38 protein-coding genes and 1 pseudogene are annotated in these 43,887 nt (G+C 73.4%); 15 read left to right on the top strand and 24 right to left on the bottom strand.

Annotation, left to right across the window (positions count from 1 at the left end; translation table 11 throughout):
• The coding region (locus UW392_RS54330; protein ID WP_320782880.1) for a sensor histidine kinase at nt 1–1,173 on the bottom strand (1,173 nt) is incomplete at its 3' end.
• 62 nt (nt 1,174–1,235) lie between these two features.
• Nucleotides 1,236–2,018 (bottom strand): IclR family transcriptional regulator, encoded by a 783-nt coding sequence (locus tag UW392_RS54325; protein ID WP_320782879.1) that lies wholly within the window; start codon nt 2,016–2,018, stop codon nt 1,236–1,238.
• A gap of 326 nt (nt 2,019–2,344) precedes the next feature.
• On the opposite strand from UW392_RS54325, the gene UW392_RS54320 reads away from it, so the two are divergent.
• Both UW392_RS54320 and UW392_RS54315 read left to right on the top strand, forming a co-directional pair.
• Nucleotides 2,345–3,682, top strand: a complete 1,338-nt coding sequence (locus tag UW392_RS54320; RefSeq protein ID WP_320782878.1) for a 6-phospho-beta-glucosidase — start codon at nt 2,345–2,347, stop codon at nt 3,680–3,682.
• A 218-nt stretch (nt 3,683–3,900) separates the two neighbouring features.
• Nucleotides 3,901–4,713, top strand: coding sequence for a sulfotransferase (locus UW392_RS54315; RefSeq protein WP_320782877.1), 813 nt, complete (start codon nt 3,901–3,903; stop codon nt 4,711–4,713).
• Nucleotides 4,714–4,750: 37 nt separating this feature from the next.
• On the opposite strand, the gene UW392_RS54310 is transcribed toward UW392_RS54315, so the two are convergent.
• Nucleotides 4,751–5,959 (bottom strand): ATP-grasp domain-containing protein, encoded by a 1,209-nt coding sequence (locus UW392_RS54310; protein WP_320782876.1) that lies wholly within the window; start codon nt 5,957–5,959, stop codon nt 4,751–4,753.
• Between the two features lie 298 nt (nt 5,960–6,257).
• Between UW392_RS54310 and UW392_RS54305 the strand changes: the two genes are divergently transcribed.
• Entirely contained in the window at nt 6,258–7,148 is an 891-nt protein-coding gene (locus tag UW392_RS54305; protein WP_320782875.1) for a metallophosphoesterase, read from the top strand.
• Nucleotides 7,149–7,176: 28 nt separating this feature from the next.
• Nucleotides 7,177–7,866 carry a 4'-phosphopantetheinyl transferase family protein gene (locus UW392_RS54300; RefSeq protein WP_320782874.1) on the top strand — a complete coding sequence of 230 codons (690 nt, stop codon included), beginning with the start codon at nt 7,177–7,179 and terminating at the stop codon, nt 7,864–7,866.
• 19 nt (nt 7,867–7,885) lie between these two features.
• Here the strand turns inward: UW392_RS54300 and UW392_RS54295 are convergent, their stop codons facing one another.
• From UW392_RS54295 to UW392_RS54285, 3 genes are all read right to left on the bottom strand, one after another.
• On the bottom strand, nt 7,886–8,113 hold the full coding sequence (locus tag UW392_RS54295) for a hypothetical protein (protein WP_320782873.1): 228 nt from the start codon (nt 8,111–8,113) through the stop codon (nt 7,886–7,888).
• A 226-nt stretch (nt 8,114–8,339) separates the two neighbouring features.
• Nucleotides 8,340–8,906, bottom strand: a complete 567-nt coding sequence (locus UW392_RS54290; RefSeq protein WP_320782883.1) for a toxin-antitoxin system, toxin component — start codon at nt 8,904–8,906, stop codon at nt 8,340–8,342.
• Between the two features lie 33 nt (nt 8,907–8,939).
• Nucleotides 8,940–9,596 (bottom strand): helix-turn-helix transcriptional regulator, encoded by a 657-nt coding sequence (locus UW392_RS54285; protein ID WP_320782882.1) that lies wholly within the window; start codon nt 9,594–9,596, stop codon nt 8,940–8,942.
• 230 nt (nt 9,597–9,826) lie between these two features.
• Between UW392_RS54285 and UW392_RS54280 the strand changes: the two genes are divergently transcribed.
• The 7 genes from UW392_RS54280 (at nt 9,827) to UW392_RS54250 (ending at nt 18,734) form a co-directional block, all read left to right on the top strand.
• On the top strand, nt 9,827–10,486 hold the full coding sequence (locus UW392_RS54280; protein WP_320782872.1) for a hypothetical protein: 660 nt from the start codon (nt 9,827–9,829) through the stop codon (nt 10,484–10,486).
• 70 nt (nt 10,487–10,556) lie between these two features.
• The gene (locus UW392_RS54275) at nt 10,557–11,552 is read left to right on the top strand and encodes a LacI family DNA-binding transcriptional regulator (RefSeq protein ID WP_320782871.1); all 996 of its coding nucleotides are present in this window, start codon (nt 10,557–10,559) and stop codon (nt 11,550–11,552) included.
• A 121-nt stretch (nt 11,553–11,673) separates the two neighbouring features.
• The gene (locus tag UW392_RS54270) at nt 11,674–13,041 is read left to right on the top strand and encodes a sugar ABC transporter substrate-binding protein (RefSeq protein WP_320782870.1); all 1,368 of its coding nucleotides are present in this window, start codon (nt 11,674–11,676) and stop codon (nt 13,039–13,041) included.
• 6 nt (nt 13,042–13,047) lie between these two features.
• Nucleotides 13,048–13,998: a sugar ABC transporter permease gene (locus tag UW392_RS54265; RefSeq protein ID WP_320782869.1), complete on the top strand. Its 951-nt coding sequence runs from the start codon at nt 13,048–13,050 to the stop codon at nt 13,996–13,998.
• Complete coding sequence (locus UW392_RS54260) at nt 13,995–14,858, top strand: carbohydrate ABC transporter permease (RefSeq protein ID WP_320782868.1); 864 nt, start codon at nt 13,995–13,997, stop codon at nt 14,856–14,858. Before UW392_RS54265 ends, UW392_RS54260 begins: the two co-directional genes overlap by 4 nt.
• Nucleotides 14,859–14,891: 33 nt before the next feature.
• A complete protein-coding gene (locus UW392_RS54255) occupies nt 14,892–16,478 on the top strand; it encodes an alpha-amylase family glycosyl hydrolase (RefSeq protein WP_320782867.1) in 1,587 nt (528 codons plus the stop codon).
• 96 nt (nt 16,479–16,574) lie between these two features.
• Nucleotides 16,575–18,734 (top strand): discoidin domain-containing protein, encoded by a 2,160-nt coding sequence (locus UW392_RS54250; protein ID WP_320782866.1) that lies wholly within the window; start codon nt 16,575–16,577, stop codon nt 18,732–18,734.
• Here UW392_RS54250 and UW392_RS54245 read toward each other — a convergent pair.
• The 7 genes and pseudogenes from UW392_RS54245 to UW392_RS54215 form a co-directional block, all read right to left on the bottom strand.
• A complete protein-coding gene (locus UW392_RS54245; RefSeq protein WP_320782865.1) occupies nt 18,706–19,515 on the bottom strand; it encodes an ABC transporter ATP-binding protein in 810 nt (269 codons plus the stop codon). The genes UW392_RS54250 and UW392_RS54245 overlap by 29 nt on opposite strands.
• A gap of 37 nt (nt 19,516–19,552) precedes the next feature.
• On the bottom strand, nt 19,553–20,329 hold the full coding sequence (locus tag UW392_RS54240; protein WP_320782864.1) for an ABC transporter permease: 777 nt from the start codon (nt 20,327–20,329) through the stop codon (nt 19,553–19,555).
• Nucleotides 20,326–21,099, bottom strand: a complete 774-nt coding sequence (locus tag UW392_RS54235; RefSeq protein WP_320782863.1) for an ABC transporter permease — start codon at nt 21,097–21,099, stop codon at nt 20,326–20,328. Before UW392_RS54235 ends, UW392_RS54240 begins: the two co-directional genes overlap by 4 nt.
• Nucleotides 21,096–22,064, bottom strand: a complete 969-nt coding sequence (locus UW392_RS54230) for an ABC transporter substrate-binding protein (RefSeq protein ID WP_320782862.1) — start codon at nt 22,062–22,064, stop codon at nt 21,096–21,098. The genes UW392_RS54235 and UW392_RS54230 overlap by 4 nt, the downstream gene beginning before the upstream one ends.
• Before the next feature lie 127 nt (nt 22,065–22,191).
• Nucleotides 22,192–22,458: pseudogene (locus tag UW392_RS54225) on the bottom strand (2Fe-2S iron-sulfur cluster-binding protein); the annotation flags it as partial.
• Nucleotides 22,458–23,528 carry an aromatic ring-hydroxylating dioxygenase subunit alpha gene (locus tag UW392_RS54220; RefSeq protein ID WP_320782861.1) on the bottom strand — a complete coding sequence of 357 codons (1,071 nt, stop codon included), beginning with the start codon at nt 23,526–23,528 and terminating at the stop codon, nt 22,458–22,460. The gene UW392_RS54220 and the pseudogene UW392_RS54225, both read right to left, overlap by 1 nt.
• Nucleotides 23,529–23,666: 138 nt before the next feature.
• Nucleotides 23,667–25,247, bottom strand: a complete 1,581-nt coding sequence (locus tag UW392_RS54215) for a SpoIIE family protein phosphatase (protein ID WP_320782860.1) — start codon at nt 25,245–25,247, stop codon at nt 23,667–23,669.
• A gap of 411 nt (nt 25,248–25,658) precedes the next feature.
• On the opposite strand from UW392_RS54215, the gene UW392_RS54210 reads away from it, so the two are divergent.
• Entirely contained in the window at nt 25,659–27,713 is a 2,055-nt protein-coding gene (locus UW392_RS54210; protein ID WP_320782859.1) for a phosphocholine-specific phospholipase C, read from the top strand.
• A gap of 354 nt (nt 27,714–28,067) precedes the next feature.
• Here the strand turns inward: UW392_RS54210 and UW392_RS54205 are convergent, their stop codons facing one another.
• Complete coding sequence (locus tag UW392_RS54205) at nt 28,068–29,186, bottom strand: hypothetical protein (protein WP_320782858.1); 1,119 nt, start codon at nt 29,184–29,186, stop codon at nt 28,068–28,070.
• Complete coding sequence (locus tag UW392_RS54200; protein WP_320782857.1) at nt 29,183–29,983, bottom strand: phosphatase PAP2 family protein; 801 nt, start codon at nt 29,981–29,983, stop codon at nt 29,183–29,185. The genes UW392_RS54205 and UW392_RS54200 overlap by 4 nt, the downstream gene beginning before the upstream one ends.
• Before the next feature lie 278 nt (nt 29,984–30,261).
• On the opposite strand from UW392_RS54200, the gene UW392_RS54195 reads away from it, so the two are divergent.
• Entirely contained in the window at nt 30,262–30,876 is a 615-nt protein-coding gene (locus UW392_RS54195) for a TetR/AcrR family transcriptional regulator (RefSeq protein ID WP_320782856.1), read from the top strand.
• Nucleotides 30,877–31,054: 178 nt separating this feature from the next.
• Here UW392_RS54195 and UW392_RS67190 read toward each other — a convergent pair whose 3' ends face one another.
• Nucleotides 31,055–32,713, bottom strand: a complete 1,659-nt coding sequence (locus UW392_RS67190) for a DUF2510 domain-containing protein (protein WP_414497568.1) — start codon at nt 32,711–32,713, stop codon at nt 31,055–31,057.
• A 282-nt stretch (nt 32,714–32,995) separates the two neighbouring features.
• On the opposite strand from UW392_RS67190, the gene UW392_RS54180 reads away from it, so the two are divergent.
• Nucleotides 32,996–35,695, top strand: a complete 2,700-nt coding sequence (locus UW392_RS54180) for an ATP-binding protein (protein WP_320782855.1) — start codon at nt 32,996–32,998, stop codon at nt 35,693–35,695.
• Nucleotides 35,696–35,782: 87 nt separating this feature from the next.
• Here the strand turns inward: UW392_RS54180 and pcaD are convergent, their stop codons facing one another.
• From pcaD to UW392_RS54145, 7 genes are read right to left on the bottom strand one after another with little or no spacing between them, the layout of a single operon-like run.
• Entirely contained in the window at nt 35,783–36,898 is a 1,116-nt protein-coding gene (gene pcaD / locus UW392_RS54175) for a 3-oxoadipate enol-lactonase (protein WP_320782854.1), read from the bottom strand.
• Nucleotides 36,895–38,214, bottom strand: a complete 1,320-nt coding sequence (gene pcaB, locus UW392_RS54170) for a 3-carboxy-cis,cis-muconate cycloisomerase (protein WP_414497569.1) — start codon at nt 38,212–38,214, stop codon at nt 36,895–36,897. Before pcaB ends, pcaD begins: the two co-directional genes overlap by 4 nt.
• A 5-nt stretch (nt 38,215–38,219) precedes the next feature.
• Nucleotides 38,220–38,825, bottom strand: coding sequence for a protocatechuate 3,4-dioxygenase subunit alpha (gene pcaG / locus UW392_RS54165; protein ID WP_320782852.1), 606 nt, complete (start codon nt 38,823–38,825; stop codon nt 38,220–38,222).
• A gap of 6 nt (nt 38,826–38,831) precedes the next feature.
• On the bottom strand, nt 38,832–39,605 hold the full coding sequence (gene pcaH / locus UW392_RS54160; RefSeq protein ID WP_320782851.1) for a protocatechuate 3,4-dioxygenase subunit beta: 774 nt from the start codon (nt 39,603–39,605) through the stop codon (nt 38,832–38,834).
• A 15-nt stretch (nt 39,606–39,620) separates the two neighbouring features.
• Nucleotides 39,621–40,838: a thiolase family protein gene (locus UW392_RS54155; RefSeq protein ID WP_320782850.1), complete on the bottom strand. Its 1,218-nt coding sequence runs from the start codon at nt 40,836–40,838 to the stop codon at nt 39,621–39,623.
• The gene (locus tag UW392_RS54150) at nt 40,835–41,497 is read right to left on the bottom strand and encodes a CoA transferase subunit B (protein WP_320782849.1); all 663 of its coding nucleotides are present in this window, start codon (nt 41,495–41,497) and stop codon (nt 40,835–40,837) included. Before UW392_RS54150 ends, UW392_RS54155 begins: the two co-directional genes overlap by 4 nt.
• A complete protein-coding gene (locus tag UW392_RS54145; RefSeq protein WP_320782848.1) occupies nt 41,497–42,279 on the bottom strand; it encodes a CoA transferase subunit A in 783 nt (260 codons plus the stop codon). Before UW392_RS54145 ends, UW392_RS54150 begins: the two co-directional genes overlap by 1 nt.
• Before the next feature lie 209 nt (nt 42,280–42,488).
• Here UW392_RS54145 and UW392_RS54140 point away from each other — a divergent pair, with 209 nt between their 5' ends.
• A complete protein-coding gene (locus UW392_RS54140) occupies nt 42,489–42,953 on the top strand; it encodes a MarR family winged helix-turn-helix transcriptional regulator (RefSeq protein WP_320782847.1) in 465 nt (154 codons plus the stop codon).
• Between the two features lie 60 nt (nt 42,954–43,013).
• Here UW392_RS54140 and UW392_RS54135 read toward each other — a convergent pair.
• Nucleotides 43,014–43,887 (bottom strand): DUF3048 domain-containing protein (locus UW392_RS54135; RefSeq protein ID WP_414497567.1); only part of this gene is annotated, 874 nt, incomplete at its 5' end.

Genomic DNA, 43,887 nt, shown 5'->3' with positions numbered 1-43,887 from the left:
GCCGCCGTCCGGGCCGCGGCCCGCGGTGGCGCCGCCGCCGCAGGCCGCGGCCCGCTCCCGGACACCGATCAGCCCGTGCCCGCCGTTCCCGGCCGCCGGGCCCCGTCCGTCGTCCGTCACCGTCACCGTCACCGTGTCCTCCCCCCACTCCAGCGCGACCGTCGCGCGGGCAGCGTACGCGTGCTTGACGGTGTTGGTGAGGGCCTCCTGGACGATCCTGTACACGGCGACGCCGGTGTCAGGGGCGAGCGCGCGCTCCGCGCCCGTCGTACGCAGCCCGACCCGGAGCCCCGTCGACTCGCCGACCCGCCGGACCAGTTCGGGCAGCGCGCCGACGTCCGGCTGCGGCACCCGGTGCGCCGACTCGTCGGGACGCTCGGCCCGCAGCACCCCGAGGATGCGTCTGAGCTGTCCCATCGCGTCCCGGCCGGTCCCCGCGATCGCGTCGAACGCGGCCTCCGCGCGCGCCGGATCACTGCGCACCACCACCGGCCCGGCCTCCGCCTGCACCACCATCAGACTGACCGCGTGGGCGACGACGTCGTGCATGTCGCGGGCGATCCGGGCGCGTTCCTGCGCCGCGGCCCGCGCGGTGTCGGCGGCCCGCTCGCGCTCCAGCCGCCGGGCACGGTCCTCCAGCGCGGCGGTGTACGCGCGCTGGGTGCGGGCGAGCATCCCCAGTGCGTAGGCGCACACCAGGCTCAGCAACTGGAAGGCGTACTCGAAGGGCTGCGCGTCCTCCTTGTGCTGCATGGTGAGGGCGCCCCCCGCCAGCCAGCCGTACAGGATCAGCCGCCGCTGCCAGGGCTGGCCGAGGGCGGCGATCGTGTAGAGGGCGACGAAACCGGCGTACATCAGGTCCGGCGGGGGAGCGTGGTACACGGCCTGCGAGGGGGTGGCCGCCGACACGGCGAGGGCCGTGCCGAACGGTGCCCGCCGCCGCCACACCAGCGGCACCGCCGTCGCCGCGCCGAGCAGCCAGCCCTGCCGGGTCAGCGGGTCGTCACCCTCGTCCGGGAAGATCCACTGCAACGACACCGCGAACAGCACGGCGGCGGCGAGCGCGGCGTCGACGACGTACGGGTTGGCGGCCCGCAGCCGCCCGACGAGCACGGCGAACGGGGCGGCCGGGGCGGCCGGTACAGGCGTGCTGTGCGGGGAGCGTGGGGACACGGCGGCTCCTCGGGTCGGGCCGGGAGGCCGTCCCAGTATCGCGGGGGAGGGGCGCGCGGTCCTCACCGGTGAGAGGGAGTTCCGGCCCCGTTCCCCCGCGGCCGCCAGCCCAGCGCCCGGGAGATCCCGCGCCCCGCGAGCCGGACCGCCGGGACGAGGGCCGGGACCCGGCCGTCGGCGTGCGGGACGACCACCGACACCGCCGCCGTCACCGTCCCGTCCGGTCCGCGCACCGGCGCGGCCACCGACACGGCGTCGTCGGTGACCTGCCGGTCGCTCACCGCGGTCCCCGTGCGCCGCACGTCGGCCAGTACCCGGCGCAGCAGTGCCGGGTCGGTGACCGTGTACGGGGTGAAGGCGGCCAACGGCCCCGCGCAGTACGCCTCCTGCGACCCGGCCGAGGAGTGCGCGAGCAGGACGAGTCCGACCCCGGTGGCGTGCAGCGGCCAGCGCCCGCCGACCCGGATGCGCACGCCGACCGCCGAACGCCCCGACAGCCACTCGACGTAGACGACCTCGCCGCCGTCCTCCACCGCGAGCTGCACGTTCTCGTGCGTCGCCTCGTACAGGTCCTCCAGGTACGGCAGCGCCACCTGCCGCAGGGCCAGGGCGCGCGGGGCGAGCGCCGCGACCTCCCAGAGCCGCAGCCCGATGTGGTACAGCCCGGACGCGTCGCGCTCCAGCGCGCCCCACGCCGTGAGCGCGCCGACCAGCCGGTGCGCGGTGGTCAGGGTGAGCCCCGCGCGGCGGCTGATGTCCGTGAGGCACAGCGCGGAGTGCTGGTGGTCGAAGGCACCGAGCACCGCCAGCAGCCGACCGGCGGAGGTACGGGCCAGGGCGACCATGCCGAGTAACCCTCCACGAACAGTCGAATACCAACCCACCCGAACCTAAACAACACGCCCAACCCCGGTCAACGAACGGAACATCATCCCCGCCCCTGAAAGGGGCGCGGGGAACGGCGCGACCAGCCCCCACGCACCCGCACGGCACATCGTGCCCTCGCAAGGGGCGCGGGGAACTGCGCGACCAGCCCCCACGCACCCGAGCGTGATCCCCTGCCGCGCCCCGGCATCACAGCACACCCCGCCCCGGGGCACCCCCGCATGCCATGATCGGCGACAGCAACCCACCCGGCCCCGAGCCGGCCCCGCACGAAAGGACCGCAGGCGTGAGGCTGACAATCCTGGGCGGCGGCGGCTTCCGCGTACCGCTCGTCCACGGCGCCCTGCTCGGCGACCGGGACGAACACCGCGTCACCGAGGTCGTCCTGCACGACCTGGACGCGGACCGGCTCACCGCGGTCACCCGGGTCCTGGCCGACCAGGCCGCCACCGTGCCCGACGCACCCCGGGTGACCGCCACCACCGACCTCGACGAGGCCCTCACCGGCGCCGCCTTCGTCTTCTCCGCGATCCGCGTCGGCGGCCTGGAGGGCCGCGCCGAGGACGAACGCGTCGCGCTCGCCGAGGGCGTCCTCGGCCAGGAGACCGTCGGCGCGGGCGGCATCGCCTACGGCCTGCGCACCGTACCCGTGGCCGTGGACATCGCGCGCCGCGTGGCCCGCCTCGCCCCCGACGCCTGGGTCATCAACTTCACCAACCCCGCCGGGCTCGTCACCGAGGCGATGTCCCGCCACCTCGGCGACCGCGTCATCGGCATCTGCGACTCGCCGGTCGGCCTCGGCCGCCGTATCGCGCGGGTGCTCGGCGCGGACCCGCGTGACGCGTTCGTCGACTACGTCGGGCTCAACCACCTCGGCTGGGTGCGCGGCCTGCGCGTCGCCGGCCGCGATCAGCTCCCTCGGCTGCTCGCCGACGACGCCCTGCTCGGCTCCTTCGAGGAGGGCCGCCTCTTCGGCACCGACTGGCTCCGCTCGCTCGGCGCGATCCCCAACGAGTACCTGCACTACTACTACTTCAACCGCGAGGCCGTGCACGCCTACCGGCACGCGGACCGGACCCGCGGCGCGTTCCTCCGCGACCAGCAGGCCGGTTTCTACGCCGAGGCACGGAACCCGGACGTCTCCGCGCTCGCCCTGTGGGACCGCACCCGCGCCGAGCGCGAGGCCACCTACATGTCCGAGAACCGCGAGGCGGCGGGCGCCGGCGAACGCGAGGCCGACGACCTCTCCGGCGGCTACGAGAAGGTCGCCCTCGCCCTGATGCGGGCCCTCGCCCGGGGCGAGCGCACCACCTTGATCCTCAACGTCCGCAACGGTCCGACGCTCGCCGCCCTCGACGCCGACGCCGTCATCGAGGTGCCCTGCCTGGTCGACGCGAGCGGAGCCCGCCCGGTCGCGGTGGACCCGCTGCCGGACCACGCCACGGGCCTGGTCTGCGCCGTGAAGGCCGTCGAACGCGAGGTCCTCGCCGCGGCCGAGTCGGGCTCCCGCGCCCGCGCGGTGGCCGCGTTCGCGCTGCACCCGCTCGTCGACTCGGTGAACGTCGCCCGCCGCCTGCTCGACGGCTACACCGCGGTCCACCCGGGCCTGGCCTACCTCAGGTAGCCCGTACGGGGCCCTTCCCATGAAGAATTAAGGAAGCGGCGAAGCCCCAGGTCACGCACACCGGCCGGGGAACGGTGCCCCCGGCCCGCCGCCCGCCGTACACCTCCCGTTCGCCGGCCGCCTCTGGGATGCGGCCAGCACGACGAGAAAGAGGTGGCACGGTGCGAGACCCGCGACTGTCCGCGATCGGCAAGGGACTGAGGCGCCGGGGGAGGCTGATGGCACAGGCCGTCAGCCCGCCGCGCCGGACCCCCGACACCGTCCCGGCGCCCCGCCCGCCGGTGGACTCCTACACCGCCCCGCCCGTGCCTCGCCTGGTCGAGTCCCCGGTCTTCGTCCTGTCCTCGGTGCGCTCCGGATCGACGCTGCTGCGGGTCCTGCTCAACAGCCACAGCCGTATCCGCGCCCCGCACGAGATGCATCTGCGTACCCTGCGGGTCCACCTCTCCCGGCCCTTCACCAGCAAGGCCATGCGTGCCCTGGAACTGGACCGGGAGGAACTCGAACACGTCCTGTGGGACCGGGTGCTCCACCTGGAACTGGTCCGCAGCGGCAAGGACCTCATCGTGGACAAGACCCCGGCCAACGCCCTGGTCTGGCCCCGGCTGAACCGCTGCTGGCCCGAGGCCCGCCGCATCGTCCTGCTGCGCCACCCCGGCGCGGTCGTCGCCTCCCTCACCGCCCGCCGCACCGCCCCGGACCCGGCCGCCGTCCGCGCCGAGGTCCTCGACTACGCCGAGCGGCTCGAGGAGGTACGGCGCGACCCGGCGGCGCTGGTGGTCAGGTACGAGGACCTCACCGCCGACCCGGAGCGGAGCACCCGCCGCGTGTGCGACTACCTGGGCGTGCCCTGGGAGTCCGGCATGCTCGACTACGGCAGCAAGGACCACGGCGCCTTCCGCCCCCAGCTCGGAGACTGGTCGGAGACCCTGAAGTCCGGCCGGGTCCGCCCGGCCCGCCCGCCCCGCCCGGACACCGACATCCCGCCCCGGCTGCGGGAACTCGCGCGGGCCTGGGGGTACGCCGAGTAGCCGGGTCGGGGGCCGGTGCCGCCGCGAGGGCGGTGGGTCACGTGTGCTGACCGGAGAACTTGGGGACGTGGCCCGCCGGGGCGGTGAGCGTCTCCGCCGGGTGCGGCGGAGCGGGGGCCGGGACGGCTGCCGTGGACGCCGGGGCAGGGACGGACGGCGCGGACGCCGAGGACGGCGCGGGCGGCGCGGGCGGTGCCGGTTCCGTGCGCTGGTGCGGCACGGTCAGCGGGCGGAGCGGGCGCGGCCCGGACACCACCGCGTAGTCCTGCCCGAGGAACGGCGGCACCAGCTCGCCCGGGTCGTCACCGAGTGCCAGCCGCACCGCCGCCCAGGGGGCGTTGATCCCGCACAGCGCGAGCTGGTGCAGCCCGCCCGCCGGACGGGTGTTGACGTCCATCAGCACGGGACGCTCGCCGAACATCCGGAACTGGATGTTGGAGAGGTGGTGCAGCCCGAAGCCCTCAGCGAGGCACCGTGCGGGCTCCAGCCACCGGTCGTCCAGGGTGAAGCCGCGACGGCGGCCGTTCTTGGTGCGGCCCACGGCCATCCGCACCCGGTTGTCGGTGCCGGTGAGGCAGTCCACCGACACCTCCGGCTCCTCCAGGCGCGGCATCACCAGCCAGTCGACCGGTTCGTCCGCCGCCCGGACCGCCGCGACGGCCAGGTCGAGCGGGACGTACGGGCTCGGGAAACCGGTCAGGTGGGTGAGGGAGAACGGCTTCCGGGTGATCACTCGGAAGCCGACCCCGCCCGCGCCAGAGGCAGGCTTGAAGCACGCCCGGTGCCCCGCCTCCTCCAACTCCTCGACGGCGGCCAGCAGTTCGTCGGCCGTCCGGACCCGCCACCACGGCGGTACGGGCACGCCGACCGCCTGCGCCGCCTCGTAGCCGATCACCTTGTCGGCGAAGACGGCCACCGCCTCGGGCGGCGGGGCGAGCAGCGCCGTACCGGCCGCCTCGAACTCCGCGCGGTGCGCGACGACCGCCGTCTGGTGCAGCCGGGGCACGAACACGTCGATGCCGCGCCGCCGGCACTGGTCGAGCGCGAACTCGACGTACGCCGCCGGGGACAGGGCCTCCGGCTCCAGCTCGGCGGTGTCGGCGGCGGCCAGGACGGGGGAGTCCGGGTCGCCGTGCGTGGCATGGATCTCGACGGCCCGGTCGGCGGGATTTCTCCGCAGCTGATCCATGAAGAACACGTTCTCCGCGTACGTGCGGTTGAGCCAGACGCGTACGCGAGAGACCATGCAGGCCGCCTTTCACGGTAGGCGGGCAGGGCACAGCCGGCCGTGCCCGGCCAGGGAGAAGAAGGGACACCGGACCGCTCCGCGCGGGGGGAGAGCCGTGGGCGGTCGTGTTGGGGCGATCATAGGGGGTGGCGGGCGGCCCCGTGCAACGCGCGTGTTAAGCCTTGCCGACGGCCGGCGGCCCGGCGGCCGCGTCCCCGCCGGGGCGGGTCTTGTCGCCCCGGTCCACCGTGTGATCTCTTGGGGACGGGCGCGCCCGCGGGCGGGACGCCGGAGCGTGCGGAGGGGGAGGCGAGCGGTGACGTCGACGACCGGTGGCGCCGGACGGCTGTGGGCCGTCAGCGACCTGCACATCGGCTACCGGGAGAACCGGGCCCTGGTCGAGGCCATGCGCCCCGTCTCCGACGAGGACTGGCTGTTGGTCGCCGGGGACGTCGCGGAGACCGTCGCCGACATCCGCTGGGCGCTCGGCACCCTCGCCGGCCGCTTCCGCCGCGTCGTCTGGGCCCCCGGCAACCACGAGCTGTGGACCCATCCGAAGGACCCCGTCACCCTGCGCGGCACCGAGCGCTACGACCACCTCGTCGCCGTCTGCCGCGAACTGGGCGTGACGACACCCGAGGACCCCTACCCGGTCTGGGACGGCCCCGGCGGCCCGGCGGCCGTCGCCCCGCTCTTCCTGCTCTACGACTACTCGTTCCTCCCCGACGGCTGCGCGACCAAGGACGAGGGACTGCGGTACGCGCACGGCACCGGCATCGTCTGCAACGACGAGTACCTGCTGCACCCCGACCCCTATCCCAGCCGCGAGGCGTGGTGCCGGGCCCGGGTCGCCGCGACCGAGGCACGGCTCGCGGCGCTGCCGGAGGACCTGCCGACCGTCCTCGTCAACCACTATCCGCTGGACCGCCACCCCACCGAGGTCCTGTGGTACCCGGAGTTCGCCATGTGGTGCGGCACCGCGCTGACCGCCGACTGGCACCGCAGGTTCCGCGTCGACACCATGGTCTACGGCCATCTGCACATTCCCCGGACCACCCGGCACGAGGGCGTCCGCTTCGAGGAGGTGTCCCTGGGCTACCCCCGGGAATGGCGCAAGCGGTCGGCGCGGCCGGGGCAGTTGCGGCTCATCCGCGGAGACGCGCTCCCGGGCACGGGCGACCAGACCAGGGAGGGCGGGTTCCGGTGATCGACGGGACGAGGGAGGGCCGGTTCCGGTGATCGAGGACGTACTGCCGGGGTCCGTGGCCGCCGAGGAGGCGTACGGTCACGGCACCGCCGGGCACACGCCGCTCCACCCCGAGGAGGAGCCGCTGGTGGCCCGCGCGGTGCCCAAGCGGCGCCGCGAGTTCACCGTCGTACGCTCCTGCGCCCGGCGGGCCATGGAACGCCTCGGGGTGCCCGCGCAGCCCGTCCTCAACGGCGAGCGGGGCGCGCCGCGCTGGCCCGACGGACTGGTCGGCAGCATGACCCACTGCGACGGCTACTGCGCCGCCGCGCTGGTCCGCGCCACCGACCTGGCGTCCCTCGGCATCGACGCCGAGCCGGACGCGCCGCTGCCCGAGGGGGTGCTGTCCGTCGTGGCACTGCCCTCGGAGACCGACCGGCTCCGGCGCCTCGCCGCGGAGCGGCCCCACGTGCACTGGGAACGGCTGCTGTTCAGCGCCAAGGAGTCCGTCTACAAGGCGTGGTTCCCCCTCACCGGGCAGTGGCTCGACTTCTCCGAGGCGGACATCGAGATCACCGAGGACCCCGACGCGAAGGGCCGCGGCGCCTTCCGCGCGGAACTCCTCGTCCCCGGGCCCACGGTGGGGGGCCGCCGGCTGACCGGCTTCGACGGCCGCTGGGCGGCTCGCGACGGCCTCCTCGTCACCGCGGTCGCGGTCCCGCCGCCGGCCCGCCCCTGAGCCGTCCCGGCGCACCGGGTCAGGGCTCCGGACACCAACTGGCCAGCAGCCGGAACAGCGCCTCCTCGTTGCCGGTCAGGCCCGCCTCCCGCAGGGCCCGTTCGGCCTCGGCGAGGACGGACGGGGGGACGACCGGGGCCGCCGGGCCCGCGGCCGTGTCGAAGGCCGCCCGCACCGTGTGCAGCAGGCGGAGATAGGCCTGGACGGCGGCGCGTTCCCGGTCGGTCAGCACGGCGGTGGTGGTCATCGGTCGGCTCTCCCCACGTCGGTGTCGGAACGCCGCCCGTGCGACGCCCACCGCACCAGCTTGCCGCCACCCACTGACAATCCGGCCGAACCACCCGCCCGTGGCGGACGAAAGAGGAGAACCCGCCCGGCCCGGACACCCCGGCCCGGACACCCCGGGACGGCCCTTGAATCGGCGCGGACAGCCCCTGGACGGTCCCGGACCCGGCTCGCACAGCCCCCCGCGTTCAGCCCGGATACCCCAGCGACGCCTCGATCCGCCCGGCCAGGTGGTCGCGTTGGACCGGCCCCCGCAGGGACGCCCCCGCCAGCCGGGTCCGGCACTTGCTGGCGAGGAGCAGGCCGAAGCTCTCCGCCTCCCGTTCGTCGGCCAGGTCGAAGCGGGACCGGGCGGCCACCGCGCGGACCGTGGCCCGCAGCGCGTCCTCGTCGACGTACCAGGCGTCCCCGGGCGTCCGGAGATCCTCGCCGCCTCCGCCCAGCAGCCGGGCCGCCGCCGTCACGCCCTCCGTGACGTGCCCCCGGTGCCCGGCCTTCATGTGCCACAGCTCGTGCCCGAGGATCACCAACTGGTGCTCGGGCGCCGTGCGCTCCTCGACCACCACGAGGTCCCGGTCGGCCATGTCGAGCCACAGCCCGCTGGCCGTCCCCGGCGGGAACGCCGCCGTGCGGAACAGCACCGGCCGCCCCCGGCGCCGGCTCATCGCCTCGCACAGCGCGGCGTACAGGTCGGCGGGCGGCGCCGGGACCTCCAGCGCCAGCTCCGCGACCAGCCTGCCGCACAGCCTGCGCATCTCCCTACCGATGCCCACCGATTCCCCCCAGGCTCACGACTCGGGCCGCTTCACGCTCTCCAGGAGCATGTCCAGCCACTCGGCGACCTTGTCCCGGTGCTGGTCGGTGGGCAACTGTGCGGCCCGCCAGGCGATCCCGCGGACGCCGTGGTCCTGGAGCAGCCGCTCCAGGGGGTCGGCGGCCGCCTCGGCCGCCTGCCGCTCACGGTCGGCGAGCTGTTGCAGCAGCTCCTGCTCGGTGTGTTGCAGGGCGTCGGCGAGCGCCTCGGAGTCCTCCGCGGTGAAGAACCCTGCGTGCACCCGGAAGAAGCGCTGGAGGGCGTCGCAGTGCTCCATGGTGGGCCGCCGGTCGCCGTTGATGAGGGCGCCCGCCTGCTGCCGCGACATCCCGGCGCCGTCGGCGATCTCCTGCTGGGTGTAGCGCCGCCCGTTGGGCTTGAGGCGGGTACGGCGCAGCAGGTCGAGGCGCTGCACGAACCGCGCCTGCACATCGGGTTCCCCCGCCGGACGGCCGCCGAGCAGCGCCTTGACCACGGACTCGGGGACCCCGGAGGCGGCGGAGAGCCGGCCGGTGTCGAAGACCTCGGCGTGCGCGACGCCGAGCCGGTCGGCGAGCGCGGTGACACGGGGGAGCACGGACGGCAGTGCCGCGGTCCGCGTGGTGCCCGCACCCTCGAAGCCACCCGTCACCGACAGCTCTCCTACATCTCTCACCGGACCCACAGGCTTCTCACAAGCGGTTGCCGTGAACTTCCCGGAGAGTAGCCCCCGTTCGAACTCACATCCAGGCGTCGCCACAACTGTGGCCAATTTCAGCCGTCAACCGTCATGAAATGCCACGATAGTTGACATGCCTCGCGCCGGACAGCAGGATCGGTGCGCCGCGTGAAGGCCGCATAGGCAAGAGGGGTGACCTCCCGATGGCATTTCAGGCAGGCGGGCAGCGGTCGGCACCGCGGCCCGCCCCCGCGACTCCCGAGGCCCAGGCGTACCTGGAGGACTACGCCGCGCTCCTGGACGCCGTCCCCCATCCCTCGTTCGTCGTCGACCACCGCTGGGACGTCGTGCTGGCCAACGGCGCGTTCCGGTCACTTTTCCGCGAGACAGGCCCCCACCCCACCGCCATGCCCGGGGACAACTTCCTGCGCTACGTGCTCTTCCACCCGGACGCCGCCGAGGTCCTCGGCGAGCACGAGTCGCTCTGGTGCCTGCCGATGCTGGCCCACTTCGCCTCCGTGGTGGAGCGCCACGGTCACGACCACGGCGTCCAGGCGATCCGGCGCGACATCGCCCAGGACCCGATCATGGACGCCGCCTACCGGCAGGGGCTGCCGCACTGGATCCGCGCGGTCGGCGAGGGCGCCGTGGAGCACGACGGCGCCGTACGGCCGCTGCGCCACCCCGACGCGGTACGGGGCGCCCTCGACTGCCGCGTGGTGGTCGAGACCTCCCGGCACCTGGAGGAGCTGGGGTACCGGCGGCTGACGCTGGTGCTGCGCGAACGCCGGCGCCCCGCGTCCCGGCCGCGCCGCACCCGTACCGGCGCCACCCACCTGCGCGTGGTCCCAGCGGCCGACTGACGCGCCTCTACGCCGTCACGCACACCGCGTTACGCAAACTGCTTTCATTTCTTGCGCTATTCTTGCGGCCATGACGCGACGACTTGCTGAGGTGGCGAAGAAGGTCGGGGTCAGCGAGGCCACGGTCAGCCGGGTGCTCAACGGCAAGCCCGGGGTCTCCCAGGCCACCCGGCAGGCGGTCCTCTCCGCCCTGGACGTGCTCGGCTACGAACGGCCCACCCAGCTGCGCGGCGAACGCGCCCGGCTCGTCGGCCTGGTCCTGCCCGAGCTGCAGAACCCGATCTTCCCGGCCTTCGCCGAGGTCATCGGCGGCGCGCTGGCCCAGCTCGGCCTCACCCCGGTGCTCTGCACCCAGACCAAGGGCGGCGTCTCCGAGGCCGACTACGTCGATCTGCTGCTCCAGCAGCAGGTCTCCGGCGTCGTCTTCGCCGGCGGACTGTACGCCCAGGCCGACGCCCCGCACGAGCACTACGAGCGGCTCGCCGACCGCAAGATCCCGGTGGTGCTGGTCAACGCGGCCATCCCGCACCTCGGTTTCCCCGGCGTCTCCTGCGACGACGCGGTGGCCCTCGAACACGCCTGGCGGCACCTCTCCTCCCTCGGCCACGAGCGGATCGGCCTGGTGCTCGGCCCCGCCGACCACATGCCCTCGGGCCGCAAGCTGGCCGCCGCGCGGGCCGTCGGCGAGATCCCCGACGAGTACGTGGGCCGGGCCATGTTCTCCATCGAGGGCGGCCACGCCGCCGCCTCCCGGCTCATCGACCGCGGCGTCACCGGCTTCATCTGCGCCAGCGACATCCTCGCCCTCGGCGTCGTACGGGCCGCGCGGCGCAAGGAGCTGAACGTCCCCGGACGCGTCTCGGTGGTCGGCTACGACGACTCCGCGCTGATGAACTGCACCGAACCCCCGCTGACCACCGTCCGGCAGCCCATCGAGGCCATGGGCCGGGCGGTCGTGGAACTGCTGAACGCGCAGATCAACGGCCAGGCGGTGGCCGCCGAGGAACTGCTCTTCGAGCCCGAGCTGGTGGTCCGCGGCTCCACGGCGCAAGCACCGCGGAGCTGATCGCCGCAGAGATCCACACTGCTGTCAAATAATTACAGAGTCTGCGTGACATCTTGCGCCCTGCTGTTGCCGGTGCTTGAGTGTGCGGCGCCCACCGCTCCTGTCCTGAGGGGTTACTCCGATGTCACGCACGGGATTTCGCCGTACTCGCCGTACTCGCCGTACCTTCGCCGCGTTGAGCGTCTGTTCGCTCGCCCTCGCCGTCTCCGCCTGCGGCGGGTCGGACGACGACTCAGCCAGCGGCAAGACCCGCATCACGGTCAACTGCATGCCGCCCAAGAGCGCCAAGGTCGACCGCGGCTTCTTCGAGGAGGACGTCGCCGCCTTCGAGAAGGCCAACCCGGACATCGACGTCGTCCCGCACGACGCGTTCCCCTGCCAGGACCCCAAGACCTTCGACGCCAAGCTCGCCGGCGGGCAGATGGAGGACGTCTTCTACACGTACTTCACCGACGCGGCGCACGTCGTCGACATCGACCAGGCCGCGGACCTCACCCCGTACCTGAAGGAACTCAAGAGCTACGACACCCTCCAGCAGCAGCTGCGGGACATCTACACCGTTGACGGCAAGGTCTACGGCATCCCCCGCACCGGCTACTCGATGGGCCTCATCTACAACAAGGCGCTCTTCGAGAAGGCCGGCCTCGATCCCGACAAGCCCCCGGCCACCTGGGACGAGGTCCGCACCGCCGCCAAGAAGATCGCCGGACTCGGCGGCGGCACCGTCGGGTACGCCGACTACAGCGCCCAGAACCAGGGCGGCTGGCACTTCACCGCCGAGCTGTACTCCCAGGGCGGCGACGTCGTCAGCGCCGACGGCGAGAAGGCCACCGTGAACACCCCGCAGGGCAGGGCCGTCCTCCAGTCCCTGCACGACATGCGCTGGACCGACAGGTCCATGGGCAGCAAGCAGCTCCTCGTCATCAACGACGTCCAGCAGATGATGGGCACCGGCAAGCTCGGCATGTACCTCGCCGCCCCCGACAACATCCCGATCCTGGTCAAGGAGAAGGGCGGGAACTACCAGGACCTCGCCCTCGCCCCCATGCCCGGCGGCCAGGCAACCCTCATCGGCGGCGACGGCTACATGTTCAACAAGAAGGCCGGCCCCGAGCAGATCCGGGCCGGCCTGAAGTGGCTCGACCACATGTTCCTCACCCCCGGAAAGGGCTTCCTCGGCGACTACGCCCGCGCCAAGAGCACCGACAGCCCCGTCGGCCTGCCCGAGCCGCGGCTCTTCACCGGCGCCGCCGACGCCGAGGACCAGAAGGTCAAGAAGGCCAACGCCAACGTCCCGGTGGAGAACTACCAGCCCTTCCTCGACGGCAACCAGCGGCTGGAGTTGAAGATCGAGCCGCCGAACGCCCAGCAGATCTACTCCGTCCTCGACGGGGTCGTCTCCGCCGTCCTCACCAAGGAGGACGCCGACATCGACCAGCTCCTGAAGGACGCCTCCGGCAAGATCGACAGCATTCTGGCCCGGGGCTGACCGGCGATGAAGACGGCTGAACGCCCGGCCGAGGCCGTGCGCGTCCGTCCGGTGCAGGCGCCGCCCCGCCGGAAGATCCCCGGGCGGCGCCGCCTCGCCGAACAGGGCCGCGCCTACACCTTCCTCCTCGGCGGACTGATCTGCTTCGCCCTGTTCTCCTGGTACCCGGCGCTCCGCGCGATCGTCATCGCCTTCCAGAAGTACACCCCCGGCACCGACCCGGAGTGGGTCGGCACCGACAACTTCACCCGGGTCTTGAAGGACCCCGAGTTCGCCGACGCCTGGCGCAACACCCTCACCTTCACGGTGCTCGCCCTGCTCATCGGCTTCGCCGTCCCCTTCGTCCTCGCCCTCGTCCTCAACGAACTCCGCCACGCCAAGGCGTTCTTCCGGGTGGTCGTCTACCTGCCGGTGATGATCCCGCCGGTGGTCAGCGCCCTGCTGTGGAAGTGGTTCTACGACCCGGGCGCCGGCCTCGCCAACGAGGCGCTGCGCTTCCTCCACCTGCCGACCTCGAACTGGTCCAACGGCGCCGACACCGCCCTGGTCTCCCTCGTCCTTGTCGCCACCTGGGCCAACCTCGGCGGCACCGTCCTGATCTACCTCGCCGCCCTCCAGTCCATCCCCGGCGAGCTGTACGAGGCGGCCGAACTGGACGGCGCGAACCTCCTGCAACGCGTCCGGCACGTCACGGTCCCGCAGACCCGGTTCGTGATCCTGATGCTGATGCTCCTCCAGATCATCGCCACCATGCAGGTCTTCACCGAACCGTTCGTGATCACCGGCGGCGGCCCGGAGAACGCCACGGTCACCGTCCTCTACCTCATCTACAAGTACGCCTTCCTCTACAACGACTTCGGCGGCGCCTGTGCGCTGAGCGTCATGCTCCTGCTGCTGCTCGGCCTGTTCTCCGCTCTCTACCTCCGGCTCACCCGCTCCGACGGGGAGGACGCATGAGCTCCACCCGCACCCTCGTCTCCCCGGCCGTCCTGGCCCGCCCGCGCGGCAGGGCCGCCTACTGGGCCGTGTTCACCGGGGTCGTCCTGCTCTTCGCGCTCGCCTTCCTCTTCCCCGTCTACTGGATGGTCACGGGCGCCATGAAGTCCCCGGACGAGGTGGCCCGCACCCCGCCCACCCTGGTCCCCGAGGAGTGGCACGTCTCCACCTTCTCGGAGACCTGGGAGCTGATGCGGCTCCCCACCCACCTGTGGAACACGGTGGTGCAGGCGGCCGGCGCCTGGATCTTCCAGATCGTGCTCTGCACGGCCGCCGCGTACGCCCTGTCCAAGCTGAGGCCCGCCTTCGGCAACGTGGTCCTCGCCGGCATCCTCGCCACCCTGATGGTCCCCGCCCAGGCCCTCGTCGTCCCCAAGTACCTCACCGTCGCCGACCTCGGCCTGCTCAACGACCCCCTCGCCATCTGGCTCCCGGCCGTCGCCAACGCCTTCAACCTCTACCTGCTCAAGCGGTTCTTCGACCAGATACCCAGGGACGTGCTGGAGGCCGCCGAGATCGACGGCGCCGGGAAGCTGCGCGTCCTCGTCTCCATCGTGCTGCCCATGTCCCGGCCGGTCCTCGGCGTCGTCTCCATCTTCGCGCTGGTCGCCGTCTGGCAGGACTTCCTCTGGCCGCTGATGGTCTTCTCCGACACCGACAAGCAGCCGATCAGCGTCGCGCTCGTGCAGCTCGCCCAGAACATCCCGCTGACCGTGCTGATCGCCGCCATGGTGATCGCCAGCATTCCGATGGTCGCGCTGTTCCTCGTCTTCCAGCGGCACATCATCGCCGGGATCAGCGCGGGCAGCACCAAGGGCTGACGCCCTCCCCCCCCTCGTAGAAAGGCACGCACCGTGGGACAGCCCACCCCTGCCCGAAACACCTCCGACTGGTGGCGCTCGGGCGTCATCTACCAGGTGTACGTCCGCAGCTTCGCCGACGGCGACGGCGACGGCACCGGTGACCTCGCGGGTGTCCGGGCACGACTGCCCTACCTTGCCGACCTCGGCGTGGACGCGCTGTGGTTCACCCCCTGGTACCTGTCCCCGATGAAGGACGGCGGCTACGACGTCGCCGACTACCGCGCGATCGACCCGTCCTTCGGCACCCTCGCCGAGGCCGAGAAACTGATCGCCGAGGCCCGTGAGCTGGGCATCCGCACCATCGTCGACGTCGTACCCAACCACGTCTCCGACCAGCACCCGTGGTTCCGCGCGGCGCTCGCGGGCGGCCCCGAACGGGACCTGTTCCACTTCCGCCCGGGGCGCGGCGAGCACGGCGAACTGCCGCCGAACGACTGGACCTCCGAGTTCGGCGGCACCGCCTGGACCCGGCTCCCCGACGGCGACTGGTACCTCCACCTCTTCGCCCCCGAACAGCCCGACCTCAACTGGGCCCACCCGGCCGTCCGCCAGGAGCACGAGGACATCCTGCGGTTCTGGTTCGAACGCGGTGTCGCCGGCGTCCGGATCGACTCCGCCGCGCTGCTCTGCAAGGACCCCGCGCTGCCGGACTTCACCGAGGGCCGCGACCCGCACCCGTACGTCGACCGCGACGAACTCCACGACGTCTACCGCTCCTGGCGCGCGATCGCCGACGAGTACGGCGGTGTCTTCGTCGGCGAGGTGTGGCTCCCCGACACCGAGCGCTTCGCCCGCTATCTGCGCCCCGACGAACTGCACACCGCGTTCAACTTCTCCTATCTGACCTGCCCCTGGGACGCGGCCCGACTGCGCGCCTCCATCGACGACACGCTCGCCGAGCACGCGCCCGTCGGGGCGCCCGCCACGTGGGTGCTGTGCAACCACGACGTCACCCGTACGGTCACGCGGTACGGGCGCGCCGGTGACACCGGGTTCGACTTCGCCAGCAAGGTGTTCGGCACCCCCACCGATCTCGCGCTCGGGACCCGGCGGGCCCGCGCGGCGGCACTGCTCTCCCTGGCGCTGCCGGGCGCCGTCTACATGTACCAGGGCGAGGAACTGGGGCTGCCGGAGGCCGAGATCCCGCTCGACCGGATCGAGGACCCCATGCACGCGCGGTCGGGCGGCGTCGACCCCGGCCGGGACGGCTGCCGGGTGCCGCTGCCGTGGGCGGCGGGGGAACCGTACGCCGGGTTCGGGTCCCGGCAGGAGCCGTGGCTGCCCCAGCCGGCGGGATGGGACGCGTACGCGGCGGACGCGCAGGCCGGCGACCCGGCCTCGATGCTGGCGCTGTACCGCGAGGCGATCCGGCTGCGTCCCGTGTTCGGGGACGGGCCGCTGCGGTGGCTGCCCGCGCCCGAGGGCGTGCTGGCCTTCGGCCGGGGCGACGCCGTCGTGGTGGTGAACCTCTCCGACGCGGCCGTCGGGCTCCCTCCGCACGAGCGGGTGCTGCTCGGCAGCGGTGCGCTCGATCCCGACGGTCGGCTGCCGACGGACACGGCGGTGTGGCTGGCGTAGTCCGTTCGTCCGTCCGTTCGTCGCGGCTTGTCGCGCAGTTCCCCGCGCCCCTTTCGGGCGCGCTTCCCCTGACCCCCATTCGAAAGGGAACCGCACATGTATCTGCTCAGATCCCGGCTGTCGGCCGGTGCCGTGGCCGTCGCCCTCGGTGCCGGCACCCTCGTCGCCCTCTCCACCGGCACCGCGCGGGCCGCCGCCGGCGCCACCCTGCCTTTCACCTCCGTCGAGGCCGAGGCGTCGGCCACCGGCGGCACGAAGATCGGACCCGACTACACCCAGGGCACCCTCGCCTCAGAGGCATCCGGACGGCAGGCCGTGCGGCTGAACGCCGGGCAGCGGGTCGAGTTCACCGTGGAGCGCGCCGCCAACGCCCTGAACGTCGCCTACAGCGTCCCCGACGGACAGTCCGGGTCGCTCAACGTCTACGTCAACGGTCAGAAGCTCGCGAAGACCATCCCCGTCACCTCCAAGTACTCCTACGTCGACACGCCCTGGATCGCCGGCGCCAAGACCCACCACCTGTACTCCAACGCCCGTCTGCTGCTCGGGCAGAACGTCCAGGCCGGGGACAAGGTCGCCGTCGAGGCGGCGGACGTGCAGGTCACCGTGGACGTCGCCGACTTCGAGCAGGTCGCCGCGGCCGCCACGAAGCCCTCCGGGGCCGTCTCCGTCACCGACAAGGGGGCCGACCCCAGCGGCCAGGGCGACTCCACCCAGGCGTTCCGCGACGCCATCTCCGCCGCGCGGGGCGGCACGGTGTGGATACCGCCGGGGGAGTACCGGATCACCTCCTCCCTGAACGGAGTGCAGGACGTCACCGTGCAGGGGGCCGGGCACTGGCACTCGGTCGTGCGCGGGTCCCGCTTCATCGACCAGCAGTCTTCCTCGGGAGGCGTCCACCTCAAGGACTTCGCGGTCATCGGTGAGGTCATCGAGCGGGACGACTCCAGTCCCGACAACTTCGTCAACGGCTCGCTCGGGCCGGACAGTTCCGTGTCGGGGATGTGGCTCCAGCACCTCAAGGTGGGGCTCTGGCTCACCGGGAACAACGACAACCTCGTCGTCGAGAACAACCGGATCATCGACACCACCGCCGACGGCCTCAACCTCAACGGCGGCGCGAGGAACGTCACCGTGCGCAACAACTTCCTGCGCAACCAGGGCGACGACTCCCTCGCCATGTGGTCGCTGAACTCCCCCGACGTGGGCAGCACCTTCGAGAACAACACCATCAGCCAGCCCAACCTCGCCAACGGCATAGCCGTCTACGGCGGCACCGACATCACGGTGCGCGACAACCTGATCTCCGACACCAACGCCCTCGGCAGCGGCATAGCCATCTCCAACCAGAAGTTCCTCGACCCCTTCCACCCCCTCGCCGGCACCATCACGGTCGACGGCAACACCCTGGTCCGCACGGGCGCCATGAACCCCAACTGGGGCCACCCCATGGGGGCGCTGCGCGTCGACTCCTACGACAGCGCCGTCGAGGCCCAGGTGAGGATCACGGACACGACGGTGACCGACAGTCCGTACAGCGCCTTCGAGTTCGTCTCCGGCAGCGGGCGCGGGTTCGCGGCGAGGAACGTCACCGTCGACGGCGCCACCGTCAGCAAGGTCGGCACGGTCGTCGTCCAGGCCGAGACCCAGGGCGCCGTCACCTTCAAGAACGTCAAGGCCACCGGGGTCGGCTCCGCGGGTGTCTACAACTGCCCCTACCCGACCGGCTCCGGGACCTTCGCCCTCACCGACGGCGGCGGCAACTCAGGGTGGGCGAGCATGTGGGAGGACTGCTCCACCTGGCCGCAGCCCGGCCAGGGCAACCCCGACCCCGACCCCGGCCGCAACCTCGCCGCGGGCCGTTCCGTCACCGCCACCGGTTCCCAGGACGTCTACACCCCCGGCAAGGCGGTCGACGGCGACGCCAACAGCTACTGGGAGTCGGCGAACAACGCCTTCCCGCAGTCCCTCACCGTCGACCTGGGATCGGCGCAGGCCGTGCGCCGCGTGGTGCTGAAGCTGCCGCCGTCCGCCGCGTGGGGCGCCCGCACCCAGACCCTCACCGTGCAGGGCAGCACCGACGGGTCGAGTTACACCACCCTCGCCGCGTCGCAGGGGTACCGGTTCGACCCGGCCACCGGGAACACGGTGACCGTCCCCGTCAGCGGCACCACCCGCTACCTGCGGCTGCACGTCACCGGCAACACCGGCTGGCCGGCGGCCCAGTTCAGTGAGGTGGAGGCGTATCTTTCGTGAGTTCCGGGTGAGACGCCCCGCGCTTCGCCGCCTGGATCTGCTCGTACACATGGGTCCGCAGCTCGGTGAAGCGCGGGGCGGCGCGGGTGTGCACCTGGTCGCGTTCGGCCGGCAGGTCGACCTTCAGCTGCTCGCGCACCACCGTCGGGGAGGCGGACAGCACGACGACCCGTTCGCCCAGGTAGACCGCCTCGTCGATGTCGTGGGTGACGAAGAGGACCGTGATGCCGCGCTCCCGCCACAGACGCCGGACCAGGTCCTCCAGGTCGGCGCGGGTCTGCGCGTCCACCGCCGCGAACGGCTCGTCCATCAGCAGCACCTCCGGCTCGTAGGCGAGAGCCCGCGCGATGGCCACCCGCTGCTGCATCCCGCCGGAGAGCTGCCAGGGATAGGCGCCCGCCGCGTCCGCGAGACCCACCGAGTCCAGGGCGTCCGCGACCAGCTCGCGGCGCCGGGAACGGCTCATGTCCTTCTGCTTCAGCGGCAGTTCGACGTTGTCACCGACCCGCATCCACGGGAAGAGACTGCGGCCGTACTCCTGGAAGACGAACGCCATCCCGGGCGGCGGCCCGTGCACCGCGCGGCCGTTCAGCGCCACCTCGCCGCCCGTCGGGGCGAGCAGCCCGCCCACACACTTCAGCAGCGTCGTCTTGCCGCACCCCGAGGGCCCCACCAGACAGACCAGTTCACCGGCCTCGACGGTGAACGTCAGATCGCGCACCGCCTCGATCCGGCGCCCGGATCCCTCGTACACCTTCCGCAGGCCGCGTACGTCGAGCATGGAACGCCCTTTCCGGAGCTTGGCTCCGCAACGTGGCTCAGGACCGCCGGGAGGCGGCGCGCGAACCGTGGTACCAGCCGAGCACCCGCCGCTCGACCAGCCGGAAGAGGACCGACAGCACGAACCCCAGCAGACCGAGCAGCAGGATGCCGGTCCACATGTCGGGGATCGCGAACGAGCGCTGGAACTGCACGACGGTGAACCCGAGACCGTTGCTCGCGGCGAACATCTCGCTGATCACCATCAGGATGATGCCGATGGACAGGGCCTGGCGCAGCCCCGCGAAGATCTGCGGGCTCGCCGAGGGCAGGACCAGGGCACGCAGCCGCGCCGGGCCCGCGATCCCGTACGAGCGGGCCGTCTCCGTCATCACCTGGTCGACGGCGCGGACCCCCTCGACGGTGTTGAGCAGCACCGGCCAGACACAGCCCGCCGCGATCACCACGATCTTCATCGTGTCGCCGATCCCCGCGAACAGCATGATCACCGGCACCAGTACGGGCGGCGGCACCGCCCGCAGGAACTCCAGGACCGGTTCGCACACCGCCCGCACCCGCCGGTAGGAGCCGATCACCGTGCCGAGCGCGACGCCCACGACGGCCGCCAGGGCGTACCCCGACGCCAGCCGCCACAGGCTCGGCCAGACGTCGCCGCGCAGCCGGTCCGCCGTCCACACGTCCGGGAACGCCGACAGGATGGTCCGCAGCGGCGGCCAGTACACATCGGTGCTGTCGTCCGACGCCACCCACCACAGAGCCACCAGCAGCGCGGGCAGCGCCACCACGAACACCAGCCGCAGCAGGACGTTCCTCACACCGCCACCTCCCCGCGCACCGACTGGTGCCAGGCCAGCGCCCGCCGCTCCACCGTCCGGGCCCCGACGTTGATCAGCAGCCCGAGCAGACCGGCCACCACGACCAGCGCGTACATCTCCGGCACCGCCTGCGAGCTCTGCGCGACCGCGATCCGGGCACCGAGCCCCGGCGCGCCGATGACGAGTTCGGCGGTGATCGCGAGGATCAGCGCGACGGCCGCGGCGAGCCGCACCCCGGTCATCACGTACGGCAGCGCGGTCGGCCACAGCACGTGCCGGACCCGCGCCCACGCCCCCAGACCGTACGACCGCGCCGTCTCCTCCGCCACCGGGTCGACGTCCTGGACGCCGTACAGGGTCTGGATCAGCACCTGCCAGAAGGAGGCGTAGACGACGAGGAGCAGCACCGAGCGGAGTCCGGTGCCGTAGAGGAGGACGGCCAGGGGGATCAGCGCCACCGACGGGATCGGGCGGAGGAACTCGACGGTGGAGGAGGTCGCCTCGCGCAGGTACGGCACCACCGACAGGACGACTCCGGCGACGATCCCGGCGGCGACGGCGATCGCCAGACCGAGCGCCCAGCCGGTGAGGGTGTCACCGAGGGCGGTCCAGAAGGCGGTGTCCCCGGCCTCGGTGACCAGGGCGTCGGCGACGCTGCTGGTCGGCGGGAAGTAGTCCCGTTCGACCAGGCCGAGCCGCGGCACCGCCTCGCCGAGGACGAGGAAGGCCGCGAGTCCGGCCGCGCCCAGCGCGGCGTTGGCTCCTCTCACGGCAGCAGCGCGTCCAGGTCGGGCTCCTGCTTGAACAGGCCGCCCTCCTGGCCCTGCCGGGCCAGTTCCTCGATGGAGGCGCGGTTCGGATCGGCCGGCCACTTGGGCAGGGTGACCTTCGCCAGCACGTCCGCGGGGATCTTGGTGTACGTGGTGACGATGGAGCGGACCTCGTCGGGGTGGCTGTCGGCGTAGGCGAGGGACTCGGCGGTGGCCTCCTGGAACTTCTTCACCACGTCCGGGTGTTCCTCCGTGTACCGCGTGGAGGCGAAGTACATGGCGACGGTGAGCTTCGGCGCGATGTCGACCATGGAGGAGGCGATCTCCCGGCCGCCCTGGCTCTTGATGGTGGCGAGCGCCGGTTCGACGACCATCGCCGCGTCGATCTGCCCGCCGTCGAGTGCGGCCGGCATCTGGTCGAAGGCCATCTCGACGAAGTTCACCTTGTCGGGGTCGCCGCCGGCCTTGGTCACCGAGGCCCGTACGGCGGTCTCGTTGATGTTCTTCAGCGTGTTGATGGCGACCTTCTTGCCCTCCAGCTCCTTCGCCGACTTCACCGGGCTGTCGCCCTTGACGGTGAGCGCGCCGAAGTCCTTGCCCTGGACGCCGGTCGAGGCGATGCCGTTGGCGACCGCCTTCACGGGGACGTCGTTGGACTCGGCGATCATCAGCGAGGTCATGTTGGAGAAGCCGAACTGGAACTGGCCGCTCGTCACTCCGGGCACGATCGCGGCGCCGCCCTGCGCGAGGGTCGGGGACAGCTTCAGCCCGTGCTTCTCGTAGAAGCCCTTCTTCTGGCCCAGATAGAGGGGAGCGACGTCGACGATGGGGATGAGGCCGACCTTGACGGTGGTGACCCCGCCGGAGGAGTCGGCCTCGTCCGACCCCCCGGAGTCGGAGGAGCCGCAGGCCACCGTGGTGACCAGGACGGATACGGCGGTGAGACCGATGAGCAGACGACGCATGACTCCCCCTGTGGAAGTTTGTGCGCGAACAGCACGACCGTGCTGACCGGGAACGTAGGGCTCAGGGGAAGTAATGGTCAATGCCCGTGCAGTCACGAAGTGTTGACATTGTTGTTGACAGTGACTGTCACAGGTCCAGCACGAGGCGTTCCCCACGGCACCGGGAGACACAGATGAGCATCGTCTCCCCGGCCGCCCGTTCCGCCTCGGTGAGCACCGAGTCCCGGTGGTCGGGGACGCCCTCGACCACGTCGGTCTCGCAGGTGCCGCAGATGCCCTCCGCGCAGGAGTACAGCACGTCGACACCGGCCGCGCGCAGGGCGTCGAGCACCGAGACGTCCTCGGGGACGACGACGCTGCGGCCGCTGCGGGCCAGCACCACCTCGAACGCGGTCACCGGACGTGCTCCACGGGCTTCTCGCCCTCCTCGGCCAGCCGGGCGAGGATGCGGCGGGCGGCCAGCCCGCCGGCGTCGATGCCGATGCTCAGCTCCTGGTAGCCGGTGCGCTCCGAACCCAGCGAGCGCTGGAGCAGGTTGAGCGCGTCGACGTCCTGCATGACCACGGTGTGGTTGTTCGCCCGCAGGTACTCGGTGACCTCGGCGTCGTCCGTCGCCCAGTCCCGGGAGACCGCCCAGAAGTCGTACACCCGGCCGTCCGCGGACGGCGTGATGGCGTACGTGATCTCGGTGTGGAAGGCGTGCGGGTCGTGGCCGTCGGCCCCGGGCGCCGTACCCGTCGGCGCGACCCGGCTGTGCAGCAGGTACAGACAGGGTGCGTGGTACTCGATGTCCTGCCACCGGTCGATCCGCCCCGTGATCCCGGTGGACCTGGCGTAGAACGGCGGGCACTCGGCGTCGTCCATGTGCCGGCCGACCCGGACGATCCCGGCGGCCTCGTCGACCTCGGTGGTGATGGGCGTCCGGGCGACCTCGGCGGTGCCGATGTACCCGCCGTGCAGATACGTCTCGTGCGACAGGTCGAGGAGGTTGTCGACCAGCAGCCCGTGGTCGGCGTCGATCGGCTCCATGCCGCGGACGGTGACCCAGCCGGGGGAGTCCAGGTGCCGGGCCCGGGGGACGGCGTTCGGGTCGGCGAGCGCGGGGTCGCCGATCCACACCCACACCAGCGAGTCCCGCTCGGCCACCGGATAGGCGGCGACCCGGGCGGTCCGCGGCACCCGCGCCTGCCCCGGCACGGACACACAGGTGCCGGTGGAGTCGTAGGTGAACCCGTGGTAGCCGCACACGATCCGGTCGCCGTCGAGCCGGGTCGGCGCCTCGGAGAGCGGATAGCGCCGGTGCACGCACCGGTCGTGCAGCACCACCGCGCCACCGTCCTCCTCGGTGCGCCACAGCACGAGCGGCTCCCCGAGCACGGTCCGTCCGAGCGGCTCCCGCCCGACCTCGTGGGCGAACGCGGCGACGTACCACTGGTTCCTGGCGAAGGCGGTGATGTGCGGCATGACGGCCCCGTCCTGTCGGCGGGGCGACATTGCCCCGCGTGCCCTGGTCGTCCTCAGCGTCGTGAGGGACGCGGAGGCGGGGCAAGGAGACTTCCGCCGGACGGAAGCGCGCGGGACGGGCCTCGGCGGCCCCCCTGGTCACGGCAGGCGTCCGCCCAGCTTCCCCCGCAGCTCCGCCTGTTGCGGGAAGTGCGGGGGCGGGGCGACGTCCTGGCGGGGGGTGAGGAAGGTGAACCAGACGGTCTTGCCGTCGGTGTCCGGGCGGGTGCCCCAGGCGTCCGCGAGGGACTCGACCAGGAGCAGGCCCCGGCCGTGCTCCGCGGCGGCGTCCGCCGGACGGGCCCGGGGACGGGGGACGCTGCGGTCGGTGACCTCCACGCCCAGCTCCCGGGCGCTGTGCCAGATCCGCAGGACCAGCGGGCCCCGCGCGTGGCACACCGCGTTGGTCAGCAGCTCCGACACCAGCAACTGGGCGGAGTCGGCCAGCGCGTCCAGAGCCCACGCGCCCAGGTGGCCGCGGAGGAAATGCCGTCCCGCGGGGACCGAGGCGGGCTCGGCGGGCAGCGTCAGCTCCGCGGCGTCCAAGGGGACGGTGGGGAAGCCGATGAGCAGCAGCGTGACGTCGTCGGCGCAGGTGACGCTGTCCGGGAGCAGGGTGCGCAGCACCTCGTCGGCGGCCGCCTCCAGGCCGGCGCCCGCCCGGAAGGACGTACGCAACGCGGTGGCCAGCAGCTCCAGCTGGTCGTCGAGATCGGTGGCGGCGGTCTCCACCAGCCCGTCGGTGTACAGGGCCAGCGTCGAGCCGGGCGGGAGCGGCAGCCGGACCTGCTCGTGCGGCGAACCGCCCACGCCCAGCGGTACGTTGATCGGCACCGGGTACGGCGTGACCGCCGCGTCGGGACCCACCAGCAGCACCGGCAGATGACCGGCCGAGCACGCCGCGACCTCGCCGCGGCCCGGGTCGGCCTGGAGGTAGACGCAGGTGACGAACTGCTCGGGCAGGCTGTGCGTGAACACGTCCAGGGCCTTCATCAGCTCACCCGGCTCCAGCCCCGCCACCGCCAGTGCGCGGGCCGCCGACCGCAGCTGGCCCATGACGACGGCCGCGTCCAGGCCCCGCCCCATCACATCGCCGACGAACACCCCGACCCGCCCGGCGCCGAGATCGATCACGTCCAGCCAGTCGCCGCCGACCCCCTGGCCCTGGAGCGAGGGCAGGTAGCGGCTGGCCGCCAGCACCCCGGGCACCGGTTCGGAGATGCCCATCAGGTGCAGGGCCAGGGCGATGTGCCGCTGCTGGGCGTGGAGCGTGGCCAGTTCGGCCTCGGCGCGCTTGCGGTCGGTGATGTCGCGGGTGATGGAGCAGGCGCTGATGACGGTGCCGTCGGGGCCCTGCACGGGCCAGAGGGTGACGTCGATGTCGAGGACGCGGCCGTCGCTGGTGGTGCGGCGCGTCTCGTAGTGCTCGATGCGCTCGCCGCGGCCGATGCGCCGGAGCAGCTCGGCCTCCTCGTCCTTGAGGTGGGGCGGGATGAGCATGCCGATGTGCCGGCCGAGGGCCTCCTGCGGGGCGTAGCCGTACAGGCGCTGCGCGGCGGTGTTCCAGAAGGTGATCTCTCCGGCCAGGGTCTTGATCAGGATGGCGTCCTGCGAAGACGTCACCAGCTCCCGGAAGAGCCGGTCCTCGTTGGTGGTGCCGTGCGCGGCGTTCACTGACATGGCGTGCCTCATTCGATGTCCCGCACCGGCTCGCGGCCTGCGAGCGCGCGCGTGGTCGACCGCTGTCCGATCGATGCCGGACAGTGCAGCACAACAGGACTCAGGTCGAAGCGGCCTGGGCGCTGTTTGCCGTGTCGAGGACAGTCTTGGTCACTTTCGGCGGCTTATCTGTCCGAAGTGGCGAGTTCGCGTCACCCCTCCCGTGTGAGCGTCCCTCGCGCGTTGACGCACGGAGTGGACGTGAGCGGTCGACGCGCGGAGTGGACCCGTGGGGACGCCCCAGGGGGTTCCTCGCACCCCGCGTACCCGTGACCTTCACGCAGGCGCCACCCGACCCTTCCCTGTCGTTCGGTGCTCCTGCAACACTCCCGGCCGGTAGGACATCACCGAGGCGAGAGGCCCACCACCCCCATGCCCGAAGTCAACAGGCGTCGATTCCTCCAGATCGCGGGCGCCACCACGGCGTTCAGCGCGCTCTCCGCCAGCATCCAGCGGGCCGCCGCGCTCCCGGCCAACCACCGCACCGGGTCGATCGAGGACGTCGAACACATCGTCGTCCTGATGCAGGAGAACCGTTCCTTCGACCACTACTTCGGCAGCCTGCGCGGCGTCCGCGGCTTCGGCGACCCGCACCCGGTCACCCTCGACAGCGGCAGGTCGGTCTGGCACCAGACGAAGGCCGACGGCACCGAGGTGCTGCCCTTCCACCCGGACGCCGACGACCTCGGCATGCAGTTCCTGGAGGGGCTCCCGCACAGCTGGCCCGACGGCCAGGAGGCGTACCGGGACGGCAAGTACGACCGCTGGGTGCCCGCCAAGGGCACCACCACCATGGCGTACCTGACCCGCGAGGACATCCCCTTCCACTACGCCCTCGCCGACACGTTCACCGTCTGCGACGCCTACCACTGCTCGTTCATCGGCTCCACCGACCCCAACCGCTACTACATGTGGTCGGGCCACACCGGCAACGACGGCAAGGGCGGCGGCCCCGTCCTCGGCAACGACGAACTCGGCTACGACTGGACGACGTACCCCGAGCGCCTCGAAGCGGCCGGGATCTCCTGGAAGGTCTACCAGGACATCGGCGACGGCCTCGACGCCGCCGGCGGCTGGGGCTGGATCAACGACGCCTACCGGGGCAACTACGGTGACAACTCCCTCCTGTACTTCAACAAGTACCGGAACGCGGCCCCCGGCGACCCCTGGTACGACAAGGCCCGCACCGGCACCGACGCGGCGGGCGGCGACGGCTACTTCGACGTGCTGCGCGCCGACGTCAAGGCCGGGAAGCTGCCGCAGATCTCCTGGATCGCCGCGCCCGAGGCGTTCTCCGAACACTCCAACTGGCCGTCGAACTACGGCGCCTGGTACATCTCCCAGGTCCTGGACGCGCTGACCTCCGACCCCGAGGTGTGGGCGAAGACCGCCCTGTTCATCACCTACGACGAGAACGACGGCTTCTTCGACCACCTCGTGCCGCCGCTCCCGCCGAAGTCCGCCGCGCAGGGCAGGTCCACCGCCGACGTCTCCCTCGACGTCTTCCCCGGCAGCGCGCGGTACGCCGAGGGCCACTACGGGCTCGGCCCGCGCGTCCCCATGCTGGTCGTCTCCCCCTGGAGCAAGGGCGGCTACGTCTGCTCCGAGACCCTCGACCACACCTCGATCCTGCGCTTCATGGAGCGCCGCTTCGGCGTCCACGAGCCGCAGATCTCGCCCTGGCGGCGCGCGGTCTGCGGTGACCTCACCGCCGCCTTCGACTTCTCCCGCAAGGACACCCGGCCCGCCCGGCTGCCCGACACCGACGGCTACGCGCCGCAGGACCGCGAGCGCCACCCCGACTACCGGCCCACGCCCCCGGCGGAACCCGGCATGCCCCGGCAGGAGCGCGGGCTGCGCCCCGCCCGGCCGCTGCGGTACGCGCCGCTGGTGGACGGGTCGGCCGACCCGGCCGCCGGGACGCTCACCCTCACCTTCGCCTCCGGCGACCGGGCGGGCGCCGCGTTCCTCGTCACCTCCGGCAACCGCACCGACGGCCCCTGGACGTACACCACCGAGGCCGGGAAGCGGATCTCCGACACGTGGAACGGCGCGTACTCGGGCGGCGTCCACGACCTCACCGTGCACGGCCCCAACGGCTTCCTGCGGGTCCTGAAGTCGGCCGCCGGGTCCGCCGGGCCCGAGGCCACCGCCCGGCACGTCCGCGACGACGTCGAGCTGACGCTCACCAACCGTGGCGCGGGGACGGTACGGCTGAAGGTCGCCAACGCCTACACCGGCCGCGCCAAGACGCTCACCGTCCGCCCCGGCGCCACGGTCCGCCACACCGTCGACCTCACGGCGAGCCACCGCTGGTACGACGTGACGGTCACGTCCGCCTCCGACCCGACGTTCCTGCGCCGCTTCGCGGGCCACGTCGAGAACGGCCGAGCCGGGGTGAGCGACCCGGCGATCGCCACGCGGTAGCCGGGCGGTAGCCGGGTGGGTGCGGCGCGGTGCGTAGCGCCGGGTGGCGCGTGCCGGGTGGGGTGACGCGCCGGCGTGTGAGCGGGGTGGTGCGGCCGTCGGCCGGGGTGGCGGTCCCTGGCGCGGCGGGGCCGCTGTCCGCCGCCGTCGGCCGGCCGGCTGTTCCTTCGGGTTCCGCCGCCGCCTCCGGGGCAGTCAGGGGTGCCGCCTGTGCCGCCTGTGCCGTATTCCGGCCCGGTTCCTGGCTGGGGGCCGACGGTGGCCCCCCCGGCCGGTCACCCGGCTCCCGGCCGGTCACCCGGCCCCCGGCCGGGGCCGGGGCGCCGGGGTGGGTGGTGTCGGCGTGGTCGCCGTCTACAGAGGCGTGAGGTGGTGGCGGTCGCGGCGGCGGGGGCGGCGAGGGGACGGGACGGTGATCCGCCGCTCCGGGCCGGTGGCTTCGCCGCCGTCCGGGGCGGTCTCCGCACCCCCGCCTCCACCACTGCCCGGAACCGTGTTCCCGCCCGGGGTGCCGTCCGGGCCGGGGTCCGCCGCGACGGCGGCCGGGTGGAGCGCCGGGCCGGGGCCCGCCGCCACGGCGGTCGGGTGGAGCGGGACGGGTGCGGTCGCCGGGGACGGGGTGAGGGCGCCGGGTGGTGCCCCAGCCGGTGCCGGCAGCGGGGTCGCTCGGGTCAGCAGGAGGACACCCCACGCGGCCAGCGCCGCCCCCGCCAGGGCCAGCAACGCGCCCGCCGGGCCGCCGCGCAGGCGTTCGCCGAGAAGGGCCACGCCGATCGCCGCCGCGGCCACCGGATTGGCCAGGGTGACCACCGCGAGCGGCGCGCCCAGCCCGCCCCGGTACGCCGTCTGCGACAGCAGCAGCCCACCCGCGGCGAACGCCGCCACCAGCACCGCCACCCCGACCACCTGCACACTCAGCAGCGGCCCGGTGCGGTCGGTGGCGGCGACCGTGACGGTCTGGGTGAGCGCCGAGGCGACCCCGGACGCGACCCCGGAGGCGCTCGCGTGCCGCAGCCCCGGCCGCGCGCCCGGCCGGGCCAGCCCGCCGATCAGTACCGCCGTCACCCCGGCCACCGCCAGCGCCTCCGGCACGCTCAGCACGTCGTCGGGGGCCGGACCGGACGCCGTGACCAGCAACGCGCCCAGCCCGAGCAGGGTCAGCCCCGTACCGCGCCACTCGACCGCGCTGACCCGCCGGCCCGCGAGCCGCGCCCCCAGCGGGACCGCCGCGACCAGGGTCAGCGCGCCCAGCGGCTGGACGACGGTGAGCGGGCCGTACTTCAACGCCCCGACGTGCAGCAGCGCCGCCGACGCGTTCAGCGCGACCGACCACCACCACGCGCCGCTGCTCAGCAGCCGCAGCAGCCCCGTACCCGGACGGCGGGCCGCCAGCCGCTCCTGGGCGACGGCCGCACCCGCGTACGCGACGGCCGAGACCAGCGACAGGACGACGGCGACGAGCGCGGCGCTCATCGGCCCGCCCCCACCAGCGGGCGCCGCTCCTCGACCCGCGGACGGGGCCGGGGGCGAGGGAGCCGGACGGCGGGCCGGCGGCTCGGCAGCCGGATCGCCGCGAGGGCCAGACCGAGCAGAGCCGTCGCCGCGAGCACGTCCAGCCAGTAGTGGTTCGCCGTGCCCACGATCACCAGCAGCGTCAGCAGCGGGTGCAGCAGCCACAGCCACCGCCAGCGGGACCGGGTGGCGACGATCAGGCCGACCGCCACCATCAGGGCCCAGCCGAAGTGCAGCGACGGCATCGCCGCGAACTGGTTCGACAGGGTGTCCGTCTTCGGCGGCCCGTAGACCGACGGCCCGTACACCCGGGCCGTGTCCACCAGGCCCGTGGAGCGCAGCATCCGCGGCGGCGCGAGCGGGAACGTGAGATGCAGCACCAGCGCCGCGCCGGTCACGGCGGCCAGCACCCGGCGGGCCCACACGTAGTGCGCGGGCCGCCGCAGGTACAGCCAGACGAGGAAGGCGGCGGTGGCCGGGAAGTGCACGGTCGCGTAGTAGGTGTTGGCGACGTGTACGAGGGTGTCGCCGTGCAGCAGCAGCGACTGCACCGCCGACTCGGCGGGCAGGCGCAGCCACCGCTCCAGGTCCCACACGTGCCGCGCGTTGCCGAACGCCTCGCCGGTGTGGCCGGCCGCCAGTTGCCGGCCGAGCTTGTAGACGAGGAAGAGCCCGGCCACGAGCAGGAGCTCGCGGACCAGGGGCGGCCTGGCCGGTGTGTCCGGCTCCGCTTCTGCAGGCTCGGTGCGGGCTGTCATCCCCCGGCCCCTTCGCTGACGGTGTGCGTGGTCTGGTGTGCGTGGTCTTCTGACGGCTCTCGCCGGGTCGATTCATCGGTACCGGGCGGGTACGAGTCATCGATACGGTTTCGTTCCGATACGCCAGTGTACCGATACGGCCGAGTACCGGTACACTGGCGTATCGATACACTGACGTACCGATGGTTCGGCCGGCGGAAATGGGTTCCGGGGGTGGGGAATTGGACGCGGACACCGGACCGGCCGGACGTACCGGAGACGAGCGAGGAGCGGCGACTGTGACATCGCGGGCGGCGGAACGGCCGGAGACGGCCGGTGCCTCGCGGCGCTCCAAGCTCACCCCCGAGCGTGAGCAGGAGTTCCTCGACGCCGTCCTCGACCAGGTCCGCGAGTGCGGCTACGACGCCGTGACCATGGAGGGCATCGCCACCACCACGCGGTGCAGCAAGTCCACGCTCTACCGGCAGTGGCGGACGAAGCCCCAGTTTGTCGCGGCGGCCCTGCGGTCGCACCGGCGGGTACGGTTCGCGGGCATCGACACCGGTTCGCTCGCCGGGGACCTGCGCCTGGCGGCGCGGGCCGCGGGTGAGTGGTCGGGCAAGGACACCCGGCTGCTCCAGGCGCTCGGCCACGCCGTCGTGCAGGACCCGGAGCTGAAGCTGGCGCTGCGCGAGGCGCTGGTCGAGCCGGAGATCGCCGCGCTGCGGGCGATCCTGCGGCGCGGCGTCGAGCGGGGCGAGGTGGCCGCGGACCATCCCGCGCTGGAGTTCGTGCCGGTCCAGATGTTCGGCGTGCTGCGCATCCGGCCCGTGATGGAGGGCGAGAACGCCGACGGGGACTACCTGGTCCGCTTCGTGGAGGCGGCGGTGCTCCCCGCGCTGGGCCTGACCTGAAGACCCAGGTCACCGTCCGTGGGATGACTGGACGGTGGCCTGCTCGCGCCGCACCGTGGGGACGGGGGCGGCGCGCACCCCCCGGCCGGGTGGGGCGCCCTTTGAGCGGAAGGGCGTTCCACCCGGCCGATCGCGTCCGGGGCGGAGCCGGTCGGACGTCTCGGACGGCACCGGCGTCTCAGACGTCCTGGCCGTTGCCCGAGCCGCCCGAGGACACCTTGATGCCCTCGGTGATCTCGTCGATCACGGACTGCTCCTGGTCGACGTCGACACCGGTACGGACGACGACGATCTGCTGCGGGTTGGCCGGCGAGGGGAACGCCAGGGACTGGACGTAGCCGTCGGAGCCCTTGCTCGTGACCGCCTTCCAGCGGACCTGGTAGCCCTTCTGCCCGGCCACGGTGACCGCCTTCGACGACAGGACGTCGTGCGACGTGATCGAGCCGTAGCTGTCCCCGCCGTAGGACTCCTCGGCGTTGGCCTCGATGTCCGCCTTCGCGATCTCCTCGGCGGTGGAGCCCTCGGTGCCCAGCACCATCGCGGGCGCCGAGTAGGCGCCGCCCTTGGTGCAGGAGGACGCGGTGTCGCCGGGGCACTTGTACGTCTCGTCCGAGGAGATCTGGGCGCCGACGGTCAGCTCCTGGCCGTACCAGCCGTCCGGGACGGGGATGCTGATGCCGCTGACGGCGTCCGGCACCGAGCCGCTCTCGATGCGGGGGGCCTCGGAGCCGCCGGTGCCCTCGGAGCCCTCGGGGGCGGGCGACTCCCCGTTGCCGCCGGAGCCGCCGCCGGGCCCGCCGAACGGGCTGTCCGGCAGGCCGTCGCCGCCCCGGCCGTCCGGGCTCTGCCGGGAGTCGGCACGGTTGTCGCCGGAGCCGCCGTCACCGGCCAGCGCGTACACCCCGACCCCGATGCTCGCGAGCACCGCCGCCGCGATGCCGACGGCGATCCCGGTCCGCAGCCCGCGCCTGCGCGCCGGGGGCTGCGGCTGGACCGGGTATCCCGGGTAACCCGGATGCGCGGGGTAGGCGGCGTAGGCGGGCGACGGCCCCGGCTGCCCGGGGGCCCCGTCCGGGAAGGGCTGCCCGTGAGCACCCTCCGGGAGGGGCTGTCCGGCCACGGGGGCGGAGCCGGGATGTCCGGGAGCGCCGGGGGAGGGCGACTGTCCGGGGGCCCCTTCCGCGGCCGACCGGCCCGGGGCGCCTTCCGGGGCCTGCGGCTGGCCGTAGGTGCCCTCTTGGGCTTGCGGCTGCCCGGAGGTGCCCTCCGGGGCCTGCGGCTGCCCATAGGCGCCCTCCGGGGCCTGCGGCTGCCCATAGGCGCCTCCCGGAGCCTCCGGCTGGCCGAAGGTGCCCTCCGGGGTCGGCTGGCCGGGGCCGCCGTCCGGGATCGGCCGGCCGGACGCGCCCTCCGGAGTCCCCTCCGGCCCACCGGCCGCCACGTCAGAGGCACCCGCACCCGCACCCGCACCCGCGGCCCCGGATGCGGTGCCGTCCACCGCTGTGGCCTCGGGCGCGGTGCCGGCCGTCGGCGTGGTCCGGGGGGCCGGGGTGTCCGTCGGCTCGGGGCCGGGTATCGCGGGGGCCGCGGCTGCCCGGTCGGGCGCCGCGTCGGCCACCGGCGGCCGCCCCGGCACACCGGGCTCCGAGGGCCCGGCGGTACCGTCGTCCTCGGACGTACCGTCGCCACCGCCCGCGCCGGCCGCCTCCTCCGGCCGACCCCCCACGGGACGGATCCGGTCCGTCCACGCCCTGCCGTCCCACCAGCGCTCGGTGGCGGGACCGTCACTTGTCTGCCCGGGGTCCGGGTACCACCCGGGAGGAGTCTCCTGCGTCATGTCCCCACCGTATGAGGCGTCGGTGAAAGTCGTATGAGAGGGATGGGTCTCTTCCGGACGGTTCCCCGCCACCCCGCCACGGACACCCCCGCGACCACGGCCGTGAACGGCGTATTCCCTCCCAAATCGCACGTCCTGTACGACTGTTGAGGAGGCCGCCGCCGTTCCTTACCCGACCGTGCCAGGTTGCGCAAGACCCGCCGCGACCGCACGCCACCGACGCCTCGGGGCGGATAGGCTCGACGCCTGTACGTCGTTCGGGCGATTAGGGGAGGTAGCGGGATGACGGAGGTACGGCCCAAGGCCGCCGCCTCGGCCTCCCTGTGGGAGCGTGACGACGAGGTCGCCGCGGCCGCACGGGCGGTCGACACCCTCTGCGCGGACGGCTCGTCCACCGGCACGCTGCTCCTGTTCAGCGGCGACGCCGGCCTCGGCAAGACGGCCCTGCTGGCCGAGACCCGCCGCCTCGCGGAAGCCCGCGGCTGCGCCGTCTGGTCCGCCCGCGGCGGCGAGACCCTGCGGTCCGTCCCCTTCAACGTCGTACGGCAGTTGCTCCAGCCCGCCCTCGTGTCGATGCTCCCCGAGGAGGCCCGCGAGTACCTCGGCGACTGGTACGACATCGCCGGCCCCGCCCTCGGCATAGCGGACCCGGGCGAGCGGCAGGCCGACCCGCAGGGCGTGTGCGACGGCCTCGTCGCCGCCGTCCGCCGCCTCGCCCGCCGCGAGTGGCCGCTCGTCCTGCTCATCGACGACCTGCACTGGGCCGACCAGGAGACCCTCCGCTGGCTCGCCGCGTTCGCCGAACGCCTCGGCGAGCTGTCCGTCCTGGTCGTCGCCGCCCTCCGCCCCGGCGACGCCACCGGCGAGAGCGCCCGCCACCTCGAAACGATCGCCGCTCTCGCCGACCACACCCCCGCCACCCTCAGCGCCCTCACCCCCGAGGCGTCGGCCGGGCTCACCCGCGCCACCCTCGGCGCCACCGCCGACGCCCCGTTCTGCCGCGAGGTGTGGGCCGTCACCGGCGGCAACCCGTACGACACCGTCGAACTCCTCGCCAAGGTCCGCGACAGCGAACTGGAACCCGTCGAGGCCAACGCCACCGAACTGCGCGCCCTGAACCGCGCGGCCCGCGGCGGCGGTCTAGTCGCCCGCCTCGAAGAACTCGGCATCGACGCCACCCGGTTCGCCTGGGCCGCCGCCATCCTCGGCACCGGCATCACCGTCTCCATGGTCGCCGCCCTCGCCACCCTCGACCGCGACGCCGCCGCGCGCTGCGCCGAACTCCTGCGGGACGCCCGTATCCTCACCGCCCCAGACCCGGCGGGCGGCCGGGCCGCCGACGGCGACCTGGAGTTCGTCCACCCGCTGATCGCCACCGCGGTCTACGACTCCATCCCGGACGCGCTGCGCCGCGCGATGCACGGCATCGCCGCCCAGCTCGTCACCGACTCCGGCCTCGGCGCCGCCGCGGCCTCCCGGCACCTGCTCCAGGTCCACCCCGACGACGACGAGGAACTCGTCGAGCAACTGCGCCAGGCCGCCCGCGAGCACCTCGCCGTCGGCGCCCCCGACGCCGCCCGCCACTGCCTGGAACGCGCCCTGGAGGAGCCGCCGCGGCCCGACGTCCACGCGCGCGTGCTCTACGAACTCGGCTGTGCCACCCTCCTCACCGCACCCGCCCGCACCATCGGCCACCTGCGCGAGGCCCTCGGCATGGAGGCCGCCGGGCTGCCGGGCCTGGAGGGCGGCGCCCGCGTCGACGCCGTCTTCCGGCTCTCCCAGGCGCTGCTCCACAACGACCAGTTGGAGGAGGCGGTCCGCACCGTCGAGGCGGAGGCCGCCCTGCACCCCGACGGCCCCGCCCGGATGCGGCTCCAGGCCGTCCAGTACATGTGGGAGGGCATCCACGCCGGGGAGTCCGCCGCGCCCGGCCGCTCCGCGCGCCTCGCCGGCCTCGCCCGTACCTGCACCGGCCGGGACAACGCCGAGCGGGCGCTGCTCATCCTGCGCGGCTTCGACGCCATGACCCACGGCGAGAACGCCGAGGAGGTCGCCGAAGTGTGCGACCGCGCCCTCGTCAACGGCCGTCTCGCCCCCGGACTCGGCTGGACCGACACCGAGTGGGGCCTGGAACTGCTGATGATGCTGGCCAGCGCCTACGCGTACACCGACCGGCTGGACCGGGCCGAGACCCTCTTCACCGAGGCCCTGCGCGCTTATGAGACGGCCGGCTGGAGCGGCGGCCACCTCTCCCTCGCCCATGCCTACCTGGGCCTCGGCCACCGCAGGCGGGGCCGGCTCATCGAGGCGGAGAAGTCCCTGCGGGAGTCGCTGCGACTGGCCGAGCGGGTCGGCCGCGGGCTGCCGCTGTACTGGTCGGCGACGTGCAACCTGGTCGACACGCTGCTCGCCCGCGGCCATGTCGACGAGGCCTGGAAGGTCGCCCAGCAGTACGACTTCGCGCCGCCCTACCCGTCCACGATCGTGCTGCCCGACCCCCGTTCGGTACGGGGACGGCTGCTGCTCGCGGTCGGCCGCGTCGAGGACGGGATCAACGAACTGGAGGCCGCGGAGAAGGCGGCCGCCGCGCGCGGTCATCACAACCCCGTCATGGTCCCCTGGGCGGTCGACCTGGCGCGGGCGCTCGCCGGGCAGGACCCCGTCCGCGCCGCCCGGCTCGCCTCCGACGCCCGTCGGCAGGCCGAGCGGTTCGGCACGGACACCGCGATCGGCGAGGCCCTGCGCTGCGCCGCCGCGCTGGAGACCGGACGGCGCGCGGTCCGGCTCGCCGCACAGGCCGCGGCCTACCTGGAGGCGTCGCCGTGCCAGTACGAGCACGCCGCCGCCCGGGTCGAGTACGGGATCGTCGCCCGCTCGGCGAGCGAGCTGGAGCGGGGCCTGACCCTGGCCCGCTCCTGCGGCGCGGACGGCCTGGTGGCCAGGGCGACCACGGCCCTCACCGAACTCTCCACCCACGCCTAGAAGGCTCATCAAGATGTTGGTGAGCCTTCTGGCGGACGAACGGCCGAAGGCCCCCACCACGCCCGGCCGCCACCCGGCCAGGACGGCTCAGTCCGCCTCCGCCAGTACCCGCTGGGCCGTGGCGAACGCCGAGTTGGCCGCGGGTACCCCGCAGTACACGGCCGTCTGCAACAGGACCGCGCCGATCTCGTCCGGCGTCAGCCCGTTGCGCCGCGCCGCCCGTACATGCATGGCCAGCTCCTCGTAGTGGCCGTGCGCGACCAGCGCGGTCAACGTGATCATGCTGCGTTCCCGGCGCGACAGCGTCTCGTCGGTCCAGATCTCCCCCCAGGCGTAGCGCGAGATGAAGTCCTGGAACCGGGACGTGAACGGCGTCTGCCGGGACTGCGCCCGGTCCACGTGGGCGTCGCCCAGCACCTCCCGCCGGACCGCCATGCCCCGCCGGGCGTACCCGTCGAAGTGACCGCGGAGCGCGGTCAGCACCGCTTCGGGGCGTTCGGCGGGCGCCAGGTGCGACGCGCCGGGAATCTCCACCAGACTCGAACCCGGCACCGCGTCGGCGATCTCCCGCAGCTGGGCCGGCGGGGTCGCCGGGTCCTCGCGGCCCGCGATCAGCAGCGTCGGCACGGCGATGTCGCCGAGCCGGTCCCGCAGGTCGAACGCGGCGAGCGCGTCGCAGCAGGCCGCGTACGCCTCCGGATCGGCCTCCCGGTGGTCACGCACCAGCTCCGGAACGGTGAACCCGGGCGTGAACCACCGCCGGTCCGCGCCCTCCGCGAGCCGCCCCAGCCCTTCCGCACGGACGAGCGCGGCCCGCTCCTCCCACGGCTTCGCCCCGTTGAAGTGCGCCGACGAGCAGATCACGGCCAGCGACGTCAGCCGCTCGGGACGGTGCACCGCCAGGTGCAGACCGACCGCGCCGCCCAGCGACACCCCCGCGTACGCGAACCGCTCCACGCCGAGCGAGTCGGCGAGCGCCAGCACCAGAGCGGCCAGGTCGGCGACGGTGGCCCCGGCGCCGATCAGCTCCGCGGCGCTGCCGCCGTGCCCCGGCAGGTTCCAGCGCACTACCCGGTGCGCGACGGACAGTTCGGGCGCCACCCGGTCCCACAGGGCGTACGACGTGCCGAGCGAGGGTCCGAGCAGCAGCGGGGGAGCGGAAGCGGGGCCCTCGGTGCGGTGGTCGAGGAGTGTGTCGGTCAACGTCGCTCCAGTGCGCGGTCGGTGAGGGCAGCGGCGCTGCCGGTGTAACGGGCGGGATCGGTGAGCGCGGCCACGTCGACGTCCTTCAACTCGGTTACGGAGGAGAGCAGTTCACCGAGGGCGCGTCCTTCCTCGTACGCGCGTCGCGCCAGCTCCGTCAGCAGCTCCTTCGCCCGGGACCGGCCGAGGAGCGGTGCCAGCTCGGCGGAGAGCCGCTCGGAGACGATCAGCCCGTGGGTCAGGTCCAGATGGGCGCGCATGGCCTCGGGTCGCACCCGCAGCCCCTCGGCCAGTTCGGCGGCGTCCCGGGCGGCGCCGCCGGTGAGCCGCAGCAGGTCGCGCAGCGGCTCCCACTCGGCGTGCCAGGCCCCGGCGGGCCGTTCGTCCCCGGCGACGAGCGAGCCGTACAGCGTGGCCGCGAGCTGCGGCGCGCGCCGGGCCGCCGCCGCGATCAGGGTGGCGCGCACCGGGTTGGCCTTGTGCGGCATGGCCGACGAGCCGCCGCCGCTGCCCTCCGCCACCTCCGCGATCTCGGTGCGGCCCAGCGTGAGCACATCCGCCGCGATCTTGCCGAGCGCGCCGGCCGCCGTGGCCAGAGCGCCCGCGAGGTCGGCGACGGGCGTACGCAGCGTGTGCCACGGCAACAGCGGTGCGGCGAGGCCCAGTTCGCGGGCGTACGCGGCGGGCAGCGCCAGCGGGTCGTCGGCGCCGTACGCCGCGAAGGCCGCCAGTGTGCCCGCGGCGCCCCCGAGCTGGGCGGGCAGGGCCGCGCGGACCGCGGTGATCCGGTCCCGCGCGTCCAGTACCAGCGACCGCCACCCGGCGGCCTTCAGCCCGAACGTCGTCGGTACGGCGTGCTGGGTCAGCGTCCGGCCCGGCAGCACGGTGTCCCGGTGCTCCGCCGCGAGCCCCGCCAGCGCCCGCTCGGTCCGCGCGAGGTCGGCGAGGACCGGCTCCAGGGTCCGCGCGGCGACCAGCATCGCCGCCGTGTCCAGGATGTCCTGGCTGGTGGCGCCGCGGTGCACGTACGGGCCGTACTCCGCACCGGCCGCCGCCGTCAGATCGGCGACCAGCGGGATGACCGGGTTGCCGCCGCCGCGCGCCCGCTCGGCGATCGACGCCGGGTCGAAGGGGTGGGTCTCCACGGCCTCCGTCACGGCCGTCGCCGCCGCGCCCGGGGCGAGGCCCAGCGCGGCCTGGGCACGGGTCAGCGCCGCCTCCGCGTCGAGCAGGGCCCGCAGGAAGGCCGGGTCGCTCGTCGTGGCGGCGGCCGGGGAACCCGTCCACCCGGGGGCGAGCAGGCCGCCGTCCGTCACCGATCTCACGTGTACTCCAGGAAGACCGTCTCGCCTTCGCCCTGAAGGCGGATGTCGAAACGGTACGTGCCCTTCCCCTCGTCGCCCGCGATCAGCGTGTCGCGGCGCCCGCCGGGGACCCGGGACAGCAGCGGGTCGGCGGCGAGCGCCGCCTCGTCGCCGGGCAGATAGATCCGGGTGAACAGGTGCACGAGCAGGCCCCGCGCGAAGACGCACACACTGAGGTAGGGAGCGCTGCGCCCCCGCGCCCCCGGCCGCAGCGTCCGTACGTACCAGTGGCCGTCGGCGTCGGTCTGGATACGGCCCCAGCCGGTGAACTCCACGCCGTTGCGCCCGAGGTACGTACCCGTCGCCGGGTCCCGGCGCATCGAGCCGTCGGCCGTCGGCACGGCGCCCGCGGTGTCCGGGCCCCATATCTCCACGAGCGCGTCGGGCAGCGGTTTCCCCTCGCCGTCCAGCACGTACCCGTGCACGGTGACCGTGTCGGGGTGCCCGGCCGGGGCGATGTCCTCACCGCCGCGGAACGGCAGCGAGTACCCGTAGAACGGCCCGACCGTGTGCGAAGGAGTGGGCGCCACGCTCTGCGGGCTGCTGGTGTCGATTTTCGTCATGGCTGGTCAGCGCCCTTCTTCGAGCCAGGTGGCGGCCGGGCCGTCCAGCACGATGTCCCAGTGGTAGCCGAGCGAGAACTCCGGCACCGACAGGCTGTGGTCGTACGTCGCGACCAGCCGCTGCCGGGCGGCGTCGTCGGTCACCGACTGCAGGATCGGGTCGTAGGGGAAGAGCGGGTCGTTCGGGAAGTACATCTGCGTCACCAGCCGCTGGGTGAACGCCGAGCCGAAGAGCGAGAAGTGGATGTGCGCGGGCCGCCAGGCGTTGACGTGGTTGCGCCACGGGTACGGGCCCGGCTGGACCGTGGTGAAGCGGTAGCAGCCGTCGTCGTCGGTGAGGGTGCGGCCGGTGCCGGTGAAGTTCGGGTCGAGCGGCGCGTCGTGCTGCTCGCGCTGGTGGGCGTAGCGGCCGGCCGAGTTGGCCTGCCAGATCTCCACCAGCTGCCCGCGCACGGGCCGTCCGTCCCGGTCCAGCAGCCGGCCGGAGACGGTGATCCGCTCGCCGACCGGCTCCCCGGTGTGCTGACGGGTGAGGTCGTTGTCGATCGCGGTGAGGTCCCGCTCGCCGAACGCGGGGGAGTGCAGCTCCACCAGCTCCGGGTCCTGGGAGACGTCGATGGCGATCAGCGGCTGCCGCGGGTGGCGCAGCACCGAGGAGCGGTACGGGGCGTGGTCGCGGCGCGGGTGGTGCTCGGCCGGCGCGCCGTCCGCGCGCCGTTTCTCGTACGCGGCGCGCTCGGCGGCCATCTCCGCGTCGATGTCGTGCTGGGTGAGAGTCATGACGGTTCCCGGTTCCTATCGTTCGAGGACGAGGGCGAGGCCCTGGCCGACGCCGATGCAGAGGGTGGCGACCCCGGTGCCCGAGCCCTTGCGGGCGAGCTGGTGGGCGACGGTGCCGGCGAGGCGGGCCCCGGAGGCGCCGAGGGGGTGGCCGAGGGCGATGGCGCCGCCCTGCGGGTTGAGGACCGCCGGGTCGAAGGCGGGCCACTCGGCGACGCAGCCCAGCACCTGCGCGGCGAACGCCTCGTTCAGCTCCAGCACGTCGAGGTCGGTGAAGGACTTCCCGGCCTTGGCCAGCGCGCGGTTGACGGCCTCGACGGGGGCGAGCCCGAAGTGGTCGGGGTCCAGGGCGTGCACACCGGTGGCGCTGATCCGGGCGAGCGGCTCGCGGCCGGTGGCCTTCAGGCCCTCCTCGTCGACGAGGAGCAGTGCGGCGGCGCCGTCGCTGAGCGGGGAGGCGTTGCCCGCCGTGACGGTGGCTCCCGCTCCCGCTTCGCCCGCGGTGCGGAAGGAGGGCTTCAGCTCGGCCATCGCCTCCAGGGACGCGGTCGGCCGTACGCTCTCGTCGGCGTCGAAGACCAGCGGCTCGCCCTTGCGCCGCGGGACCGTGACGGGCGCCAGCTCGGCGTCGAACCGGCCCGCGGCCCGCGCCGCGGCGGCCTTGTGGTGGGAGGCGAGGGCGTACTCGTCCTGCTGCTCGCGGCTGATCCCGTGCTTGTCGGCGATGAGTTCGGCCGACTCGCCCAGCGGGATCGTCCACCGCGGGTCCATCCCCGGGTTGACCATGCGCCAGCCCAGGGTGGTGGAGTACAGCTCGGTGTGCCCGGCCGGGAACGGCTTGTCGTTCTTCGGCAGCACGTAGGGGGCGCGGGTCATCGACTCCACGCCGCCGGCCAGGACGATCGAGGCGTCCCCGGCGGCGACGGCACGGGCGGCCTGGACGACCGCTTCGAGGCCGGAGGCGCACAGCCGGTTGACGGTCACGCCCGGCACGCTGGTGGGCAGTCCGGCCAGGAGGGCGGCCATGCGGGCGACGTTGCGGTTCTCCTCCCCGGCGCCGTTGGCGTTGCCGAAGTAGACGTCCTCGACGCGGGCCGGGTCCAGCGCGGGCGTACGGGCGAGGAGTTCGCGGACGGTGTGCGCGGCGAGGTCGTCGGGGCGGACCGACGCCAGCGCGCCGTTGTACTTGCCGAACGGGGTACGGACGGCGTCGACGAGGTAGACGGGGTTCACAGCTGGGCCTCCCGGGCGCGGAGCGGCGCGGCGACGGTCACTTCCGCGTCGGTCCTGGCGACGACGTCGGCGGCGCTCACCCCGGGTGCGGTCTCGACGAGGACCAGTCCCTCGTCGGTGACGTCGAGGACCCCGAGATCGGTGATGATCCGGTTCACGCACGCCTTGCCCGTCAGGGGCAGCGCGCACCGCTGGAGGATCTTGGGGGAGCCGTCCTTGGCGGTGTGGGTCATGACGGCGATGACGGTACGGGCGCCGTGGACGAGGTCCATCGCCCCGCCGATCCCGGTGATCATCTTGCCGGGGACGGCCCAGTTGGCCAGGTCGCCGGTGGCGGAGACCTGCATCGCGCCGAGCACGGCGACGTCGATGTGCCCGCCGCGGATCATCCCGAAGGACAGCGCCGAGTCGAAGAACGACGCCCCGGGCAGGACGGTCACCGTCTCCTTGCCCGCGTTGATGAGATCCGGGTCGACGGCGTCCTCGGCCGGGTAGGGGCCGGTGCCCAGGATGCCGTTCTCGGATTCGAGGGTGACCTCGACGCCGGGCGGGAGGTGGTTGGGGATGAGCGTGGGCAGGCCGATGCCGAGGTTGACGTACTGGCCGTCCCGCAGCTCCCGCGCGGCCCTGGCCGCCATCTGCTCGCGTGTCCAGGCCATCACTGGCTCACCGTCCCTCGCGCCACGGGCGCGGAGACCGTGCGCTTCTCGATCTTCTTGCCGGCCGCCTGCTCCGGGGTGAGGGCCACGACCCGCTGTACGAAGATGCCGGGCAGGTGGACCGCGTCCGGGTCGATCCCGCCGGGCTCCACCAGCTCCTCGACCTCGGCGACCGTGACCTTCCCGGCCGTCGCCGCGAGGGGGTTGAAGTTGCGGCTGGACTTGTTGAAGACGAGATTGCCGTGCCGGTCGCCCTTCCAGGCCCGCACCAGCGCGAAGTCGGTGCGGATCCCGCGCTCCAGCACGTACTCGGTGCCGTCGAACTCCCGCACCTCCTTGGCTGGGGAGGCCAGCGCCACACCGCCGTCGCCGTCGTAGCGCCAGGGCAGTCCGCCGTCGGCGACCTGCGTGCCCACCCCGGCGGGGGTGTAGAACGCCGGGATGCCCGCCCCGCCGGCCCGCAGCCGCTCGGCCAGGGTGCCCTGCGGGATCAGCTCCACCTCCAGCTCGCCGGCGAGGTACTGCCGGGCGAACTCCTTGTTGGCGCCGATGTAGGAACCGGTCACCCGGGCGATCCGGCCGGCCGCCAGCAGCACCGCGAGCCCGGACTCCATCGCCCCGCAGTTGTTGGAGACCACCGAGAGGCCGCTCACGCCGCGCTCGTACAACGCGTCGATCAGCACGTTCGGCACACCGCTCAGACCGAAACCGCCCACCGCCAGCGACGCGCCGTCCGGCACGTCGGCCACCGCCTCGGCGGCCGTGGCCACCACCTTGTCCATACGGGAAGCCCCATCTCTTTCAGGCGCCCGAACCGGAAATTAGTCAGGGCACTGAGTATTTCAGCGAGGTTTCCCACACGCTGCCATCGGTCGGCGGGGGCGTCAAGACCCCAGTTCACCCGCGCATGGTGGCACGTACGGTCGCTGACAAGGGTGTTCGCGTCCCGCTATTGTTCAGTGCACCAACGAACATGATCTCGGGAGCGCACATGGCCGCGGTGGACCTGACCACCCATCCCGGGCACCTGGCCCGGCGGCTGCAGCAGGCGCACTACCTGCTGTGGAACACGATGGTCTCCGAGGAGATCACCTCGCCGCAGTTCGCCGTCCTCAACGCGCTCGTCGCGGAGCCGGGGCTGGACCAGCGCACGGTGGGGGAGCGGGTGGGGCTCGACCGGTCCACCATCGCCGAGGTGATCACCCGGCTGAGCCGCCGCGGGCTGCTGGACAAGGTGCGCGACCCGCGCGACGGCCGCCGCTCGCTGCTCCGGCCGACCGACGAGGGGACGCGCACCCACCGCAAGCTCACCGTGCGCACGGCCAGGATGAACCAGGTGTTCCTCGCCCCGCTCTCCCCGGCGGAGCAGGCTCTCTTCTTCGACCTCATCCGACGGGTCTCGGACGCGGCGGAGGGACTGCGCAACCCGGCGGAACCGGTGGCGGCGCCGCGCTGAGGGAGGGGCGAGCGGCGCCGGCGAGGCGAGTGGTACCGAGGGAGGGGCGGGCGGCGCCGGTCAGGGCGCCTGGGTGAACACCACCCACACCGGTCCCTCGGCGAACCGCACCGCGGACCCGTCCGCGCCCGTGAACGCCGTACCGTCCTCCGCCTCCGCCCGGTGCCAGGTCGCGGCGTGGGCCCGCCCGCCCCGCAGCACCTCCGCGCGACCGGTGCCCACCGTCTCGACGTACGGCGAGTGGTTGCCCCGGGAGTCCCGCAGGGCGGAGGCGCGGACCTTGACGTACTGCACGACGACCGTCGCGGCCGACAGCCGCTTCCCGCCGGGCGTCACGGCCGGTTCGCCGTCCATGCCGACCAGCCAGCGGTCGCCGCCGCTCGACCAGGTGAAGGTGAACCGGGCCGCCGGGTAGCGCACCGTGCGCGTGCTCACCGCCCGGCCGCCCGCGGGTGCCGCGCCGTACTGGAAGCCGGTGGTCAGGGCCGCCGCCCCCGGCGCCGTGGACATCAGCCGGCCGGGCCGCAGATACAGGTTGTGCGGAGCGGCCCGGCCGCTGTCGCGGACGTAGGCGTCGGAGTCGGAGTCGTCGTCCGGCTGTTCGGAGCGGAGCGGCGCCTTGTCGATGACCGGCAGCAGCTTGCGCTGCGCGCCGGAGAAGGCGAGCGTCGGGCGGTCGAACTGGCGGAGCAGTTCCAGATCGGACGCGCGGGCGCTGCGTACCGGTCCGACGGTCTCCGGCAGCCTCGTCGCGTACAGGGCCATCAGCCTGCTCAGCCCGCCCTCGACCGGCTCCGTGTAGACGACGTCCGCGGCCTCCAGGCCCGTCTGGGGGCGGGCCGCGGGCGCGTTGTCGATCTTCACGGCCAGCGGGGAGGCCGCCGCGGCCGCGGAGGGCGCCGGGGCCGCCGTGCTCGGGGACGGCGGCCCCGGG

The sequence above is a fragment of the Streptomyces sp. CRN 30 genome, assembly GCF_034105845.1.
This window is presented reverse-complemented; position numbering and strand designations above follow the sequence as displayed.

Excerpts from the sequence above, each read along its gene's own strand:
- UW392_RS54325 (WP_320782879.1), bottom strand. The coding sequence starts at position 2,018 with ATGGTCGCCCTGGCCCGTACCTCCGCCGGTCGGCTGCTGGCGGTGCTC.
- UW392_RS54315 (WP_320782877.1), top strand. The coding sequence starts at position 3,901 with ATGGCACAGGCCGTCAGCCCGCCGCGCCGGACCCCCGACACCGTCCCG.
- UW392_RS54310 (WP_320782876.1), bottom strand. The coding sequence starts at position 5,959 with ATGGTCTCTCGCGTACGCGTCTGGCTCAACCGCACGTACGCGGAGAAC.
- UW392_RS54295 (WP_320782873.1), bottom strand. The coding sequence starts at position 8,113 with ATGACCACCACCGCCGTGCTGACCGACCGGGAACGCGCCGCCGTCCAG.
- UW392_RS54290 (WP_320782883.1), bottom strand. The coding sequence starts at position 8,906 with ATGCGCAGGCTGTGCGGCAGGCTGGTCGCGGAGCTGGCGCTGGAGGTC.
- UW392_RS54280 (WP_320782872.1), top strand. The coding sequence starts at position 9,827 with ATGGCATTTCAGGCAGGCGGGCAGCGGTCGGCACCGCGGCCCGCCCCC.
- UW392_RS54275 (WP_320782871.1), top strand. The coding sequence starts at position 10,557 with ATGACGCGACGACTTGCTGAGGTGGCGAAGAAGGTCGGGGTCAGCGAG.
- UW392_RS54270 (WP_320782870.1), top strand. The coding sequence starts at position 11,674 with ATGTCACGCACGGGATTTCGCCGTACTCGCCGTACTCGCCGTACCTTC.
- UW392_RS54265 (WP_320782869.1), top strand. The coding sequence starts at position 13,048 with ATGAAGACGGCTGAACGCCCGGCCGAGGCCGTGCGCGTCCGTCCGGTG.
- UW392_RS54260 (WP_320782868.1), top strand. The coding sequence starts at position 13,995 with ATGAGCTCCACCCGCACCCTCGTCTCCCCGGCCGTCCTGGCCCGCCCG.
- UW392_RS54250 (WP_320782866.1), top strand. The coding sequence starts at position 16,575 with ATGTATCTGCTCAGATCCCGGCTGTCGGCCGGTGCCGTGGCCGTCGCC.
- UW392_RS54245 (WP_320782865.1), bottom strand. The coding sequence starts at position 19,515 with ATGCTCGACGTACGCGGCCTGCGGAAGGTGTACGAGGGATCCGGGCGC.
- UW392_RS54230 (WP_320782862.1), bottom strand. The coding sequence starts at position 22,064 with ATGCGTCGTCTGCTCATCGGTCTCACCGCCGTATCCGTCCTGGTCACC.
- UW392_RS54220 (WP_320782861.1), bottom strand. The coding sequence starts at position 23,528 with ATGCCGCACATCACCGCCTTCGCCAGGAACCAGTGGTACGTCGCCGCG.
- UW392_RS54215 (WP_320782860.1), bottom strand. The coding sequence starts at position 25,247 with ATGTCAGTGAACGCCGCGCACGGCACCACCAACGAGGACCGGCTCTTC.
- UW392_RS54210 (WP_320782859.1), top strand. The coding sequence starts at position 25,659 with ATGCCCGAAGTCAACAGGCGTCGATTCCTCCAGATCGCGGGCGCCACC.
- UW392_RS54205 (WP_320782858.1), bottom strand. The coding sequence starts at position 29,186 with ATGAGCGCCGCGCTCGTCGCCGTCGTCCTGTCGCTGGTCTCGGCCGTC.
- UW392_RS54200 (WP_320782857.1), bottom strand. The coding sequence starts at position 29,983 with ATGACAGCCCGCACCGAGCCTGCAGAAGCGGAGCCGGACACACCGGCC.
- UW392_RS67190 (WP_414497568.1), bottom strand. The coding sequence starts at position 32,713 with ATGACGCAGGAGACTCCTCCCGGGTGGTACCCGGACCCCGGGCAGACA.
- UW392_RS54180 (WP_320782855.1), top strand. The coding sequence starts at position 32,996 with ATGACGGAGGTACGGCCCAAGGCCGCCGCCTCGGCCTCCCTGTGGGAG.
- pcaG (WP_320782852.1), bottom strand. The coding sequence starts at position 38,825 with ATGACGAAAATCGACACCAGCAGCCCGCAGAGCGTGGCGCCCACTCCT.
- pcaH (WP_320782851.1), bottom strand. The coding sequence starts at position 39,605 with ATGACTCTCACCCAGCACGACATCGACGCGGAGATGGCCGCCGAGCGC.
- UW392_RS54150 (WP_320782849.1), bottom strand. The coding sequence starts at position 41,497 with ATGGCCTGGACACGCGAGCAGATGGCGGCCAGGGCCGCGCGGGAGCTG.
- UW392_RS54145 (WP_320782848.1), bottom strand. The coding sequence starts at position 42,279 with ATGGACAAGGTGGTGGCCACGGCCGCCGAGGCGGTGGCCGACGTGCCG.
- UW392_RS54140 (WP_320782847.1), top strand. The coding sequence starts at position 42,489 with ATGGCCGCGGTGGACCTGACCACCCATCCCGGGCACCTGGCCCGGCGG.